The following is a 57,671-nucleotide window of genomic DNA, read 5'->3' as shown; positions in this document are numbered from 1 at the left end:
ACACCTGTTTGTATGACTCCAGCGCCGCAATGGTCAGTTCTTCTTCGCCGATCAGCGGCAGCAGGGCCTGGCCCAGGCAGTACAGGTTCCAGTAGGCCACCTGGGGCTGGCGGTTGAAGGCGTAGCGGCCCTGGGTGTCGCTGTGGTTGCAGATGTGGCCGGGGTTGAAGGCATCAAGGAACTGGAAGGGCCCGTAGTCGATGGTCAGGCCCAGGATGCTCATGTTGTCGGTGTTCATCACGCCATGGCAAAAGCCCACGGCCTGCCAGTGCGCCAGCAGCCGCGCCGTGCGCTCGCTCACGGCCTGCAGGAAGTTGGCGTAGGCGTTGCCGGCCAGTGCCTCGGCCGTGCGGCATTCGGGGTAGTAGCGGTCGATCACGTAGTCGGCCAGCTGGCGCAGCGGCGCTATCTGGTCGCGCGCCGCAAAGTGCTCGAAATGGCCGAAGCGTATGAAGCTGGGCGCCACGCGCGCCACCACGGCGGCGGTCTCGATCTCTTCGCGGCGAATGGGGGCGGGCGATCCGGTGAGGCTCAGCGCGCGCGTGGTGGGAATGCCCAGGGCGTGCATGGCTTCGCTGCACAGGAACTCGCGGATGGACGAGCGCAGCACGGCGCGCCCGTCGCCCATGCGCGAGTAGGGCGTGCGGCCCGCGCCCTTGAGCTGAATCTCGTGGCCCGAGGCCGTTTCGCCCAGCAAGATGGCACGGCCGTCGCCAAGCTGGCCGGCCCAGACGCCGAACTGGTGGCCGCTGTAGACGCTGGCCAGCGGATGGCTGCCGGGCAGCACGGCATTGCCGGTGAGCGCCTGCAGGGCCTCATCGGAGGCCAGCCATTGTGGGTCCAGGCCCAGCAGCTCGGCGGTGCCGGTGCTGGTGGCAATCCAGTGCGGCTCGGGCAGCGGCGTGGGGCGCAGATGGGTGAAGAAGTCCGGGCCCAGGGCGGCGAAGCCGTCTTGCCAGGAGATGTGAGGGCGTGGGGAGGTCGCCGGAGCCTGGCCTTCGGCGGCAGCATGCAGGTTCATGCGGGAATTGTCCCCCAGCGCCTATGCCCCGTGGGGCGCAAGGTTCATGCGCGCATTCACCGCATGCATTCACGCACGCAGTTGCTGCCGGTACTGGCCGGGCGGCATGCCGAACCATCGGCGGCAGGCGCGAAAGAGGTTGCTCTGGTCCACAAAGCCCAGCAGGTCGGCCACCTCGGCCAGGCTGCGGCGCGGCTCGCCCAGGTACTGCAGGGCCAGCTCGCGCCGGGTTTCGTCCAGCAGTTGCTGGTAGCTGGTGTCTTCGGCCTGCAGGCGGCGCTGCAAGGTGCGGTCGGTCAGGCCCAGCAGGCTGGCCACGTCTTCGCGGCGCGGCTCGCCCTGGGGCAGCAGGCGCGCGATCTCGTGGCGCACGCGCGCGCCCACGCCGGCCTGGCCCAGGTGGTCGAGCTCGGTTTCGACCAGCTTTTCGTGCAGTGCCAGCAGTTCGGGGTTGTGTGTGGGAATGGGGGCGAGCAGGTCGGCCTCGGACAGCAGGAAGCGGTTCGCGTCCTCGCCGAAGCGCGGCAGCAGGCCGAAGGCCGCGCGGTAGGCGGCCTCGTGCGAGGGGGCGGGCGCCTCGGCCATGAATTCCACGGCCAGCGGCCGGACATCGCGCCGCGTCAGCCAGTTGCACAGCACCAGCAGCGTGAGCACGGCGAACTCCACGCGCTGGCGCGGCACGGGCCGTGTGGCGCCGATGTGATGTATGGACAACCAGTAGCCGCGCGCATCGCGCTCCAGCGTGAAGGACGTTGCGTCCGAGATCACGGCCATGTGGCGTTCCAGGTCGCGGAAGCCGGCCAGCAGGTGCGGGCCCGAAGCCAGCGAGTAGCCGACCAGATCGATGTTGCCGTGGCGCGCGGCCAGTTGCCGGTCCAGCCCCAGCGTGGGATTGGCGGACTGGGCCACGGCCAGCTCCCAGAGCCGGCTCACGCGGTCCACATCGGTACGGGTCTGCGAATGCTGCAGTGCGGCAAGGTCGATATCGGCTGCGGCGCACAGGCTTTGCGGGGCCAGCCCTTCGGTGGCCATCATGTCCAGGATGCCGCGCACCCAGGCGGCGGAGCTGCTGCGCTGCGTTGTCATGACCGGGTTTTCCTGGGCCATTCGGGGCGCTGTTTGCGTTCTGAAGTCACTGTTTTGGCGTGGTTGCGATAGCGGCGTTTTGCCGCGCTGTTCCTAGAATTTTTGCAGCGCGGCGAACGACTGCGCAGTGTGACCCATGGGCCCGGCGCGGCCCATACGGGAAACCCCAAAAACCATTCAGGAGACAAGCATGCGCACAGGACAGCGGTGGATGGCTGGCGGCATACGCCTGGCCGTGGCTTCAATGGCTTTGTGGCTCGCGGCCTGCGGCGGCTCGGGCGGCGGAGGTCCCGAACTGCGCGAGACGGCCTACGGCCCCTTGCGCGGCGTGGACGATGGCGCCGCCACGGGCACCTATTACTGGAAGGGCGTGCCCTTTGCCCAGGCGCCCGTGGGCGCGCTGCGCTGGCAGCCGCCGGCCGAGCCCAAGGCCTGGGAGGGCGTGCGCGAGGCGCGCCAGTTCGGCAATGCCTGCCTGCAGATCGGGCGCATGTACGGCCCGGGAGCCAACAACCGCTTCGACGACACGATCGCCTCCACCCTGGGCCAGCCCGTGGGCAGCGAGGACTGCCTGACGCTCAATATCTGGCGCCCGGCCAGCGGTGCCGAGAAGCTGCCGGTGCTGGTGTTCATCCACGGAGGCAGCGCCATCTCGGGCTATACGGCCGATCCGCTGTATGACGGCGCGGCCCTGGCGCGCGCCGCCAATGCCGTGGTGGTGACAGCCAACTACCGGCTGGACATCCTGGGCTACATGCACATGCCGCAGATGCAGGCCGGCGCGCCGGCCACGGGCAACTTTGCGCTGCTGGACAACCTGCAGGCGCTGCGCTTTGTGCAGCGCAATATCGCGGGCTTTGGCGGCGATCCGGGCAATGTCACGCTCATGGGCCAGTCGGCGGGTGCCACCAATGTGCTGGCGCTGCTGGCGGCCGAATCGGCGCGCGGCCTGTTCCACAGGCTGGTGCCCATCAGCGGCGGGCTGTCGCTTCCATCCAATCTGCCGGCCGGCGTGCTGGCCACGCTCAAGCCGGCTTCCGCCTACGCCACCCAGTCCGCGCTGCTTCTGGCCCATCTGATGGTGGCCGATGGGCTGGCTGCCGATGTGGCGGCTGCGTCCACGGTGGCTGCCGGCTGGACACCGGCGCAGATTGCGGCCTACCTGCGCGGCAAGGATGCGCGCGTGCTGCTGCAGACCCTGGTGGCCAAGGGCCTGACGGGCGCGGGACCGATTCCCGACGGCCTGCTGCTGCCCACCGATCCCATGGCCGCGCTGGCTGCGGGCCAATACAACCGCATGCCCGTGATGGCCGGCTACACGGCCGAGGAGGGCAAGCTGTTCGCACCCCTGCTGGCGGCGCTGGGCGGCAAGCCGGGCTTCAGGATCGATGATGCGGCGCGCTTTCGCATGATGCAGTCCTTCGATGCGCAGTCGCCCAACGCGCCGGGCCTGGCCGACATCATCGATGCCGCCTACCTGCCCGTCGATACGCCGGTCACCGGCTACAACGCCCGCATGGCGCAGCTGACCCATCTGTTCGCCGACCCCAGCCGCGACCAGTTGCTCAATACGCTGCGCACGCGCCAGGCCGAGGTCTGGAGCTACCGCTTCGACTGGGCGCGCCAGCCCGCCCCCTGGAACACGGTCTACGGCGCGGCCCATGCGTTCGATCTGCCCTTTCTCTTCGGCAACTTCGGGCCGTCCGTGTTCTCCCGCGTGACCAACAGCACGGCGAATGCCCCGGGCCGGCTGGCGCTGTCGAACGCCATGATGGCCAGCCTCAAGGCCTTCATGCAGACGGGCAATCCGCAGAACGCGACCCTGGGCCAGACATGGAAGCCCTGGCCGTCCAGCCTGATCTTCGACGCCGAGCCGGGCGCGACCAGCATCCGGGTGCAGTGAGCGAGCAGGGGCTTGCCGCGGCAAGCCCCAAGAGACAGCCAACAACAACGAAGGAGACAAGTACCCATGACAGTCAAGACCGTTTTCACACATGCCTGGCGCTGGCCGCTGGCGGGAGCCATTGCGGCCGCCGCCGTGGGCCTGGCCGCCTGCGGAGGGGGATCGTCGGGCATGCCCGCGCCCATGGGGCCGGGCCAGCAATCGGGCTACATCACCCTGCCGGACGGCAGCAAGATGCGCTACTCGCTGCTGCTGCCCGAGGGGCAGGGCCCGTTCCCGCTGCTGGTCGAGTACGACGGCTATATCTCGGGCTCGTACCCCAACATCAGCAGTCCCTGGACCAAGGAAGGCTATGCGGTCATGGGGCTGAACGTGCCGGGCACGGGCTGCTCCACGGGGGATGACAAGGTGTTTGACGCCAGCGTGGGTGCGGCCGGGGCCTTTGCCATCGAATGGGCCGGGCGGCAGGCCTGGTCCAACGGCCGCATCGGCATGATCGGCTACTCGTACTCGGGCTACAACCAGCTGTGGGTGGCGGCGCACCGGCCCAAGGGGCTGCTGGCGATCACGCCCAGCAAGAATGTGGGCGATCCCTACCGGGACGTGGGCTATCCGGGCGGCATTGCCAACATTGGCTTTCCGGCGCAGTGGTGGAACGGCTTCCCGCGCATCTGGCGCACGGCCGCCGACCTGGCCGTGAAGAACGGTGGCGACACGGAATGCGCCAAGACGGTGACCGACAACATCGAGAAGATCAAGCGGCCCGAGCTGGACCTGATCAAGTGGCTGGACAACCCCTATGCCGATGGCCTGTACCTGGAGCGCAGCGCCATGCTGCAAAGCGGCAAGATCAATATCCCCACGCTGGGCACGCAGTCCTGGCAGGACGAGCAGATCGGCCCGCGCTCGGGCTACTACGAGGACACCATTGCGCCCGACAGGATGTGGCTGGTCAGCTCCAACGGCGACCACCACACGAACATCACCTCGGACCATATCGACCAGACGCTGAAGCGCTTCCTGGCGCGCTTCGTCAAGGGAGAGGACAACGGCTTCGACAAGGAGCCGCGTGTGCGCTTGCTGCAGGAGATGCAGACCACGGACGCCAAGGCCCTCAATGGCGGCGCCAAGCTCATGCCCACGGGCGAGGTACGATTTGACCGGCTGCCTGTCCAGGTCAAGCCCCTGCGCCTGTGGATGCAGCCGGGCCAGGCGCTGGGCGACAGCGCACCCGCCTCAGGCACGGCTTCGTCCAGCTACCGCTATCCGGCCCTGAGCCCGCAGGTGAACAACCCGGCGGCCGAAGGCTGGCCCGCCGTGCCCGCGTCGGAAAAGGATGGCCAGCTGGTCTTCACCACGGCGGCCCTGCCGCAGGACCTGAGTTTTTATGGCGAAGGCTCGGCCGACCTGTGGCTCAGCGCCACGGCCGCCAATACCGACATCCAGGTCACCGTGTCCGAGGTGCGGCCGGACGGGCAGGAGATGTTCGTGCAGCGCGGCTGGCTGCGTGCGTCCAAGCGTGCGCTCGATGAGAGCCGTTCCACGGCGCTGCGTCCCTGGGGTGCCTACACACGGGACAAGGATGTGCCACTGGTCGCCGGCCAGCCCCAGTTGATGCGGGTGGAGATCCAGAAATTCGCGCATGTGTTCCGCGCCGGTTCAAGCATTCGCGTGACAGTGGATTCGCCATCGCAGACCGGATACTGGATCTTCGGCAACGACAAGACGCCGTCCACGAACACGCTGTGGCATGACGCGGCGCATGCGTCGAGCATCGTCCTAGGGTATATCCCATACGAGCATGCGAAGACGCTGCCGAGTTGCGACAAGACAATGCGTCAACCATGCCGGAAAAACGATGCGCCTGTCCCTGCCGGGATCGGACCCAGGGCGCCGGCCTGAGCCCACCCTCCATGCGGGCAGCGGCATCGCGCACCAGGGCCTTGGCCTTGCGCGAATCCGCGGTCCGCAGTTCACGACGTTCACGAAGTTCAATCACCTTAGGAGCCTATAGATGCTGGGTCTGATGCAAAGCCAACCACTGTTGATCTCGTCGCTGATCGACTTCGCCGACCGCCACCATGGCGATGCGGAGATCGTCTCGCGCAGGGTGGAGGGCGATATCCATCGCTATACGTACCGCGACCTGGCACGGCGTTCGCGCCAGCTGGCGAACACGCTGGACGGCCTGGGCCTGCAGCCCGGTGACCGCGTGGCCTCGCTGGCCTGGAACGGCTACCGCCATATGGAGATGTACTTCGGCGTCAGCGGCTCGGGCCGCGTGCTGCACACGGTCAATCCGCGCCTGCATCCCGACCAGGTGGCGTGGATCATCAACCACGCGGAAGACCGCGTCATGTGCTTTGACCTGACCTTCCTGCCCATCATCCAGGCCGTGCATGCCAAGTGCCCCACGGTGCGCCAGTGGGTGGCGCTGTGCGATGCGGACCGCCTGCCCGCCGACAGCGGCATTCCGGGCCTGGTCAGCTACGAGGACTGGATTGGCGGCCAGTCCGACCAGTACCAGTGGCCCGAATTCGACGAGAACACGGCCTCCAGCATGTGCTACACCAGCGGCACCACGGGCAACCCGAAGGCCGTGCTCTACAGCCACCGCTCCACCACGCTGCACGCCTACGCGGCCGCGCTGCCCGATGTGATGTGCATATCGGCGCGCGACTCGGTGCTGCCCGTCGTGCCCATGTTCCACGTCAACGCCTGGGGCATTCCCTACTCGGCCGCGCTCACGGGCTGCAAGCTGGTGTTCCCCGGCCCGGCGCTGGACGGCAAGTCGCTGTACGAGCTGATCGAGGCCGAAGGCGTCACCTACGCGGCCGGCGTGCCTACGGTCTGGCAGATGCTGCTGGGCCACATCAGGCCGGGCGGCCTGCGGTTTTCCACGCTCAAGCGCACGGTGATCGGCGGCTCCGCCTGCCCGCCGGCCATGATCACGGCCTTCCAGGACGAGTTCGGCGTGGAGGTGCTGCATGCCTGGGGCATGACCGAGATGAGCCCGCTGGGCACGCTGTGCACGCTCAAGAACAAGCAGCTGCAGCTGCCCAAGGATGAGCAGATGAAGATCCTGCAAAAGCAGGGCCGTGCCATCTACGGCGTGGACATGCGCATCGTCGACAGCGACGGCACCGACCAGCCCTGGGACGGCAAGAGCTACGGCGACCTGCTGGTGCGCGGCCCCTGGATCGTGGACAGCTACTTCAAGGGCGAGAGCCCGCTGGTCAAGGACGCGCAGGGCCGCGGCTGGTTCCCCACGGGCGACGTGGCCACCATCGACCCGGACGGCTTCATGCAGATCACCGACCGCAGCAAGGACGTGATCAAGTCCGGCGGCGAGTGGATCAGCTCCATCGACATCGAGAACATCGCCATGGCCCATCCGGCCGTGGCCATGGCCGCCTGCATCGGCATGCCGCATCCCAAGTGGGACGAGCGCCCCATCGTCGCCGTGGCGAAGAAGCCCGGCGCCGAGGTCACGCGCGAGGAACTGCTCAAGTTCTACGAGGGCAAGACCGCCAAGTGGCAGATCCCCGACGACGTGGTCTTCGTCGATGCCATTCCGCTGGGCGCCACCGGAAAAATGCTCAAGACCCGGCTGCGCGAGCAGCTGGCCGGCTACCGGCTGCCGGGGCTTTGAGCCGTTGCGGGCGGCCACCGGGCCAGGGCATGCGGGGGCATGTCCTGGCCGGGGCGGCCGGTCCGAGTCTCGTCGGCGATAGCCGCTAGGGGCAATCACCGATCAGGGCAGGGCACAGGGGCCATTACCCTGGGCCTCGCCCAGAAACCACCACAAGAGGAGACGCTTCATGAAGTTTGCGATCAAGGCATTGACGGCATCCCTGGCCCTGGCTTGCGCCACGGGCGCCATGGCCCAGAAGGGCGAGACGGTGAAGGTTGCGTGGATCGACCCGCTGTCCGGCCTCATGGCCGCGCTGGGGTCCAACCAGCTCAAGAGCCTGCAGTACATCGCCGAGGAGCTCAACAAGGGCACGGCCTCGGGCGTGAAGTTCGAAATCATCGGCATCGACAACAAGCTCAGCCCCCAGGAAACCACGGCAGCCCTGCGCTCGGCCATGGACCAGGGCGTGCGCTACGTCTTCCAGGGCAACGGCTCGGGCCCGGCCCTGGCCATCATGGATGCGCTGGAAAAGCACAACGCGCGCAACAAGGGCAAGGAAGTCGTCTACCTCAACTACGCGGCCGTGGACCCGGACCTGACCAACAGCAAGTGCAGCTACTGGCACTTCCGCCTGGATGCCGACACCTCCATGAAGATGGAGGCCTTGACCACGTACATGAAGGACGTGCCCGAGGTCAAGAAGGTCTACCTGATCAACCAGAACTACTCGCACGGCCAGCAGGTCTCCAAGTACGCCAAGGAGATGCTCAAGCGCAAGCGCCCCGATGTGGAGATCGTGGGCGACGACTTCTCGCCGCTGGCCCAGGTGCGCGACTTCGCACCCTACATCGCCAAGATCAAGCAGTCGGGCGCCGACTCGGTGATCACGGGCAACTGGGGCTCGGACCTGGCGCTGCTGATCAAGGCCGCCAGCGACGCGGGCCTGAACAACGTCAAGTTCTACACCTACTACGCCATCGCCACCGGCGCGCCCACGGCCATGGGCGCGGCTGCGGCCGACAAGGTCTACATGGTGGGCTACGGCCACATGAACCTGCCCGGCCCGCTGGACCGCATCACCAAGGGCTACAAGGCCAAGTTCAACGACGACATGTACACGGGCTCGCTGTACTCGGGCCTGACCATGCTGGACCAGGCCTTCCTGCGCGCCAAGACCACGGACCCGGCCAAGGTGGCGGCCACCATGGAAGGCATGAAGTTCAACAGCCTCAACGGCGAAGTGGAGATGCGCAAGAGCGACCACCAGCTGCAGCAGGGCCTGTTCATCGCGCGCTGGGAAAAGGCGGGCGGCAAGTACCCGATGGACTCGGAGAACACCGGCTACACCTTCGTCCCCGTGAAGTACTACGAGCCCTATGTGGCCAGCACGCCGACATCTTGTGAGATGAAGCGACCCTCATGACGGCATAACTGGCCATTGAACTTCGCAAAGGGGCGCGAGGCGCCCCTTTTTTTGCCTGAAATCAGGCAAAACACGGTTTTCTGGCCTGATCGATGGCGATCTGTCGCCAATGTGTCCAGGGCCGCAGCCAAGTCGCATGCGCGATAGTTTCTAAGGCATTCCCCAGAGGGAAATTGTCATTCAGGCGTTAGTCTGGCGCCAATACAGATATCCGAATCAACCGGAAAAAGGAGACAGAAAAATGAAGTGGATCGTGCATTCGGTGGCCGCCTCGGCCATGCTGGCCTGTGCATCGGGCGCCTGGGCGCAAAAGGGCGAGACGGTGAAGATCGGCTGGATCGATCCGCTGTCGGGTCTGATGGCCGCCGTGGGCACGAATCAGCTCAAGACCTTCCAGCTGATGGCCGAGGAGTTCAACAGGAAAAATGCCTCGGGCGTGAAGTTCGAGATCATCCCGCTGGACAACAAGCTCAGCCCGCAGGAGACCACGGCCGTGCTGCGTTCGGCCATGGACCAGGGCGCACGCTACGTGGTGCAGGGCAACGGCTCGGGCCCGGCCCTGGCCATCATGGATGCGCTGGAAAAGCACAACGCACGCAACAAGGGCAAGGAAGTCGTCTACCTCAACTACGCGGCGGTGGACCCGGACCTGACCAACAGCAAGTGCAGCTACTGGCACTTCCGCCTGGATGCGGACACCTCCATGAAGATGGAAGCGCTGACGACCTACATGAAGGACCTGCCCGAGGTCAAGAAGGTCTACCTGATCAACCAGAACTACTCGCACGGCCAGCAGGTCTCCAAGTACGCCAAGGAAATGCTCAAGGCCAAGAGGCCCGACGTGCAGGTGGTGGGCGACGACTTCGCGCCCCTGGCCCAGGTGCGCGACTTCGCGCCCTACATCGCCAAGATCAAGCAATCGGGCGCCGACACGGTGATCACGGGCAACTGGGGCTCGGACCTGTCGCTGCTGCTCAAGGCCGCCAACGACGCGGGCCTGAACAACGTCAAGTTCTACACCTACTACGCCTTCGGCTCGGGCTCGCCCACGGCCATGGGCGCGGCCTCCGACGGCAAGGTCTACACCGTGGGCTACGGCCACTACAACATGGGCGGCCCCATCCAGCCGCTGATGGCCGAGTTCAAGAAGAAGATGAACGACGACCTCACGCAAAGCTCGATCTACCACGTGTTCGCGCTGCTGGATGCGGCCTTCGTCAAGACCGGCGGCACCGACCCCGTGAAGGTGGCGGCCGCGCTGGAGGGCATGAAGCTCAAGAGCTTCAATGGCGAAGTGGAGATGCGCAAGACCGACCACCAGCTGCAGCAGGGCCTGTACATCACGCGCTGGGAAAAGGCCGGCGGCAAGAACCCGTATGACGCAGAGAACACGGGCTACACCTTCGCCCCGGTGAAGTACTACGAGCCCTACGTGGCCAGCACGCCCACCTCCTGCCAGATGAAGCGCCCGTCCTGAGAGCGGCCCGCCCCGCTTCCTGTCCCCAACGCACCGAGACCAAGGCCTTTCGATGACGCTTGAGTTCTTCACCATATCGCTGCTCAACGGCGTGAGCTATGGACTGCTGCTGTTCATGCTCAGCTCTGGGCTGACGCTGATCTTCAGCATGATGGGCGTGCTCAACTTCGCCCACACCAGCTTCTACATGCTGGGCGCGTACTTCGGCTACACGCTCAGCGGCATCATCGGCTTCTGGGGCGCGCTGTTCGTCGCGCCCCTGCTGGTGGGCGCGCTGGGCGCCATGTTCGAGCGCTACAGCCTGCGCCGCGTGCACAAGTACGGCCATGTGCCCGAACTGCTCGTGACCTTCGGTCTGTCCTACCTCATCCTCGAGGTGGTGCAGCTGGTCTGGGGCCGCGGCACCGTGCCCTACGGACTGCCGCCCGCGCTGCAGGGCCCGCTGTTCACGCTGTACGGCACGCAGTTCCCGCGCTCGCGCTCCTTCGTGATGCTGCTGGCGCTGCTGATGCTGGTGGCCGTCTGGCTGCTGCTGACGCGCACGCGCATCGGCCTGGTCATCCAGGCCGCGCTCAAGAACCCCGAGATGGTGGAGGCGCTGGGCCACAACGTGCCGCGCGTGTTCATGATGGTGTTCGGCGGCGGCTGCGCGCTGGCGGGGCTGGCCGGCGTCATCGGCGGCAACACCTATGTGACCGAGCCGGCCATGGCCATGTCGGTCGGCTCCATCATCTTCGTGGTGGTGGTGGTCGGCGGCATGGGCTCGCTGGCGGGGGCCTTCGTGGCCTCGCTGCTGATCGGCGTCGTGCAGACCTTTGCCGTGGCCATCGACTGGTCGCTGGCCAGCCTGCTGACCTCGCTGGGCAGCCCGGTCGGCGAGCAGACCTTTGGCTGGCCGCTGCTCAAGCTCACCATCTCCCAGGTCGCGCCCATCCTGCCCTACCTGTTCCTGGTGCTGATCCTCATCTTCCGGCCCAAGGGCCTCCTGGGCACGCGGGGAGATTGACACCATGTCCTCGATCACCAAAACGACCATGACATCCACTGCCGCAAAAGGCGTTCCGGGCGCTTCAGGGGCTGCGGGCGCAGGGCGCCACTACAGCTTCCAGCCGCTCAACATCGGCCGCATCCTGATCTGGGGCGCCTTCGCCCTGGCGCTGATCGTCGCGCCGCTGGTGTTCACCAGCAGCCTGGCGCTGACCATGCTCAGCCAGATCGGCTATCTCATCATCATCTGCCTGTCCTACAACATCCTGCTGGGGCAGGGCGGCATGCTGAGCTTCGGCCATGCGGTCTACACGGGGTTGGGCTCGTTCATCGCCATCCATGCGATGAACCGGGCCAGCTCCGGCGACTGGGGCATTCCGCTGGTGCTGATTCCCATCATCGGCGGCCTGGGCGGCATGTTCTTCGCGGCCCTGCTGGGCTATGTGACCACCAAGAAGTCGGGCACCACCTTCGCCATGATCACCATGGGCATCGGCGAGCTGGTGGCGTCCATGGCGCTGATGTTCCCCGAGTTCTTCGGGGGCGAGGGCGGCATCACCACCGACCGCGTCTATGGCAAGCCCTTCTTCGGGCTGACCTTCGGCTCGGGCATGGAGGTGTACTACCTGATCGCCGCCTACTGCTTCATCTGCACGGCCGCCATGTTCGCCTTCACGGGCACGCCGCTGGGGCGCATGCTCAACGCCGTGCGCGACAACCCCGAGCGCGTGGAGTTCGTGGGCTACAACACGCAGCGCGTGCGCTACTTCTCCTTCATCATCGCGGGCTTCTTCGCAGGCGTGGGCGGGGGGCTTGCAGCCATCAACTTCGAGATCATCACGGCCATGGACAGCGTGAGCGTGATGCGCTCGGGCTCGTACCTGCTGTTCACCTTCCTGGGTGGCGCCACCTTCTTCTTCGGGCCCATCATCGGCGCCGTGCTGCTGGTGCTGGCCTCGGTGCTGCTGTCGGAGCTGACCAAGGCCTGGCTGCTGTACCTGGGCCTGGTGTTCCTGCTGATGGTGATGTACGCACCGGGCGGCGTTGCCAGCCTGATCATGATGAACCTGCGCGTGGCGCGCTTCGGCAAGTGGCGCCGGCTGGCCCAGCCCTACCTGGCCATCGCGGCCAGCGCCCTGGTCATGATCGTGGGCGGCGCGGCCATCGTCGAGATGATCTACCACCTGCAGCTCAATGCGGCCCTGGGTCCCCAGGTCTCGTTCATGGGCGTGCAGCTCGATACCAGCTCGGCATCGACCTGGACCGTGGCCGTTGCCATCTTCGTGGTGGGTCTGGGCCTGCTGGAAGTGGCCCGGCGCTGGTGCCTGCGCCGCTGGGAGCGCATCCAGGAAGAAATCGAAGAAGCCATCAAGCGCGGGGAGGGTTGAACCATGTCCAGCATTGCAATCGAACGTCCGGGCACCGCGGCCGCCGCCGTGGCTGGCGAGGCCACCTATGCGCTGGAGCTGCGCGACCTGTACAAGCGCTTCGGCAAGGCCGAGATCATCCGTGGCGCCCAGCTGGCCGTGAAGCCGGGCGAGCGCGTGGCCATCATCGGCCCCAACGGCGCGGGCAAGAGCACGCTGTTCAACCTGATCAGTGGCCGCTTCGAGCCCACCAGCGGCCAGGTGCTGCTCAACGGCCAGCGCATCGACGGCAAGAAGCCCTATGAAATCAACCGCATGGGGCTGTCGCGCAGCTTTCAGATCACCAACATCTTTCCCAAGCTCAGCGTGTTCGAGAACCTGCGCTGCAGCGTGCTGTGGAGCCTGGGCTACCGCTACAGCTGCTGGCGCTTCCTGTCGAAGCTGCGCGACGCCAATGCCCGCGCCGATGAGCTGATGGAGATGATCGGCCTGCACAGAAAGCGCGACACGCTGGCCGTGAACCTGACCTATGCCGAACAGCGTGCGCTGGAGATCGGCATCACCATCGGCGGCGGTGCCGGCGTCATCCTGCTGGATGAACCCACGGCCGGCATGAGCAACAGCGAAACGGCCCACTTCATCCAGCTGATCAAGAAGGTCACCGAAGGCAAGACCCTGCTGACCGTGGAGCACGACATGGGCGTGGTCTTCGGCCTGGCCGACAAGATCGCCGTCGTGGTCTACGGCGAAGTCATCGCCTACGACACGCCCGAGGCCGTGCGTGCCAATCCGCGCGTGCAGGAGGCCTATCTGGGCTCGTCCGTGGCGGATCAACAAGCTGGTGCACATTGAATGGAAGCACCCCCTGAGTCGCTGCGCGCCTTCCCCCTCTCTACTTGCTTCGCAAGGGAGGGGGACGACACCCTCGCGGCGGGGCGGCCCTTGCTCGGTGTCCCTGGCTTGGGGCACGTCAGTTTCATGCGCTACGGGTAGCGCTCAAAGCGATAGAGAACAGACAGGATCTGAGATGCTGAACATCAACAACCTGCATGCCTATTACGGCAAAAGCCATGTGCTGCATGGCGTGGATTTCTCGGTGCAGCCCGGCGAAATCGTCGCGCTGCTGGGGCGCAACGGCTCGGGCCGCTCCACCACGGCCAAGGCCATCATGGGCCTGGTGCACTGGGAGGGCTCGCTGGACTGGAAGGGCCAGAGCCTGACCGGCCGCAAGGCCTACGAGATCGCCCACCTGGGCGTGGGCTACGTGCCCGAGAGCCGCGATGTGTTCCCCAACCTCACCGTGCACCAGAACCTGCTGCTGGGACAGAAGGGCAAGGGCCGGGACAGCCGCTGGGGCTTCGACGACATGTACGCCATGTTCCCGCGCCTGAAGGAGCGCCAGCACACCGAGGCCGGCGTGATGTCGGGCGGCGAGCAGCAGATGCTGACCCTGTGCCGCACGCTGATGGGCGACCCGGACCTGATCATCATCGACGAGCCCACCGAAGGCCTGGCTCCCAAGATCGTCGAGCTGGTGGGCGAGTACCTGCAAAAGATCAAGCAGCGCGGCGTGTCCGTGCTGCTGATCGAGCAAAAGCTCACCATTGCCATGAGCATCTCGGACCGGGCCCTGGTCATGGGCCATGGGCGCATCGTCTTCGACGGCACGCCCGACGGGCTGCGCGCCGATCAGAAGGTGCGCAAGGAGTGGCTGGAGGTCTGATACCTGCCTGTTCTCTGCTCAGGGTGCACTGGCCAGGGCGCTCGTTGCCTGCGTACGCTCCGTCCAGCCGCCACCCAATGACTTGTACAGATCGATCAGGTTGCCCAGGCGCGCCAGCCGCGTCAGCACCAGCGCCTGCTGCGATCCGTAGCGCGTGCGCTGCGCATCCAGCAGGCTGAGGTTGTCGTCCAGGCCTTCGGCAAAGCGCTGGGCGGCCAGTTCCTCGGCCTTTTCGCTGGCGTCCAGCAGCAGTTGCTGCGCTTGCATCTGCTCGTCCAGCGTGCGTTTGCCGGCCAGACCATCGGCCACTTCGGCGAAGGCGGTCTGGATGGCCTTCTCGTAGCTGGCGACCTCAGCGCGCTGGCGCACCCGGGCGACGTCTAGCTGGGCCCGCAGCGAGCCGCCCTGGAAGATGGGCAGGCCAATGCGCGGCATGAAGCTCCAGGTGCCCGAGCCTGCGTCGAACAGGCCGCCCAGGCTGGCGCTGGCCGTGCCGGCAACGCCCGTCAGCCCGATGGTGGGGAAGAACGCTGCCTGCGCGGCGCCGATGCTGGCGTTGGCTGCGCGCAGCCGGTGCTCGGCGGCGCGCAGGTCGGGCCGGCGCATCAGCAGGTCCGAGGGCAGGCCTGCTGGCAGATTGGCGGGCACCAGGTCGTCTGGCAGCGTGAGGGCCCTGTCGAGCTGGTGTGACAGCTCGGGTGTCAGCGGCTGGCCCAGCAGCAGCACCAGGGCGTTGCGGTCCCGTGCCGCCTGGCGCGTGTACAGCGCCCGGTTGGCCTGCGCCGTGCGCAGGGCGATCTCAGCGCGCCGCAGGTCGATGCGGTTGGCGCTGCCAGCCTCCACCAACTGGGCCGTCAGTGCGAAGGAGCGCTGCTGGGCCTCCAGCGTCTGCTGCGTCAGGCCCAGCAGTTCCTGGTCTGCGCGCAGCGCCAGATAGGCGTTGGCCACTTCGGCGACCAGGCTCAGTTGCCCGGCCGTGCGGGTTTCGTCCAGGGCCAGGTAGGCGGCCAGCGCCTGTTCGCCGAGGCTGCGTATGCGGCCCCACAGGTCCAGCTCCCACGAGACGACGCCCGCGACCTGGAAATTGCGACGGATGCCGGCTGTGCCGCTGGGGTTGAGGTCGGCTGGCAGGCGCTGTGCCGAACCGTCGGCGCCCAAGCCGATGCGCGGCAGCAGGTCGGCGCGCTGTATGCGGTACTGGGCCCGCGCCATCTCCACGTTCAGCGCGGCCTTGCGCAGGTCGCGGTTGTTGGCCAGGGACAGGGCCACCAGTTCCTGCAGCAGCGGGTCGCGCAGGAAGTCTCGCCAGCCGATGTCGGCCACGGCCTGCGGGGCCGCATCGGCATCGCCATAGGCGGGACCGCTGGGGTAGATGGTGTCGATGGGCGCTGGCGGGCGCTCATATCTGGGGGCCAGCGAGCAGCCGGCCAGCAGGCTGGCCAGGGCCAGCAGCGACAGTTTTTTCAGGGGACGTTCAGTCCGCATGGCGTACTCCGATCTGCTGCGCGGGTGAGGTGGATGGCGTGGCCGCAGGGCGCTGGCGGCGCGTGGTCCAGCGCCTCACCAGCACGTAGAACACAGGCGTGAGCACCAGGCCGAACAGCGTCACGCCCAGCATGCCGGCGAACACGGCCACGCCCATGGCATGGCGCATCTCGGCACCGGCGCCGCTGGCCAGCACCAGGGGCACGACTCCCGCAATGAAGGCCAGCGAGGTCATCAGGATCGGGCGCAGGCGCAGGCGCGCCGCTTCGAGCACGGCGGCGAGCGGGTCGGCCCCTTCGTCTTCCTTGGCGCGTGCGAACTCCACGATGAGGATGGCGTTCTTGGCGGCCAGCCCCACAAGCACCACAAAGCCGATCTGCGTGAAGATGTTGTTGTCGCCGCCGGTCAGCCACACCCCGGCGATCGCCGACAGCAGCGCCATGGGGGCGATCAGCAGCACGGCGAAGGGCAGCGACCAGCTGTTGTACTGGGCCGCGAGGATCAGGAAGGCCAGCAGCACGGCCAGTGGGAAGATGTACAGCGCCGAGTTGCCGGCCTGCTTTTCCTGGTAGACCAAGTCCGTCCATTCGAAGGTCATGCCTTCGGGCAGGGTTTCGCGCGCAATCCGCTCCATGGCGTCGGTGGCCTGGCCCGAGGAGTAGCCGGGCGCCGGCCCGCCGCTGATGTCGGCCGAGGGAAAGCCGTTGTAGTGGATCACCCGGTCCGGGCCCGAGCTGCGGGTGATGCGCACGAAGGCGCTCAACGGGATCATGTCCCCGGCCGCGTTGCGCAGCTTGAGCCGGCCGATGTCCTCGGCCTGCATGCGAAACGGCGCGTCGGCCTGTGCCATGACGCGGTAGGTGCGGCCGAAGCGGTTGAAGTCGTTGACGTACAGCGAGCCCAGGTTGATCTGCAGCGTCTCGAACACGTCGGTCAGCGAGATGCCCAGCGACTTGGCCTTGGTCCGGTCGACGTCCACCTGCAGCTGCGGCGCGTTGGTCTGGAAGCTGGCCAACATGCTGGCCAGCTCGGGCGTCTGCATGGCCTTGGCCATGAGGGCGCCCTGGGCCTGCACCAGCGCCTCCAGGCCCAGGCCCGCGCGGTCTTCGATCTGCATCTTGAAACCGCCCATGCTGCCCAGGCCCGGCACGGGCGGCGGCGGAAACATGCCCAGGAAACCGTCGGGGATCTGGCTGAACCGGCCCATCAGTTTCCCCGCGATGGCATTGGCGGACAGCGATGGGTCCTTGCGCTCGGCAAAGGGCTTGAGCATGGCGAACATGACGGCCGAGTTGGGCACGTTCACGAAGCCGTTGATGGACAGGCCCGGGAAGGCCACCACGCTCTCCACCCCGGGCTCGGCCAGCGCGATCTCGGACATCTGCTTGACCACGGCCTCGGTGCGGTCCAGCGAGGCCCCGGTGGGCAACTGGGCGATGCCGACCAGGAAGTACTTGTCCTGGGCCGGAACGAAGCCACCGGGCACCTGCTGGAAGCCCAGCCAGGCCAGGGCCACGAAGCCGCCATACAGCAGCAGCACGATGGCGCTGCCGCGCACTGCGCGGCGTACCGTGCCCACGTAGGCATTGGAGGCGCCGTCGAAGAAGCGGTTGAACAGGCGGAAGAACCCGCCGAACACGGCGTCCATGGCGCGCGTGAGCCGGTCGGGCCTTGCCCCGCCGTGGTGGGGCTTGAGCAGGATGGCCGACAGCGCGGGCGACAGTGTCAGCGAGTTGATGGCCGACAGGATGGTCGATATGGCGATGGTCAGCGCGAACTGGCGGTAGAACTCGCCCTGCAGGCCCGACAGAAAGGCCGATGGGATGAAGACCGCCGCCAGCACCGAGGTGATGGCCAGGATGGGACCGGTGACCTCGTCCATGGCCTTGCGCGCCGCGTCGCGCGGCGATTCGCCCAGGGCGATGTGGCGTTCCACGTTCTCGACTACCACGATGGCATCGTCCACCACGATGCCGATGGACAGCACCAGCCCGAACAGCGACAGCGTGTTCAGCGAAAAGCCGAAGATCTGCATCAGCGCGAAGGTGCCCACCAGTGACACCGGTACGGCCACCAGCGGGATGATGGAGGCGCGCCAGGTCTGCAGGAACAGCACCACCACGATGACCACCAGCACGATGGCCTCCAGCAGCGTGACGGCCACCGATTGCAGCGAGGCGCGCACGAAGACCGTGGGGTCGTAGGCGATGCGGTACTCGATGTCCTGCGGGAAACCCTTTTGCAGCTCTTGCATCCTGGCGCGCACGGCATTGGAGACGTCGATGGCATTGGCGCCGGGGCTCTGGATGATCTGCATGGCCAGTGCCGGCTCGCCATCGAGCAGGCTGCGCAGGGTGTAGGCGTCGGCGCCCAGCGAGATGCGGGCTACGTCGCGCAGGCGCGTGACCTGGCCGTCGGCGCCGGATTGGACGATGATGTCGCCGAACTGTTCCTCGCTGGCCAGGCGGCCCATGGTATTGACCGTCACCTGGAAGGCCGACGAGGTGTCGGGCTGCTGGCCCACCGAGCCGGCCGCGACCTGCACGTTCTGCTCACGGATGGCGGCGACCACATCGCTGGCACTGAGCCCGCGCGTGGCCACCTTGGCCGGATCCAGCCACACGCGCATGGAGTATTCGCCCGCGCCCCAGACCTGCACATCGCCGATGCCGGGCAGGCGCGCCAGTTCGTCGCGCACCTGGCGCAGGGCGAAGTTGGACAGGTACAGCGGGTCGTAGCGCTTGCCGGGCGAGACCAGGTGCACCACCATCAGCACGTCGGGCGAGGTCTTTTGCGTGACCACGCCGATGCGCTGCACCTCCTGCGGCAGGCGGGGCAGGGCGCGCGAGACCCGGTTTTGCACCTGGATCTGCGCCATGTCCGGGTCGGTGCCCTGCTTGAAGGCGATGCTGATCGCCATCCGGCCGTCGGTGGTCATCTGGGAGCTCATGTAGAGCATGTTCTCCACGCCGTTGATGACCTGCTCCAGCGGCGCGGCCACGGTGTCGGCGATGACCTCGGGATTGGCGCCAGGGTAGCTGGCCGTGACCTGCACCGTGGGCGGCGTGACGGCCGGATACTCGCTCAGCGGCAATTGCCAGAAAGCGATGGCGCCGGCCAGCAGCATCAGCAGCGACAGCACGATGGCGAAGATCGGCCGCGCGATGAAAAAGCGGGGAAAGTTCATTGGCGTGCCTCCACCCGGTCATTGGCGGCGCCAGCCGCTGCGGGTGAGGCGGCAGCGGAGGCCGTCTGCTGCATGGGGGTCGGGCGGGGCGTGACCTGCATGCCGGGACGCACCAGCCCCTTGAGGATGATTTTCTCGCCGCTTTTCAGGCCCTCGTCGATCACGCGCAGGCCATCCACCAGCGGCCCCAGCCGCACCGGGCGGTACTGGGCCTGGTTGTCCTCTGCCACGACCAGCACATAGTTCTTGCCCTGGTCGGTGCCCACGGCCTGGTCATCGATCAGGATGGCCTCGCGCGCAGCACTCGTGGCCAGCCTGGCCCGTGCGAACAGGCCCGGGGCCAGTACACCCTTGGGGTTGGGCACCACGGCGCGTGCGCGGATGGTGCCGGTGGCGCGGTCCATCCTGTTGCCCACGAAGTCGAGCACGCCTTCATGGGGGAAGCCCTGGTCCGTGACCAGCCCCAGCGCCACGCGCGGCGCCGCCTTGCCGCCACGCGCCTCGGGCCGGGCCTGGCGCACGGCCGTGAGATAGGTGGCTTCGTCGATGTCGAAATAGGCGTGCATGGGATCGACCGAGACGATGGTGGTCAGCAGCGTGGCCGCGCCCGCCGAACCTCCCGAGCTGCCGCCGACCAGGTTGCCCTCGGTCACCAGCACCCGGTCCACGCGGCCCGAGATAGGCGCCGTGATGCGCGCGTAGGACAGGTCCAGCCGCGCCGCTGCCACGGCGGCCTGGGCCGCCTGCACCTGCGCCTGGCGGGCGTTGTGCGCGGAGACGGCATCGTCATGGGTCTTGCGCGAGACGGCGCCCGTGGGCGCCAGCCGTTCGGCGCGCTCGACATCGGCCTGGGCCTGGCTGGCCAGCACCTGGGCCTGGCGCAACTGTGCGGCCGCATTGTCCAGCGCAACATGGAAGGGGCGCGGGTCGATCTGGAACAGCAACTGGCCCTTGCGCACCAGACTGCCCTCGGGAACGCTCACGGCCTCGACCGCACCGCCCACGCGCGAGCGCAGCTCCACCGTCTTGGGCGCGGCGAGAAAGCCCGTGAACTCGGCCGATGGCGTGACCGTGCGCGTAATGACTTCGGCCACCGGCACCTGCGGCCCGGCGGGTGCGGCCGCCTTTGGCTGGTCGCCCGAGGCCTCGCGGGTGGCGAGGGCTATGCCCAGTACCCCCGCCATGGCGCCGGCAAGCGCGGCGATTCTGATTTTTTCACGCATGGAAGTGCCCCTTTCTCGGCTGCAGGGCCCCGGACCATCCGGCGCGTCGCTGCATCGACATGCGCAAAGGCTGGGGCTTACAACGGCGGCAAGGTCAAGCTTTGCCAAAAGAACTCCGGGCCGCGAGGGCACTTGACCTTGACGTTGTGTGAAGGATCAAGCTGTGCACGCCGTGAGGCTGGTCCTGCGGGGCGGGCCATGCCACGGCACCTTGAAACAGGAGATAGACCATGAACATCGGAGAAGCCTCCAAGGCATCTCGTATCTCGGCCAAGATGATTCGCTATTACGAGCAGATCGGGCTGATACCCCCGGCGAATCGCTGCGAAGCGGGCTACCGCGTCTATGGCGGTCCCGACATCCTGCGGCTGCACTTCATCCGCGGCGCGCGCGACTTCGGCTTTTCGGCGTACGAGATAAAGGACCTGCTGGACCTGTGGGCCGATCCATCGCGGCGCAGCGCGGACGTCAAGCGCGTGGCCGAGCAGCACATCGCGGCGTTGGAGCAGCGCATCGATGACATGCGGCAGGTGGCCTCGTCCCTGAAGGCGCTGACCAGATCCTGCGCAGGCGATCAGTCGCCGGCCTGTCCTATTCTGCAGGGACTGCAGCAGCCCGATAGCGGCAAGAGGGAACCCTCGCGGCGCACAGGCGCCGTACCGCGCAAGTACTACCCGCATGCGTGCGGCAAGACGAACGAAGTTGCGGGCCGCTGCGCCTGTCCGCACTGAAGGGAGGGCCGCCACCATGCCACAACTGACCGTGATCGCGCACGCCGAACTGGCCCCGGAGGGGGCGGTGTTGCAGGTGCCTGCGGGCACGTCGATCTGCGAAGCCCTGCTGGACCACGGCATTGCCATCGAGCACGCCTGCGAGCAGGTCGGCGCCTGCACGACCTGCCACTGCATCGTGCGCCAGGGATTCGGCTCCTTGAACGACGTCGAGGAGCAGGAGGAAGACATGCTGGACCGGGCCTGGGGGCTGCAGGCGCAATCGCGCCTGAGCTGCCAGGCCATCGTGGGGCGGGAGGATCTGACCGTGGAGCTTCCCCGCTACACGATCAATCACGCCAAGAAGGGCCGGTGACCCTCCGAGGAGGCTGGCGCGGGGCTTGCGTCCGTGGGAGGGCCGCAATCCATCGGCCTTGCCGACGGATTGCGGCGGCGTGTCATCCCTTGCCTGGCGGGTAGCCCGCCTGGCGCAGTGCGGTGGCGATCTGCTCCTCGGTGGCGCTGGTCTGCACCTCCACCCCACGGGTCAGCGGGTCCGTGGCCACCCTGGCATCCGGATCGACGGTCTTGATGGCCTTGGTCACGGAACGGGCGCAGCCGCCACAGGTCATGTCTTCAAGAAAAAACTGCATGAAAAACTCCTTGGGGGTTGAAGGTCCATGCAGTCTGGGCATTGCTACGGTGGGAAGGTCAAGTCCCTCAAGCTGGATTTCCCTGTCGGTACAAACACTGGAGCCTTGGCGCTTGCATGACTTTGCGAGACCGCCTCCCCGTAAGCTGGCGCGGGCGCGGACCCCGGCGAGACCTGCTGGACGCTGCAGCGCAGCAAAACTTGTCCCGACCGGGACAGCTTGCACCGCCAACGGCATGGCGCTGCCGGTCAAGCCTTCCTAGAATGGAAAAAGCACGTCCGTACTATTTGCTTAAACCTCAGGAGACATTGCATGACGGCTGAATACAAGGTCGACGGCTCGGTTGCCGTGATCACGCTCAACAATCCCCCCGTCAACGGCCTGGGCCTTTCCACGCGCCGCGGCATCGTCGAGGGGCTGGACAAGGCTTACGCCGACCCGGCCATCAAGGCCATCGTCATCACGGGTGCCGGCAAGGCCTTCTCGGGCGGTGCCGATATCAACGAGTTCGGCAAGGAAGAGGCGTATCGCGAGCCGCACCTGGTCTCGCTGATCAACTCCCTGGACCAGGGCAGCAAGCCCGTGGTGGCCGCCATCCACACCGTCTGCATGGGCGGTGGGCTGGAGCTGGCGCTGGGCTGCAACTACCGCGTGGCCGCTCCCGGCACCCTGGTGGCCCTGCCTGAAGTCAAGCTGGGCCTGCTGCCCGGTGCAGGCGGCACGCAGCGCCTGCCGCGCGTGCTGGGCGTGGAGACCGCGCTGAACATGATTGTCAGCGGCGAACCCGTCAAGAGCGAGCTGCTGGCCTCCATCCCCGGCCAGAAGCTGTTCGACAAGATGGCCGCTTCGCCCGAGTCCCTGCTGGACGAGGCCAAGGCGTTTGCGCTGGAAGTGGCCGACAAGCGTCCGCTGCCGCGCGTGCGCGACCTGCCCTGCAAGCATCCCCAGGGCGACGCCTACTTCCAGTTCGCGCGCAACATGGTCAAGGGCATGGCCAAGAACTACCCGGCCCCGGCCCGCTGCGTGGACACGGTGGAGAACGCCGCGCGCAAGAAGTTCGACGAGGGCATGGCCCTGGAGCGCGAAGCCTTCATGCAACTGATGTGGTCGCCCGAGTCGCGCGCGCTGCGCCACCTGTTCATGGCCGAGCGCGCGGCCTCCAAGATCGCCGACGTGCCTTCGGACACGGCTGTGCGCGACATCAAGACCGTGGGCGTCATCGGTGCCGGCACCATGGGCGGCGGCATCTCCATGAACTTCCTGAACGCGGGCATCCCCGTGACCATCCTGGAGACCAAGCAGGAAGCGCTGGACCGTGGCGTGGCCACCATCCGCAAGAACTACGAAGCCCAGGTCAAGAAGGGCAAGCTCACCCAGGAAAAGTACGACCAGCGCATGGCGCTGCTGAGCACCACGCTGTCGTATGACGCGCTCAAGAACGCCGACCTCATCATCGAGGCGGTGTTCGAGGAGCTGGGCGTCAAGGAAACCGTGTTCAAGCAGCTGGACGAGGTTGCCAAGCCTGGCGCCATCCTGGCCTCCAACACCTCCACGCTGGACGTGGACAAGATCGCCGCCTTCACCAAGCGCCCGCAGGACGTGGTGGGCATGCACTTCTTCAGCCCCGCCAACGTGATGAAGCTGCTGGAAGTGGTGCGCGGCAAGCACACCGCCAAGGACGTGCTGGCCACCGTGATGAAGCTGGCCAAGAAGATCAAGAAGACCGCCGTGGTCTCTGGCGTGTGCGACGGCTTCATCGGCAACCGCATGATCGAGCAGTACTCGCGCCAGGCCGGCTTCCTGCTGGACGAAGGCGCCACGCCCGCCCAGGTGGACAAGGCCATCGAGAAGTTCGGTTTCGCCATGGGCCCGTTCCGCATGGGCGATCTGGCCGGCAACGACATCGGCTGGGCCATCCGCAAGCGCCGCGCCATCGAGCGCGCCGACATGAAGTACAGCCGCACGGCCGACAAGCTGTGCGAGCTGGGCCGCTTCGGCCAGAAGACCGGCGCGGGCTGGTACGACTACCAGGCGGGCAAGCGCGACGCCATCCCGTCCGAGCTGGTCAACCAGATGATCGAGTCCCACCGCAAGGAGCTGGGCATCACCCCGCGCAAGATCTCCGATGAGGAAATCGTCCAGCGCCTGGTCTTCGCCCTGGTCAACGAAGGCGCCCACATCCTGGAAGACGGCATCGCCGGCAAGTCGGGCGATATCGACATGGTCTACCTGACCGGCTATGGCTTCCCCATCTGGCGCGGCGGCCCCATGCACTACGCGGGTGAGGTCGGGCTGTTCAACGTGGTCCAGGCCATGAACCGCTTCGCCAAGAACCCCAACGACGACGCCGATTTCTGGCAGCCGGCCCCGCTGCTGGCGAAGCTGGCGGCCGAAGGCAAGCAATTCAGCTGAGACGTGCGGCGCACGAACTTTTTGCGAACCACCGCAAACCCGCCATACAAGGAATATCCATGACATCCGCCGTGATCGTTTCCACCGCCCGCACGCCCCTGGCCAAAAGCTGGAAGGGCTCCTTCAACATGACCCATGGCGCCACGCTGGGCGGCCATGCCGTGCAGCACGCCGTGCAGCGCGCAGGCGTCGACCCTGCCGCCGTCGATGACGTGATCATGGGCTGCGCCAACCCCGAAGGCGCCACCGGCATGAACATTGCGCGCCAGATCGCGCTCAAGGCCGGCCTGCCCATCACCGCATCGGGCATGACCATCAACCGCTTCTGCTCCTCGGGCCTGCAGACCATTGCCACCGCATCGCAGCGCATCATCGCGGGCGAGGGCGATGTCTACGTGGCCGGCGGCGTGGAGTCCATCTCCTGCGTGCAGCAGGAAATGAACCTGCACATGATCCAGGACCTGGCCCTGGCCAAGCAAAAGCCCGAGATCTACTGGAGCATGCTGCAGACCGCCGAACAGGTCGCCAAGCGCTACGGCATCGGCCGTGACGCCATGGACGAGTACGGCGCCGCCAGCCAGCAAAAGGCCTGCGCGGCCCAGGCGGCCGGCCTGCTGGACGCCGAGATCGCCCCCATCACCGTGACCATGGGCGTGGCCGACAAGGTGCGCGGCCTGATCACCAAGGAAGTGACCTGCAGCAAGGACGAGGGCGTGCGCGAAGGCACGACCAAGGAAGGCATCTCGGGCATCCGCCCCGCGCTGCCTGGCGGCGTGATCTCGGCTGGCAATGCCAGCCAGTTCTCCGATGGCGCAGGCGCCTGCGTGGTGGTCAGCGAGGACTATGCATCGCGCAACAACCTCAAGCCTCTTGGCCGCTTCCTGGGCTTTGCCGTGGCCGGCTGCGAGCCCGACGAAATGGGCATCGGCCCCGTCTTCGCCGTGCCCAAGGTGCTCAAGAAGCTGGGCCTGACGGTGCAGGACATCGACCTGTGGGAGCTCAATGAAGCCTTTGCCGTGCAGGTGCTGTACTGCCGCGACAAGCTGGGCATCCCCAACGATCGCCTCAATGTCAACGGCGGCGCCATCGCCCTGGGCCATCCCTATGGCGTGTCGGGCCAGCGCCTGACGGGCCACGCCCTGATCGAAGGCAAGCGCCGCGGTGCCAAGCGTGTCTGCGTGACCATGTGCATCGGCGGCGGCATGGGTGCCGCCGGCGTGTTCGAAGTGCTGTAAGTGCAGGTGGCGGCTGCGGCCGCCACCGCCTGTTCCCGTTACTCCTGTTGGCCGCACGCGCTCCCTCTGGCGGCGCCTGCGGCTTCTTTTTTGATTCCGGACATCACCATGCGCCTGCGTTCCACCATCGATTTCCTGCTCTATGAATGGCTGCGCGCCGATGCGCTGGGCGAGCGCGAGCGCTTTGCCGACCATTCGCGCGACACCTTCGATGCCGTGCTCGACACCTGCGAGCGCATCGCCCGCGAGAAATACGCTCCCTTCAACCGCACCGTGGATACGCAGGAGCCGCAGTTCGACGGCGAGAAAGTCATCCTGCCCCAGTGCACCCACGATGCGCGCCAGGCCTATGCCGACTCGGGCATGCTCAGCGCTGCCCAGGACTACGACATCGGCGGCATGCAGCTGCCCTATACGGTGGAGGCGGCAGCCAACAGCTTCTTCGCGGCGGCCTCCATCAGCATCGGCTCCAACATGCTGACCTCGGGCAATGCCAACGCCATCATGGCCCACGGCACGGACATGCAAAAACAGGTCTTCGCCACCAATGAGTTCAATGGCCGCTGGGCCGGCACCATGTGCCTGTCCGAGCCCCAGGCCGGCTCGTCACTGAGCGACATTGCCACCCGTGCCGAGCCCGATGGCGCCGATTTCGAGAGCGATGCGCTGGGTCCGCGCTACCGCCTCAAGGGCAACAAGATGTGGATCAGCGCGGGCGACCATGAGCTGACCGAGAACATCGTCCATCTGGTGCTGGCCAAGATCCCCGGTCCCGATGGCAAGCCCGTGCCCGGCGTGCGGGGCATCTCGCTTTTCATCGTGCCCAAGAAGCTCGTGGACACCGAAGGCCAACTCACCGGCGAGCGCAACGACGTCGCCCTTGCCGGCCTCAACCACAAGCTGGGCTGGCGCGGCACCACCAACACGCTGCTGAACTTCGGGGAAGGCCGCTTTCCCGTGCGCGGCGGTGCCGGGGCCGTGGGCTACCTGGTCGGCAAGCCCGGCGAGGGCCTCAAATGCATGTTCCACATGATGAACGAGGCCCGCATCTCCATCGGTATGGCCGCCACCATGCTGGGCCTGGCCGGCTACCACGCCAGCCTGGACTACGCGCAGAACCGCCCGCAGGGCCGGCCGATCAAGGGGGCGCCGGGTGCCGCCGGCAAGGATGCCACGCGCCCCCAGTCGCGCATCATCGAGCACGCCGACGTCAAGCGCATGCTGCTGGCGCAGAAGTCCTATTGCGAAGGCGCGCTGGCGCTGAACCTGTTCTGCGCACGCCTGATCGATGAGCAGCACACCGGCACGCCCGAATCCGTGGCCGAGGCCCGGCTGCTGCTGGAAGTGCTGACCCCCATCTCCAAGAGCTGGCCCAGCGAGTTCTGCCTGGAGGCCAACTCCCTGGCCATACAGATCCATGGCGGCTACGGCTACACGCGCGACTTTCCCGTGGAGCAATACTGGCGCGACAACCGCCTGAACATGATCCATGAAGGCACGCACGGCATACAGGCCATGGACCTGCTGGGCCGCAAGGTGCTCATGGAGGGCGGCAAGGGCCTGCAACTGCTGGCCACGCGCATCAACGACACCATCCAGCGCGCCATGGCCCGGCCCGAACTGGCCGGCCATGCCAATGAACTGGCCAAGGCCCTGCAGGAAGTCGGCGCCACCACCAAGGCCGCATGGGCCACCGACGACCCGCAACAGGCCCTGGCCAATGCCGTGCCCTACATGCAGGCCTTCGGCCACACGGTACTGGCCTGGACCTGGCTGGACGTGTCCCTGGCTGTACTCGCCAAGGACGCCGCCCTGGCCGAACCCGCCAACGCTGGTCGCATGGCCGCCATGCGCTACTTCTTCCGTTATGAACTGCCCCGGATAGGCGCCTGGCTCAAGGTCGTGCGTGAGCGCGACATGACTTGCGCGCAGATGAGTGAAGAGGCGTTCTGAGGGAGTTGGCAGCACGGCTGCCGGAGGATGCAAAAAAGCGCGGACCATGTGGTCTGCGCTTTTTTTATTTCAGGGATTTTCAAGGTTGCTGGAGAGCCTGGCCTGCTCTTTGACCCATTCCCTGGTTTTTCCGCGAACGCACCATTCTGGGTTTTTGACCCAGTCTGTGAAATAAATGGTTGGGTGATCCCTTAGGATGCTGCAATTGGTATATCCAAGCTTTGGCATTGCATAGTACTGCAATGGAATTAATATAATAAATGAAATGGCTATGCTTGCAAAATTAATGGAAAGCATAACTATCAAAATGCGCTCCATAATTTTTAGCACTCTTTCTTTGCAAGGAATTGCATTCGCGATCATCGTTAATAAGAGTATCGCTGGTGTTGGAAGTGAAGAGATTAATAGTGGTGTGATTGGGACTATTTTTACAATTGCTTCATTGTTATGAAGGTCACTAATATTTGGAAACGTATCATTAATGCAAATGAGAACATTGGCAATGAATATGAGGATTAGGAATGGAATTCACCATATGGAGTTTCTTCTGTTTGTGATTGTGCGATTTTTCATCTTCTTTAATTGTTTTTATTTTTGTCTGGATTTGACTCGCCAATATGTATCGGCTTGATTGAGCGCAAAGCCGGTGATGAGTACGGCTACAGCCGTGGCAAAGAGCGGCATCACTGCCACGGTCGTCATTCCAGCGGTTATGGTGGCCGCCACTATCCCAGCAAGTGTTCCCGGTCCTGCTTTCACGGCCTCTACCCCAATCCCGGCCACAAGATCATGAATGGTCTTCTCGTCATTGAAGATGAAGTCCAGTGTCTCTATGCCGGTGCCCACCATCAGGCTCAGAAGAAATCCGCCCTTGGCCACATTCTGCAGACCGCGAATGCCCAGGCCCATCTGGACCATGCGTGGATTGGCGGCAAGAAATCGCGTGCCTTGCCGCAGTTGGCGACGAAGTCAAAAGCGGCTAGTGATAGCGAAAAGGAATTCTGCGCAAGCCGGCAAAGAATCTGCCTGAAAAGAGGGGAATAAAGGTCGCAGACCAAGCAGTCTTCACTTTTCTATCTCATGGATCAATTTCAGAACTGCCGGTCAGCAGGGCCTGATCCTTGACCCATTCTCTGGATTTTCCGCGAACGCACCATTCGGCGTTTTTGACCCAGTCTGTGAAATATATGGTGGGATGCCCTTCCAGGATATTGCAGCGTGTATAGCCAAGTTTGGGCATTGCATAGTATTGCAAAGGAGTTATGAGTGCAAGGCAAGAAGCCATGATCATTAATCCTGCCAGCATGGTTGCGTTAAAGGTGCGTTCGGTTACCTTTAAAATTGATGTTTTGCATGGTATTGCCTTAGATAATGAGGAAATTAGACCGACTGCCAATATTACGGGAAAATATGCTACGACTGGTGCGCCGGGTGTTATTCTTATTGATGCTGATAGTTCAATGAGATCTTTGATATCATTAAATATTGCATGCTTAATGTACCAAATGCAAAGAATAAAAATGAAAACATTTAATGGAATGCCCCATATCAAGGTTTTCCTTATTTTTTTTGCGTCCAACATTTTCTTAATTAGTTTTTACGATTTGTGCGGCACATAAATTCATTTTTGAAAATTTCTGTGGAACAGTTGTTAAATTTATACTCTATCTGCTGATAAGGTTTCTGATTATCAAAATTGAGTTTGTCGATATTTATCCGATATATGCCTTGAGGTATGCTACTGGTGGAAATGCGCAGCATATTGATCACACGTTGTTTGATTTTCAAATCATCGTCTATTTGATTCAAGATGATTCCTGTGACAAGTACGGCCACTGCCACAGCAGCCAAAGGAAGAATTGCAAGGGACGTTGCCGTTGCAAGCTTTATTCCCAAGCCAAGGCCCACCATCGTCGCCAATCCCGCCTTGACCGCCTCCACTCCAATTCCCCCCACCAGATCATGCATGGTCTTCTCATCATTGAAGATGAAGTCCAGTGTCTCTATCCCGGTGCCCACCACCAGGCTCAGAAGAAACCCGCCCTTGGCCACATTCTGCAGACCGCGAATGCCCAGGCCCATCTGGACCATGCGTGGATTGGCGGCAAGGAATCGCGTGCCTTGCAGCAACTGGCGGCGAAGTCCCGCGTAGCCCGTGATGATGATATAGGTGCCTGTGGCGGTTGTCTTGATATAGGAGCGGGCACCGGCCAAGCCCAATGCAATCAGCGTTTTGGTGATCAGGTACGCGTCGCTGACCATCAGAGAGGCGGGGGCGACCCAGGGTTTGCCTGCATTCGGGCTGGCGGTCTGTGTCCAGTATTGCCCAAGCGCACTATGTGCCAGGATGGCATGCAGCGTGGCCGCCAGGCGAGGATTGTTACGCGCCTTGTCGCTCAGTATGTCTGCGTATTCCTGTGGCGTGAGCACAATGGCATCGATCTGTTTTTGCTCCATTTGGCGAGCAAGCATGTCGGCATAGCCGATCTGATAGAAGGTGGCGGCAATGGAGGCTGGCATGGTGTATGGAGACGCTGGATCAGGAGCGGAATCGAGAATTCCAGCCAATGCGCCTTGATCAATAAAGGCAATTTGACGGGAATGATTGGTTGCAAGCAGGCGAATAATCCGCTGTCAGTGTCCAAGCGGGTTTCTGATGTTTGCTGTGTGAAGAGTCCTCATTTGATTTCATGGCCTGCACGAGGTCAATCAAAGAAGTCGCCCACAGATCATTTTCAGAATTGTCCTTAGGACAATTCCTAAAATCAGGTTTGAAATGCCAGGTGAATAGAGATGCTGCCAATGAGCGTTTGGTCCCAGGCAGCGCCATTCGCCATGGGCGGTATTCACGGGGCACAAGCGCAGGCCGCCCGGCTCGGCCACGGGCATTTGCGGGTGAAGGATGCGGGGAGAGGTGGTCCGTACCGCCGCTGCGCTTGCGGGCAGGCTGTTGGACCGGGGTATGGGCTACGGTCTCACCGTGCTGAATGCTTGCAAACGAGGACTCAGGGACCGGGTGTCAGCGCATCGGAAGCCGTGCAGGCGCTGAAGGCCGCCTGCCGGAGGGTGCATGCCTCAAAGATCCAGTCCGAGATAACGCGTGCCCGGCACGGGATTGAAGCTCACCGGTTCCGCATCCACAAAACCCAGGTTTTCATACAGCCGCTGCGCAGCCTGGAACTCGGGCAGCACGTCCAGGCAGATGCGGGTGTAGCCTGCGTGGCGCGCGGTGTCCAGGATGCCTTCCACCAGGCGGCGTCCCAGGTTCTCGCCGCGTACCGTGGGGCGCACGTAGACGCGCTTCATTTCGCCTGTCTGCGCATCCACCTGGCGCAGGGCGGCGCAGCCCACGGGCTTGCCGTCTTTCCAGGCCAGCAGCACGCAGCCCTCGGGTGCGGCGTACTTGCCGGGCAGGGCGGCGAACTCGGTCTCGAAGTCCTGGAAGTCCAGGCTCACGGTGGGACTGGCCACGTACTCCCGGAAGATGCGGACCACGGCGTCGAGGTCTTCGGGAAAGTGGGCGGGGCGTATATCGGTCATGGGTGGCAAGGGGTCAAGCCCTGTTCAAGGGCGCTGCTCAGTTGGAATGAAAGCGCACAAGGATAGAGCAAGACGCCTGGGCCGCCGCCGATCCGCTACAGCATGGGCACCACGCCCAAGCACAGGTCATCGTCGTGTGCCAGGCGGGCAACGGGATAGCCCGCAACTCACTCCTTCGGGGGAACCTGTTCAGGGCGTTCGCACCTGCCGGTCTGCCTGGAGATCTGTGCTTCAGCTTTCAGGCATTTGTCTTTCTCCACTTGGTTCAGGATCAGCGGCGCCAGCCACGCTGCCAGCAAGGCAAGCGCCAAGGGCTGCACGCCAAGCACCCACAGCATCCACTTCGCCTCACGCCGGAAATGCCCGGAGATTCCTGCGTTGGGCGATGCGGGATCTTTCATGGCGATGGCTCCGCTCAACTGCACAAGCGCAGATTGGTGCGCGCAGCCTTGAGCATGGGCAGCACCACATCGGCATCGGTGGGCGGATAGGCCTCGCGCAGTTCCTGATCCGTCTTGCCGGCTTCCTCGGCCAGCGGGGCCAGGGTCTGGCGGCAGGCGGCTGCGTCGCCCGAGCGAAGCTGCGCCAGCGCCAGGTCGTTGCGCAGCCAGCCCTTGGTAACCCCGGTCAGCACCTCATCGCAGTCCTGCAGCACCGGCGCCAGCGTGGTCAGCGCCAGGCGGTAGTCCTTGGCGTCGTACGCTCGCTTGAAGTTTCTGCGCGATGCGGCAATGGCCTTGTCCGTGCAGCCGGGTGTGGGCCGAAGGTAATCGCCACCGAACCAGGCCCGCATGCCGCAGAAGTCCCGGCATGCCTCGGCGGTGGCCGTTTCGACCCCGACGCGCTGACCTGCAGGCGTGAAGTCCACGGCGCAGGCCGAATTCGCCATCCTGGCCCGGCCGTTGGTGATGGTGCCTTCCAATTCGCAGGTATGACCATTGGCGCCCACGGTCTGGATGTGGAACTTGCCGCCAGCCTGCACCACCAGATCGCCGCCCCCGCCTTTGCGGACATAGGTGCCTGGCGCTGGTGTGGTTTGCTGTGCACTGGCTATGCCGATGTGGCAGGCAAGAACCAAGGACGGCAGGCGAAGCAGGTGGACGGCGAGTTTCATGGGCAGGGGCTTGGGAGTTGCGGTGTAGATGGTCGGCGCCGGAATTGCAGCGAGTGTATCGATGAAGACCAATGGTCTTGGCAACGCCGTTTGTCTGGTGACCGTTTGGTGCGGCGCACAGTTACATTGCTCCTCCATAAAGCCTTGGCCATTCATGGAAACCACAAAGCACATCAATCCAGACCACTATCTGGAAACCGAACAAGGTCGCCTGTTCACCCCGGAACGCAGTGCTGCCGCATGGGAGTTGGCGTACCGGGACTTGGACAAAGCACTGTCTGTCAGCTCGCCCGCGACCAAGCTCTATGTGGTGGTGGGGGTGCAAGCTGCAGGCAAGAGCAGCTGGATTCAACAGAACGCCGAAGCGTTGGGTGGTGATGCGGTGTTCTTTGATGCCGCCCTTCCGAAGACGGTGCATCGTGAGCGTGCCATTCAGATCGCCAGATCTCATGGCGTGCCCGTAGTCTGTATTTGGCTCAAAGCCGATTTGCAGACCGCCTTGCGGAGGAACACGCAGCGGCGAGCCGATCACCAAGTGCCGGAGCAGGCCATTCGCAGCGTGTTTGCCATGTTCGAGCCGCCGAGTGAGCAGGAAGGGTTCGCGGTAATCCATATCGATGACACCGAGCCGGCCCCAGGGGGCTCCATCCAGCCCATGGGGCCGCGCCAGTTCCCGTCCCTTCAGGATCTCGACCAGCAGGTGATTGTGGGCTGGCGAGCTTGCGAGATGGCGTTGGCCGAAGGCGGCCGCTGGGATATGGATGAATCAGGTCGGCAGCACTGGGTACCTGGCGAAGCAGTCTGGAGCCATCCGCAGGTGCCCTATCTCCAGTTCATCGAGATTTGGATCCAACTGGTGGACGGACGTGTCTGGTCAATGCTTTCCCATATCGAGGATGGCAGCGGGTTTCACGGCCTGTACCTTGTGACTCCAGAGGCGCCTGAGTCGGGTCCCGGCGTGCCTGCATCCATTGGTTACCGTGACCGACTGCTGGCTGAGTTGCCCTTGGGCCTTGTGCGGATAAAAGACATGCGCCGGGACGCAGATGGCTTTGTCGTGGAGATGTGCATGCACATCGGCCAGAAAGTGGTTCGGTTGCTGTCAGGGGAGGTCTATGAGCGGGGTCAGGGCCTGTTTGAAGTCATAGAGCTTGATGAATCGATACTCGTCCAGATAGAAAGCTAGATGCAGCCAAGCATTGGGCAGCAACCGCTGATGCGCCTTTTGCCGTCGGTATGTCCTGATGTGGAAAGCGCGCAGAGACAGGCTCCTCACAACGCCAGATGCAAAGCCTCCCCCGTCCCCTGCGCAGGCACCGCACAGCAGATCAGGGCCTCGCCCGCCGGCACGGCGAAGGAGGGCGGGGATGCATAGGTCACGCCGCCTTCCAGCACGCGAGCACGGCAGTCGCCGCAGCTGCCACCCCGGCAGCCGAAGGCGGGTTCCAGCCCCCTGGCCTCGGCCACTTCGAGGAGGCTGCTGTCGCCGGGCTTCCAGCGCGCTTCCTTGGCCGAGTCGGCAAAGATGATGCGGACAGGCTGTGTGGCGGGTGCAGGCAGTTCGGCGGCGGGGGCTGCACCGGCCATGGATCGCTTCAGCGCCGAGGGACCGAAGGCTTCTGCGTGGATGCGCTCGTCGGGCACATTGCGTTCGCGCAGGCCGTCATAGGTGGCCTGCATGAAGGCGTCCGGGCCGCAGAGGTAGAAGTCGTAGTCGTCCCAGGGCAGGGTGGCTTTCAACAGGGCCATGTCGATGTGGCCTTCGTGGTCGTAGTCGCGGCCGGCCTTTGCCGTGCCGGGCTGGCTGAGCGTTCGCACCCAGTGCACCTCGGCATTGCCGGCCTTCACCAGTTCGGCAATCTCCGTGTCAAAGGCCCGTTCGCTGCGCGTGCGAGCCGCCTGGAACAGCCAGGTGGGCCGCAGGCTGCGGGTGCGCCGGCCTTCGTGGACGATGTGGCGCAGCATGGCCAGCAAGGGCGTGATGCCTATGCCCGCGGCCAGCAGCACGGCGGGGCGGCGCAGGGCCGCATCGGCGGTGAAGCTGCCAGCGGGCGGGCGGGCCTCGACCAGATCGCCTTGCTTCAGGCCATGCAGATGGCTGGATGCGCGGCCTTGCCTCTTGACGCTGATGCGCAAGCGCCCGTCCGAAGGCGCCAGCGACAGCGTATAGGTGCGCTGCAGATGGCTGCCGTCCGCCAGCGTGAGGCGCAGCGGCAGGTGCTGGCCGGCCAGGGGAGCCACAGCGGCCATGCCATCGGCCGGCTCCAGGTAGAGCGAGCGGATGGTGGAACTCTCATCCACGACCTGCGCCACCCGAAACGGCCGCCACTGCCGCCCCAGCCGGGCGGCGGCCAGGCGCTGGCTGGCATCGGCCCAGCTTCCGGTCATCTGCAGGTGGGGCGACCAGCCATCGGCCGCCATGCTCCAGCGCAGCGGCAGGGCGTCGGGCCGGCGCACGATGCGGCGGGGCTTGAAGGTCCACAGGCGCTCGGCGCCCTCGAAAGCGGTGATTTCCGGGGAGTCGAGGATGACGCTGGCCTCGCCCGTCATCTGCAGCATTTCCCCGGTTTCGGAGTCGATGAACAGCAGGCCTGCCTTGGGATTGACCAGGAAGTTGCCCAGGGTCATGAAGAACAGGTTGCCCGAGAAGTCGGGGATGGTCAGCGTTCCATCAGCGTCGATCCGCACAAAGCCCGGCTTGCCGCCCCGGTGGGAGACATCGACCTGGCGCAGGCCATCCTCCCCATCAACGTAGGACGCCACGTAGAACGTGTCCGCCTGCGCAATCAGCTCCCGCGCGCGAGGGTCCAGCGATGCCAGTTCGACCGCCGGCACCTGCGTGGGCTCGTCCGCAGGCCGGACGAACCGGACGCTGCGGTTCTGGATATAGCGCGGGCAGTTGCCGAAGCTCTGGACCACGCCGATGTCGAAGGCGCCCGTCCCATCAACGCCTGTCTTGCGCCGCACGGTGCCGTTGAGCCGGTTGCGCCGGCGCGTCATGGGGTCCATGCCCAGCAGGCCCACGGCATGGCCATCGGCCAGGCCCGGCTCGGCCGGGTCGGCCGCATCGCGGCCCGCCGCCACATGCAGGGTCAGCGGGTCGGGAGAGTGCAGGAAGCCCGGCTCGCCTGCCCGTACCGTGGCCCAGGCGTCGCCTTGCGCATCCACGCTGCCCAGCACCACGAAATGCAGCAGAGGATAGAACTCGCGGTGCTGGTCCAGCAGGAAGGGCCGCAGGAACTTGCGTCCCGGCATGTCCATGCGGCCCACGACGCCAACGCTTTGCTGGATCGCCAGTTCGCCCGCATGCCAGGGCGAGGCGGGGTTTTGCAGGGGTTGCGGGTGCATGGTGCGCTCCTTTGCCGGGGGTTCAGGGGAGGTGTGGCTCAGGCACTCAGGCCCGCAGGCCGGCCGGCGTCTGGGCGAATGCCACGAAGCCCGGCAGCGCCTCGATGCGGCCGAGCCAGGCGCGCACTTCGCGGTAGGGCTGCAGGTCCACATTGCCCTCGGGCGCGCTGGCGATGTAGCTGTACAGGGCCACGTCGGCAATCGTGGGCGTGCTGCCGGTGAGGAAGGGGCGGGTGGTCAATTGCGCCTCGATCTTGCCGAGGATGGCGTGGGCGCGGGCTATCACTTCCTCGGCCTGGAAGGGGGCCTTGAACACCGTGACCAGCCGGGCCGCCGCCGGGCCGAAGGCAATGGGGCCGGCGGCGATGCTCAGCCATTTCTGGATCTCGGCCTCGGCCTGTGCGCCCAGAGGCATCCAGTCCTGGCGGTCCAGCTTGCGCGCCAGGTAGACCAGGATGGCGTTGGAGTCGGCAATCACCGTGCCGTTGTCGTCCAGCACCGGCACCTGGCCCAGCGGGTTCAGCGCCAGGAATTCGGGCTTCTTCTGCGCGCCGTTGGCCAGGTCCACATGGACCAGCTCATGCTCCACGCCCAGCAGGCCGAGGAAGAGGCGGGCGCGATGGGCGTGGCCGGACAGGGGAAAGTGGTAGAGCTTCATTGCGGTTCCTTGGGGTTGGTGAAGGCGCCGGTTGTCGGCGCCACGGGACGTATCCTCCTTCTCCGCCCGCATCTTTAGAATCCCTGGCGGCGGCAAGTCACTCTTGCGGGAACGCGAACAATGCGCCGGCGCAAACCTGGGCAGGCCTGCGCGGGCCGCCCGCAGCCGGGCAGACACACGACAAAGACAAGGCAGGCACAGATGGATCGCTTCCAGTCCATGACGGCATTTCTCGCGGTGGTGGACACGGGCGGCTTCGCCTCGGCCGCACGTCGGCTCAAGGTCTCGCCCTCGGTGGTGACGCGCGCGGTTTCCGACCTGGAAGAGCGCTTGGGCGTGCGCCTGCTCACGCGCACCACGCGCTTCGTGCGCGTGACCGAAGCCGGCATCGCCTATGCGGACAGCTGCCGCCGCATCCTGGCCGAGCTGGAAGAGGCCGACGAGCATGCCGCCAGCGCCCACGCCGCACCGCGCGGCCGGCTCACGCTCACGGCGCCGGTCAACTTCGGGCGCATGCACGTGCTGCCCGTGGTGCACGACTACCTGGGCCGGTTTCCCGAGGTGGACGTCAACTGCTGGTTTGTGGACCGCGTGGTCAGCCTGGTGGACGAGGGCGTGGACGTGGCCGTGCGCATCGGCGAGCTGCCCGACTCCTCGCTGCAGGCCATCCGCGTGGGCAGCGTGCGACAGGTGCTGTGTGCCTCGCCCGCATACCTGGCCAGCCACGGTGTGCCCCAGCGGCCCGAGGAGCTAGCGCAGCACACCACCATCACCGCATCCGGCCTCACCTCCACGCCCGAATGGCGGTTTCTCGAAGGCGACAAGGCCCTGGCCGTGCGCCTGCAGCCGCGCCTCATGTCCATGACCAACGAGGCTGCGGCAGACTGCGCCCTGGCCGGGCAAGGCATCACGCGCCTGCCGCTCTACCAGATCGCCAAGCCCGTGCAGGACGGCGCACTGCGCCTGGTGCTGGAGCCCTTCGAGCGGCCGCCGCTACCGATTCATGTGGTGCACCGGGAAGGGCGCCATGCCGCGCACCGCGTGCGGGCGTTCATCGACATGGCGGTGGATGCGCTGAGGGTGGCGGCGTTGAGGTGGTAGCGGCCAGTGCCTGGAAGCCATCTCCCGCGCATTGCAAACCATGTGCACCAGCGCCGAATCGCTGGATTGCGGCTTTGTCGATCAGGCCGAGGTCAGGCGCAGGGAGGCTGCGCAGGTGGCTCGGGAAATGACTTTGGGATTGGGCGCGTAGGCGGGCATGGCGTTTCTATTGGGAGAATCGGGTTGTTTCTCCTTGAAATAGATAGGCAAATGCCATTTCGTCGGAAGGCGGATTCTTCAAATTGAAGCGAGTGACATTCAGAACACCGTGCCAGCCCGCTGGATGTGAATAGCCATCAATCGCTGTCAATCCGACGGTCTGCCATTTTCCATGGTTGTGGAATTCGCCTTTCCCGTTGCGAACATGCCAGTTGACCTCTCTAACGCGCAGGCACTCGCTGCCCTTGGCTGTGCTGTCCTTGCACGGCACATGTTGTGCTTCGACTTCCAGAAGAATCGCCTGGCCATCGCTTCCGTACTTGGTTCTTGGCGTGGGCTCGCCCTGCAATTCCCAGCGGCTGCCATCGGCAAAGCGCAGTTGCAGATGGGGCGGTGCGTTGGCGATTGCCGTTGTCAATTGGTAGTGGAATTTCCTTGACAGCAAGTCACTTGCCCATTTTTGCAGCTCCATCAATGGCTCGGGACACCCGGCCATCGTGTAGATGCCGGGCTTGATCTGGAGGCTTCCATCGGCATCCATCTCATATTTCCAGTTCATGGAATTGCATATCTGTGTGCCGAAATCTCCATCTTTGGAGAACCACAGCTTTATTGAGGGGCTGTCTGGTGTTTTCCAATTCTTTTTCTCTTTGCCTACGGCATCGAAAGCCTGCTGCAGGTTCCACTCGTAGGCAGATAAATACTCCGCGTCCTTGTTTTGATGCGGTAGCGCACTTTGGCTGGCAATGTGTTCCATGCCGTGGCTTGCAGTGGACAAAAGTATGGCTGCCAGGAATTGAAGAAAAGCTTTCAATTGAAGCCCTCAAGGTGGTGACCAGAGAACCCGCTATCGCAGGGAAGATGCCTCGACCCAGACCGTCTGCCCCGGATGGTGTTCCTCAATGGTGGACACACCATCGTCGATCAAAACGCGGTCCTCCAGCGAGTAGGCAAAGCGGCTGAGGTTGGGCCATTGTCGGGCGGCGTAGTCGGCTTCGGAAATCGCGTCGCTGCCGCACCAGACGGCGTCGCTTTCGGTGGCGGCGAGAAGTGCCTGTGCCAAGCCGGTAGATGTGATCGCCAGGAAGATCATGGGCATGTGGTCCGGATGTTGATGGGTGGACAGTTTGCCTTCGATGGCCAGTCCGCCGAGCCTGCCTGGATCAAACAAAACTAGAATGATAGTCATTCTCGTTGTCGATTCCTCACCTCCCCCCGGCCATGCCCACCCCTTCCGCTTCCTGGACCGCTGCGCGCTGGCACCAGCTTTTCTGTGCCTGCCAGCAGCAGCTGGTGTCCTATCTGGTGGGCAAGACCGGCAGCCGTGACGAGGCGCAGGAACTGGCCCAGGAAACCTGGCTGCGCCTGGCCGATGCGCCGCCGCAGCTGCCCGATGGCAGCTCGCCCACGCTCGAAGCCGCGCGGGCCTACCTGTTTGCCACGGCCAAGCATCTGGCGATAGACAGGCTGCGCCAGCGCGGTGCGCAGCAGCGCTGCATGGACGACTGGGCGCAATTGCAGCCCGAGGCCGAAGGCGATGTGGCCGACCGCGCCATGTACCGGCAGGCACTGGCCGTGGTGGAGCGCACGATTGCAGACCTGCCCGAGCGCATGCAGGCCGCCTTGCTGGCCCACCGCCTGCATGGCGAGCGGCAGGCCGACATCGCCCAGCGCCTGCAGGTCTCCCTGAACACCGTGGAGCGTGACCTGATGCAGGCCGATGCCTGCCTGGAAGCCGCCTTGCTGCGCTGGCGCGGCGGGGTGGAGGCGGGCTTGCAGGCCTCTTCCAGAAAGCGGCGGCGGCGTGCCCTGGGCGCGCTGCTGGGCGTGGCCGGCATGGCCAGCGCGGCCTGGCCCGCCTGGCAGATGTGGAGCCGCCGCGTGCTGTGGCAAGGTGAACTGGCCAGCGCCACGGGCGTGCAGCGCAGCCTGGAGCTGCCCGATGGCAGCGTACTGCGTGTGGACGCCGCCAGCCGCGTGGCGCTGACCTACCGTGCCGACCTGCGACAGGCACGGCTGCTGGAAGGCGCCGCCTTCTTTGCCGTGGCGCGCGATGCGGCACGGCCCTTTGTGGTGGAGGCCGGCCCCTTGCGCGTGACCGTGCTGGGCACGCGCTTTGGCGTGGAACTGGAGCCCGATGCGGTGCGGGTGCAGGTGGAGTCGGGCCAGGTGCGGGTGGAGCATGCGGCCACCGGACGCAGCCAGTTGCTGCAGGACAGCCAGTCGCTGCGCATTCCCCTGGACGGCGGGGCAGGAGATGCCGACGGCGCTGCCTGGCAGCCGCAGCTCCAGCAACGGCCCGCGGCCTGGCGCGAGGGCGAACTGGTCTTCGAGCAGGAACCGCTGGGCCGCGTCGTGCACCGGCTGGGCCGCTACACGCAGCGCCGCCTGGTGGTGGAGGAGGGCGCGGCGCAACTGGCCATCAGCGGCCATGTGCGCATTGCCCAGGCCGAGCGATGGTTGCGCGGGCTGCCGCAGTTCGCCCCGGTGCAGGTCAGCGTGCTGGACGACGGCGGCCTGCGGATTGCGCGGCGCGGCGGGCGCGCGGAGCCGTGAAGTTTTTTTCAGGGTTTTTGGGAGTGACTCGTATTTGCATATGAAAGGCCGGGCGCCCTGCCTGTGCCGGCGATTCGCAATGAGCCTGTCTTCCAGAAAGTCCTTATGTCCGCTCCCAAGTCCTCCCGATTCCGATTCCGCCTCCGTCTCCGCCGCACAGCGGTTTTTCATGCATGTGCAGGCCTGGTGCTGGGCCTGCAACTGCAGTTGGCCGCCGCGCAATCGGTGTCCTTCGACGTGCCGGCCCAGCCGCTGGCCCAGGCGCTGAGCCAGTTTGCGCGCCAGGCGGGGCTGCAACTCACCTACTCCTCCGAACTGGTGCAGGGCCGTCAGGCCCCGGCGCTCAACGGCAGCCACGATGTGCGCCAGGGCCTGGCGGCATTGCTGCAGGGCAGCGGCCTGCAGGGGCGCATCGAGGGCGGCACGCTGACCCTGCTGCCTGCTGCCGCCAACGCGCCGGAAAACGCGCACCGCCTGTCCGAGATCACCGTCACGGCCGGCGACCAGTATGTGAGCCTGCTGCCCGCGCCCTACGCCGGCGGGCAGGTGGCCAAGGGCGTGCGCCTGGGCGTGCTGGGCAATACCGGCAACATGCAGGCGCCGTTCAGCACCACCAGCTACACGTCCGAGGCCGTGCGCAACCAGCAGGCCGGCACCATTGCCGAGGCGGTGAACCGCGACCCTTCCGTGCGCTACACCGTGCTGCCGGGCGGCAACGTGGACAACCTCTATATCCGGGGCTTTCCGATCTGGGAAGGCAACTCGGGCGAGATCGCCTTTGACGGCATCTACGGCATTGCCCCCAACTACCGCGTGCGCACCGAGTACGTGGACCGCATCGAGGTGGTCAAGGGGCCGGGCGCGCTGCTGTTCGGCATGTCGCCCAACGGCTCGGTGGGCGGGGTGATCAACATCGCTCCCAAGCGCGCCAATGAAGACGTGGCGCGGCTGACCACGGGCTGGACTTCGGACAGCCTCTGGCGTGCCCATGCCGACGTGGGCCGGCGCTTTGGCGACGAGGCCCAGTACGGCATCCGCGTCAACGCCAGCAAGTATGGCGGCGATACGTCCATGGACCATCAAAGCACCGACGGCCATGTGCTGGCCGTGGCGATGGACTACGAGGTGGAGCGCTTCCGTGCCACGCTGGACCTGCTCTCGCAGGACGAGCGCATCGACGGCGTGGGCCGGCCCATCATGCCCACGGGGCTCACCTCCATGCCTGCTGCGCCGGATGGCCGGCGCAACGTGACCCAGCCCTGGGAATGGTCCAAGAACCGCGAGCGCGCCGTGCTGCTGCGCACCGAACTGGACCTCACGCAGCAGCTCACGCTGTTCGCCAACATCGGCCAGTCGCGCGCCGATGTGGACCGCATCTACGACTCGGCCCCGCGCCTGACCAGTGCGGCAGGCGCCACCAGCATCACGCCCACCTACGCGGTGTTCGACGTGGACCGCAGCACCATCGACGCGGGCCTGCGCTCGCGCTTTGCGCTGGCCGGTGTCAAGCATTCGGTCACGCTGCAGCTGGCCAGCTACCGTGAGGATTTTCACCGCGCGCTGCAGGCGGGCTCCACCGTGGTGTCCAACGTCTATGCGCCCATTGCCCACGCGCCGCAGAGCATTGCGCGGCCTTCGGCCATTCCGCGCATCCATGACAACCGCAACACCAGCCTGGCGCTCGTGGACACGCTCTCGCTGCTGCAGGACCGGCTGCAACTGTCGCTGGGCCTGCGCCACCAGGCCATCAAGTCCACCAACTACAACGTGCTCACGGGCGGCACCGCCAATGTCTACGACGAGAGCGTGACCACGCCCGCCGTGGGCGTGGTCTGGCGCCAGGCGCCCAACTGGAGCCTCTACGCCAACTACATCGAAGGCCTGAGCAAGGGCGACATCGCGCCGCCCGCGGCCAGCAACTACGGCGAGGTGCTGCGCCCCTACAAGAGCCGCCAGTACGAAGTGGGCAGCAAGTACGACTTCGGCAGCTTCATGGCCACGGCCACCCTGTTCAGCATTGAAAAACCCAGCGGCGGCCTGGACCAGGGCGTCTACAAGACCAATGGCGAGCAGCGCAACCTGGGCATGGAGCTGTATGCCTACGGCGAGGCCGCGCGCGGCCTGCGCCTGCTCGGTGGCGTGACCTGGCTCAAGCCCGAGATCACGCGCTCGGCCACGCCTGCGCTGGTGGGCAACCGGCCCATCGGCACCTCGCGGCTGCTGGCCAACCTGGGCGTGGAATGGGATGTGCCCGCTCTTGAGGGCCTGACCCTGGTCGGCGACCTGGCCTACACCGGCGCCCAGTTCGTGGACCAGGCCAACCGCCTGCGCATCCCGGGCTGGACACGCACCGACCTGGGCCTGCGCTATGCCACCCGCATCGCAGGCCGCAAGACCACGCTGCGCGCCACGGTGCAGAACGTGGCCGACCGCAAGGCCTGGGCCGGTGTCACGTCCTGGGGCGCCGTCTCGCCGATGATTCCGCGCACCTTCGTGGTGTCGGCTTCGGTGGATTTCTGAGGCATGGGGCGGCCTAGGCGCCTTCCGCACCTCGGCGAATGGCGGCGCTCTGCGCCGCAGGGGCTCCCTGGCCGTCACGCACTGCGGCTTTGCGCGCCGGCAGCCATCGGCAGGCAGCCAACGCCGCCAGAACCGCCAGCGCCGCGCAGCCGAAGATGGCCTGCAGCCCGTGGCCCAGCGCGGCGGTGACGGCATCGGCCTGTGCTGCCAGGGGGCTGGCCGCAGCCAGCTCCTGTTTCATCAAATGGCTGAGCAGGGCTGCCAGCAAGGCCACGCCGGCGGCGCCGCCCAGGCTGCGCAGCATGACGGGTGCCGCCGTGGCAATGCCCAGGTGCCGGGCCGGCGACACACGCTGCGCCACCACGGTGATGATGGGAAACATCAGCCCCAGTCCCAGGCCCAGCGGCAGCAGTCCTGCGGACAGGGCCAGCGGCGCCTGTGGCAGCCAGTGCAAGGCCGCGGTGATCAGTCCGAACGACAGCAGCATCAGCACGCAGGCCACCCGGGCGAGCGACGCGGCTGGCGTCTGGGCGCGCAGGCGCCGGCCGCTGCCAATGGCCCCTGCAGTGATGCCGGCCATCAGCGGCGCAAGGTGCCAGGCGGAACCGGTAGGCGACAGGTGCAGGCCAATCTGCAGATACTGCGGAAGGAAAACAACGGCCGCATACAGCGCAACGCCCGTGGACAGGGCCAGGAAACTGACTGCCGCGTAGGCCGGGTGGGCAAACAGCGACAGCGGCAGCAGCGGATGGGTGGCGCGGCGCTGGCGCACGAAGAATGCCAGGGCGAACTTGGCGCCCAGGGCCAGCAGCACCCACAGCGACAGCTGCTCTGGCAGATTCAGGTGGCTGTGCTGGGTGGCCAGCAGCAGGCTGACCAGGGCTGCGGCCAGCAACACGGCACCCAGCCAGTCGATGCGCTGGCGGGGCCGGGGCTCGGCGGCAGCCTGCGGCGCAGCCGCCCTGGCGGGCAGCGCCCATGCCAGCACTCCCCAGGCCAGCCCTGCGAGCGGCACATTCAGCCAGAACGCCCAGTGCCAGGACAGATGCTCCACCAGCGCCCCGCCCAGCAGCGGGCCGATCATGGTCGATACGCCATAGGCAGCGCCCAGCAGGCTCTGGTAGCGGGCCCGTTGTTCAGGCGCAAACAGATCGGCAAGGGTCAGCATCGTCAGCGTCATGAGTCCGCCGCCGCCTGCGCCCTGCAGGGCACGCGCCAACACCAGCTGCTGCAGGTCATGGCTGGCACCACAGGCCAGGGAGCCGGCCAGGAACAGGCCGATGGCCAGCAGCAGCATGGGCTTTCTGCCCAGCACATCGGCCAGCCGCCCGTACAGCGCAATCACCACGGTGGCCGCCAGCAGATAGGCCGAGAACACCCAGGCCAGCGGCCAATGGCCCGGCAGTTCGCGGGCCATCACGGGCAGGGCGGTCGAAAGAATGGTCTGGTCCAGGGCCGCGAGGACGAGCGTCAGCACGAGCATGGCGAAGCAAAGCCGGGGCAGGTTCCGCCGACCGGGCGGGGAAGTCAGCGAGGTTGTGGGCATGGGCGTCATGGGCGTGCAGCGGCGAGGGCTTGGGTTGAGGCAACGGCCGCCAGTGTCGGGAGCGGTGTGGATTTTGTACAGTGCAATGTATTGAACGTATGATTTCGCATGGCGAACACATACGACCTCAACCTGCTGATTGCACTGGATGCCTTGCTCAGCACCGGCAGCGTGACGCAAGCGGCCGGGCGCATGCACCTGAGCACTCCCGCCATGAGCCATACGCTGGCACGCATCAGGGAGGCGTTTGGCGATCCCATCCTGGTGCGTGCGGGCCGCAGCCTGGTGCCCACGCCGCGCGCCCTGGCCCTGGCGGAGCCGGTGCGCGCGCTGCTGGCCCAGGCGCGGGCGCTGCAGGACCCTGTCGATGCGGGAGGACTGGCGGGCCTGCGCCGCCGCTTCGTGGTGCGGGCGCCCGAAGGCATTGCCGTCGTCTTCGGTGCCAGCCTCTCGTGTGCGCTGGAGGCGGAAATGCCGCTGGCCAGCCTGCAGTTCCTGCCCGAAACCCATGCCGACCCCGGGGCCCTGCGCGAAGGCCGCATCGACCTGGATGTGGGCAGCTTTCGCAGCATGGACCCGGAAACCGAGAGTCTGGTGATATCGGAGCAGACCTTGGTGGGCGTCGTGCGCGCTGGCCATCCCCTGTTGAAGTCCACCAGAAAGTCGCAACGGCTGAGCGCCGCGCAGTTCGCCGCCGCGCGCCACGTCGGCATCACGCAGCGCCCGGGTGAAAGCTCGCCCGTGGACGCTGCCCTGGAGGCGCTGGGCCTGCAGCGGCAACTGGCGCTGCTGGTGCCCAGTTCGTTCTCGGCCCTGATTGCGGCCTCCCGCACCGACCTGGTGGCCTGCGTGCCGACACGTACGGCGCATGGCATGGCCGCATCGCTGGGGCTGGTGGTGTTTGCCTTGCCCATCGACGTGCAGGTGCAGCCCATGCGCATGGCCTGGCATCCGCGCCATCAGGCGGATCCCGCGCATCAATGGTTGCGCGACTGCATTCAACGGCAGCTCGATGATCCGCAATGGATCAGGCCTTCCGTGGCGTCGCTGACGGATGGGGCCGGCAGAGGGGTTACCTGAGCCGCACCGTGGCGGGAGCGGCCCGGTTCTCCCACCATCGGTCTATGCTCGCGGCATGAACGCAAGCAAGACCCTGCTGATCGTCTACCACTCCATGACCGGCGGCACCCGCCAGATGGCCGAGGCCGCGCGCGACGGCGCAGCGGCCGAAGGCCAGGGCGTGCAGGTGCGCCTGCTGCACGCCTCCGAGGCCGGCCCCGACGATGTGCTGTCCGCCGACGGCTACCTCTTCGCCACCCCGGAAAACCTGGCCGCCATCAGCGGCCAGCTCAAGGACTTCTTCGACCGCAGCTATTACGCGGCCCTGGATCACCTCAATGGCCGGCCCTATGCCAGCCTCATCTGCGCGGGCAGCGACGGCCAGAACGCCGCCCGCCAGATCGCCCGCATCGCCACCGGCTGGCGCCTCAAGCCCGTGGCCGAGCCCCTGATCATCTGCACCCACGCCCAGACCACCGAAGCCATCCTGGCGCCCAAGCGGATTGCCGCAGCTGAGCTGGAACAGTGCCGAGCGCTGGGGGAGGCGATGGGGGCCGGGCTGGCGCTGGGGGTCTTTTGAGGGTTGCCAGCATCTTGGGTGCCCTACATTTCTTGGTGGCCCGGTCGCCCGGTGTGGTTCAGCCGAACAGGCGCGACCAGAATCCGCCTTTTCCACCTACCTGCTGCCGGGCTCCCTGCATGTGGGCGCGTATGCCGAGCAGTTGGGCATTGTCCGGATCGTGGCGCAGGGCGATCTCGACCAGTTCAGGCTGAAGGTGCGAGGCCTTGAGCTGGCCCAGGGCCCTGAGGGCGGTGACCTTGTGCGCATGAACGAAGCTCATGCTGCGAACTTCCCATTGCGCTTGCTGTTGCTGCGGCGAAAGCTGCGCATAGCGGCGCTCGGCTTCGGCCACGATGTCGAGGACGTCCTGGTGGTGGCTGGTCTCGTTGAGATAGGCGCACGCGGTCTGCGCGCAGTCCAGATACAGGCCGGTATCAAGCGCGTAGTCCTCCATCAGCAGCAGTGACAGGTCGGTGGCTTGCTTGCGGTTCCCCAGTTGCCGATAGGCATGGCGCAGGTTTTCCAGCAGGGCCTGGAAACGGGTCTGCTGCAGCCCGGCTTCGAGGACGGCTGCCGCCTGCTCGTACTGTTCATGCGCGTTGTACAGCACGCCCAGGTTGTTGCAGCACATGGCATAGGTGTGGATGTCCAGCGCGGCGGGCGCGGCCTCCTGGCCGTTTGCCGGCGTGCCGGCGCTGGTGAAGCGCTCCAGACAGAGTTCGTAGAGTGTGGTCTGCAGGCGCTCGATTTCCTGCAGGGCCGCTGCATCCGTGTCGGGGCGCTTCCACTTGCCCACGGTCACGCCGGCCGTGTAGTAGTCGGGTGCCGCCGGGCTATCAGCCAACTCGGGATAGGAAAAGATGCTGCGCCAGGGCACGGCATGCTCCATCTCGAAAATGCGGGCTTGCAAGTCCACCTGGGGCTGCAAGGCATGAGACTTGCGGTAGGCGGCCAGCGCGGGCTCGGGTTCGTCCAGCCAATAGTGGGCACTGCCCAAATAGCGGTGTCCATAGGCATTGCCTGGTGACATCGCCAGTGCGCGCTGTGCCCATTCGCCGACTTGGCGCAATGCCGCACTGCGGTCCTCGGTGAATTGGTCACTGGAATCGAGATACACCAGGCACAGCATCAGCCATGACCATTCGCTACCCTGGCCTGATTCGGCAGTGGCCTGAATGCTGGCCAAGAGGCTGGCAATCGCTTCGTTGTCCAGATGGCTGAAAACCGTGGTGCCGGACCATAGCGCATGCATGCGCGCGTGGTCGCCCTGGCTGAAGGAATGCATTCCTTGGGAAATCAGTCGGTCCATGGTCTGTTGGGAATATTGTGGGAGGCGCCATCGTATCCGCTGTGTTTGACAGGAGGATGGGGCATCACTCAATGGGAGTGACAAGACGCCCGTGTAGACAATGTCTGAACAACAGGTCAAAGCCCCGTCAACTGCGGCAATGCCTTCTCGCAGGCCTTGCGGCACAGGTAGCGCAGGTCGTGATCGCCATCTTCACTGCGCAGGTAGCCTGCACCGGCGGCGTTGATGTTCCATTCATAGACCTTGCCCGAGCGCAGCAGCCGTCCGCTGAAACTGCAAGGCAGGATGATGGATTCCTCGTGGAAGCTGCCAGCCGAGACTTGCTTTGCCGTCGCGAAATAGCGGGCCACGTCGGCGGCGTCCAGGCTGACTTTCTCGCATCCCATGGTCTCGCCCGTGCCTACGGAACGGGTGACCGGGCCGATGACGGAAATGGGTGCCGCCTTGGCAGCGTGTTTGTGCGTGGGCGTGGATGTGGATGTAGATGAGGCCTGCAGCGGCGCATGCAGGCACAGCATCACGGCAGCCCAGGCGGCAATGCGCAGGCTGCGAGAGGGATTGTTGAAAAGCTGGCTGGATGGCATGGCTCAGGCTCCCGTGAAGATGTAGCGCAGCAATTGGGCGCCTTCGGTCGCCTCCTTGCGGGCAATGGCGCCATGGGAGTAGACATCGGACAGCAGTTTGAGCTTGTAGTGGTCCACCAATTGCTGGGTCAGCCATTTGGTCTGGAACAGCTGCGATTGGGTGGGCGCCTCGTAATCCTTGGTCGATGGCAGGAAACGGCCCACCACCTCGATGCCCACGGAGTCGCTGTTGGCCGGATAACGCAACGGATAGGCCTTTGTGTTCTCGTGCGATGACACATTCTTGGCCCGCTTGCTGAAGCTCAGGCCCTTTTGGTGAAGCAGTGCATTGATGTTCTTGAGTTCCGTGGGATCGCAGGTGCTCTCGTTGACGCAGCGCGGCTGAAGAATTCCCACATGCCAGCAGATGCGCTCAAGGCTGGCCGTCTGGTAGATCTTCCCGTCCTTCTCGATCAGAAAGTGCGCCCCCGTCTTCTGGCCGCTCTTGTAGGCATTGAGCACGCTGGCGGCCGTGGACGAGTCAGTGCGGTGTAGCACGATGGATGTGACGGACAGCAAGGCGCCGTGCTCTATGGACGGATAGGTCTTGACTTCGACGCTTTTGTCTACCATCAATCCTTTTTCGATAGTGGCCAATTATTTCTCCCTCTGTATTCCGGCTGAATGAATGCGAATGGCGAAAGCCGGGAGAGCATACGGGTTGAATGGCCATAAATAATTCGAAATGTACTATAGGCTCCAGTGGATGAAGCATGTTGAAACAATTTGCTGGAGTTCATGACGGATTGATGAATACCGTGAATGCTGGGCATTCCATCATGCTCAATGCAGCGCAGTGCAATGCCTGTGCGATGACCCACGACTGCGCCGCAATGGCCGGTGCCGGCAGCCGCTGTACCTGACGCTCCCCCGGAACCCGTCCAGATGGCTGAAAACCGCGGTGCCGGCCACAAGCGCGTGGAGTCTGGCCCAGTGGCCTTGCTCCATGGCAGAACCAGGGCTTGCGAGATCAATCGTTGCATAGGTGTTGGGGGGAGGGGCTGTAGGAGATGCCATCGTATCTGTTGCAAACGGCGTGATGAGCAGAACTGCATTTATCTCGGGATTGTTGAAAAGTCAATTGTTTTTTTCTGCAAAAAATAACGTAGAGCCGACTGATTTTCAGACTGGTCCTGCTTTTCTCGTTTTTTCAGGACTTGGCTAAGACTGGTCCTATGAATTCGCTCGTGGAAATTGAGATCTCGGGTGAGTCACATCATTTTTTTGCATGCATTGGATGATCTGCGGTAGTCATTTGTAACGAAACAATTTGTGTATCCGGTTCGGCCATCGTCTGATTGGGGCTGCCGGTTGTTTTCGGATGTTGATATTGGAAAGATCTGCCTACGCACGAGAACGTACAAGGTGGACATATGCAGCACAGGGGGAGGCTTGCCCATGCGGCAGGCTGGAGGAGATTTCTTTGCGCAATGCGGTGGTGGATGGCATGCCTGTGGTTGGCGCATGCCATGGGAATGTCTCCGGCCCATGCGCAGGAGGTGGAGTCGGCAAAAGGCCTGGCGTGGCTCCAGGCACAGGTCCAATCCTCGGGTCAGATGGCCCGGCGCTCGCGTTTTGGCACCCATGCCCAGGCCCAGTGCGAAGTGGCGCAAACGCTGCTGCGCTTGGCGGGCAATGGAGGGCAGGTCTCGGCACTGGCCAGCGCAATGCCTTCGGTCGGCGATGGGATTCCCACGGAAACACTGGCCTGCCGGCAGATCATCAGGCGCCTTCAGGGCCTGGATGCCTCCGTTTTGGCCGATGGCTCCGCAGCCCTGTCCGCCCGGTATATCGACGGCAAAGGCTTTGCTGCCTATCTAGATGAGATCTTGCCGGGGCTGATCGATACGGCCTGGGCATATGGCGCTCTGTCATATGGCGCTCTGTCCCAGCCCGATCCTGCGGTGCGGCAAGGCGTAGTGCAATGGATGGAATCCCGGCAATCGGATGGCATGCTCAAGGTGGGCGGATATGCCAATCTCTACACCACGGCTGTGGTGCTGCGGGCGATCAATGCCGATGCTCCCAGGGATGGGGCCACGCTGGCCCTTGCACAGTCATTGGCTGGTGCCTTGCTGGCCAGGCAGGGGGCCTCGGGGGCCTCGGGGGACTGGGGCCACTGGGGCGACAGCGCCATGCTGACGGCCCTCGTCTTCGAGGCGGTGCATCCCTATACGACTTCAATGCCCCAACTGGCAGGCCGCGTCCAGGCCCGCTTGCTGGCGACTCAGCAGGCCAATGGCTCCTGGGCTGACGACCCCTACACCACGGCCCTGGCCCTCAGGGCACTGGCGCTGGTGGGAGTCAAGCCGCTGGACCCCGGTCAGCAGGCCCATTCCGGTTCGGTGCGGGGCATTGTGCTGGATGCCGAAACCCGGGCGCCGCTGGAAAACGCCACCGTGGCCGTGCAACCGGCTGCGGGCGGCGCGCCCATCACGGCGCAGACCGATGCCCAGGGCCGCTATGACATCGTGGTCTCGCCTGTTGGCGAGGTGGGAGTCTCGGCGGCCAAGGCGGGATACAGCCTGGCGTCGGGCGCCGGCGTGGTGCCGCGCCAGGGCGTGCTCAACTTCTCGCCTGCATTGCAGCGTTCGATCACGGTGGCGCCTCCGCTCCAGCCCGACCCTTCGGACACCACGGCCTCCGTGGCCGGCAAGGTGACAAAGGCATCCAATGGCGATGCGCTGGCCGGCGTTGCCATCACCGCCAGCAGCCGGGCCAGCGGGCAGAGCCTCACGGCCACTACGGATGCGCTGGGTGTCTTCAGCATTGAAGGCATCGCGGCAGGCTCGGTGACCGTCACGGCGCAAAAGGCGGGCTGGATCACGGCCTCGGGGCTTGCCGAACTGCCTGCGGGAGCCCGGGGCATGTTTTCCCCGGCACTGATGGAGGCCGGCTCCCCCGCAGCCACCTCGGTGCCGGTCGGCGGCCAGGTGGTGGACGCGGCCACCAAGGCGCCTCTGCAAGGGGTGGACATCACCATTTCCGGGCCTGCAGGCAAGGCTGCGGCCACCACAGGGGTGGATGGCCGGTTCTCGATGACGGCCCCCATCGGTGCCATCACCCTGGAATACACCAAAAGCGGATACCTGCCGGTCACCCGGCAGGCCACCACGGTCAGCGGCTCGCGCGTGGATGCCGGTGTGGTGGAGCTGGCAGCAGCCCGCCAGAGCAGCACGCTGCACGGACGGGTCACCGACACCACGGGCCGGGCCCTTGCTGCGGCCTCGGTTGCCATAGCCGGCAAGGCCGCCACCACCAATGCGGCCGGGGCCTATGTGCTGCAGGACATCTCAGGTACGCGATGGACGGTGGAGGTCTCGGCCAGTGGCTACCAGGGCCGCAGCTTTGAGGTCACCGTGGCGCAGCCGGGCGATGTCACGCAGGACTTCGTGCTGCCCGAGCGTCAGGACGAAGGCTTTCTGGATCTGGCCGGCCTGGGCGCCAGGCCTGTATCCGCAGGCCTCAACCAGAAGATCCGTGCAAGCGTGCGAGTGCGCAATGCCTCCCGGGCACAAGCCGCCAGCAGCCTGGCACTGGAGGTGCAGGCTGCCGATGGCACGGTGATTGCCGTGCTGCCTCCCCTCGATGCCGCAGGCCTTCCCATGGGCGATGCGCAATTGCAGCCCGGTGAAGAGGTTCAGGCCCACTTCGAATGGAGTACCGCAAGCCATGCGGCGGGCGACTATGCCTTGGTCGCCCGGCTCATCGTGCCAGGCTCCCGCCACAAGGACGACCCCACGGGTGTGGTCACGGCCAGCCTGCGCGCCAGTGCGTCCATCGAGCCCCAGCCCTGGTTCTCTGGCTCCGCTGCGGCCGAGCCCCCGGTGGTCCAGGCGGGCACCCGGACGCCCGTGGCCCTGACGGCGCTGGTCAGGAACAGCGGCAATGTGATGCTGCCTGCCGGCGCCTACAGGCTGAGGGTCATCGACAGCACCACCGAGCAGGTGCTGCATGAGGCAACGGCCCAGGCACCCGCCCTGGTGCTCAATGCCATGCACGGCCTGGACTTCGGCTCCTGGATGCCGCAGCAGCCTGCCAGCCTGCGGGTGGAGATCACTTCGGGCCTGGCGCCCAGGGCCGTGGTGGCCTCCGTGCTCTATGTGGGCGACATGGCCAGGGCCGTCTTCACCGCAGACAAGGCCGTCGTCCCTCCCGGCGATCAATCGGCCAGGGGGACGGTAAGGATCAGGGGGCTGGACATGGCCTCGGGCAGCAGCACCGACCCCCTGGCCCCGGTGATCCGCGAAGCCATCACCAAGGCCGTGCGCTACGGCGACGAGTTCGCCTATGTGCACCATGTCAGCGACCTGCGCTGCTTTGCCTGCCATGTGCAGACCCAGGCGCTGGTCGGCGGGGAGAAGAACCTGCGCTTTGCCCAGCCGCTGGACCAGAACAAGCGCAATGAAATGCTCAATGCCATCTTGCAGTCCATCGACAGCAATGGCCTGGTGCAAGGGGCATCCGCCCCGCAGACCAGCACGATGCTGGGCCTGTGGGCGACCAAGGAATGGCGCAACGCAGGGGAGATCGCGTCCGGCAATCGCCAGTTGGCGGATGCACTGATGGCCATGGCCAACAACGGGCAGTGGATCGTGGATGAGCGCCGTTCCTGGTGGGGAACTCCCGGTCAGTCCACTGGCATCAACACGGCCAGTCTGGTGGACTATTCCAAGCTCCTGTCGCAGCACGGGCCGGGCTTCGTGCAGAGCACGCAACCGCTCGCCGTGCGCAACCTCGCATCCGGGGAAAAGCGCCTGGCTGCCGCACCTGATGGAACGCTGTATGTGGGCAACAGGGGCGACGGCTCCATCGTGCGCATCGCCCCGGGATCGGACGAGGCCCTTTCCGTGGCCAGCGGCCTGTCCCTTCACAACATCCGCTACACGGCTAGCGGCAAGCTGCTGATCGCGGCCAACGATGGCGTCTACCTGTCCGATGGTTCCGGCGCCCCGGCCAGAATCAGTCATCAGCCCGCCAGCGACGCCATCGAACTGGCGGCTGGCGGCTACCTGCTGCGTTCTCCGAACCAGGCCATCGTCCATGCGCTGTCGCCGGACGGCAGCTTGCTCGAGCGCATCAACCATGCCGCCCTCGGCACGGGTGGCGGGCATCTGGAGGAAGAACCCGACGGCTCCATCCTGGCCACGGTTCCGGGGCAGCAGCGCATCCTGCGCTTCGACAAGGGCGGGGGGCTCAAGGACCTGCCCGCCGCCTACACCAACGGCGTGCCCTACCAGATGTCAAGGCATGGACAGAGCGGCTATCTGCTCAGCACCAGCCAGGGCCTGTATTGGTACAACGAAAACTGGGTGGTGCAGCGGGTTTCGTTCGACCCCCTGGAAACCGCCGTCGCCATGCCGGACGACTCGCTGGTACTGGGGCGTGGCAACGCACTGCTGCGCATGCGCTTCGCGCCGGCCGACGGCAAGGCCATGGCCACCCGCCTTGCCGCCACCCTGGGGCAGGCGGCAGACCGGCTCCGGGATGGCGCCATCTTCAATGCGGACAACAACATCGACGTGGCACTGCGGCTCAACGGCCTGGCCAGGCTGCGCGAGCACTACCAGGGGACGGCCCGTGCCGGCGAGTTCGACAGCCTGATCGACAGCCTGGCCCGGACCCTGTGGTCAAGGCAGCGCAGCGACGGCGGCTGGGAGATCAGCAACGGCTGGTACTCGCGCAGCGACCCGGTGGTGACCGCCATCGTCGGCGTGGCGCTGGACCACACCCATCCTTCGCGTGACGATCCGCGCCTGCGCAAGGCCATCAGCTATGTGCTGGCCGCACAGAACGCAGACGGCTCCTGGCTCAGCACCAACGGGCTGGGTGGCAAGCTGCTGTCGTCCACCTGGATCGAGATCTGGCTGCCCACCATGCTGGACCGGCTGGGTGCGCTGGATGCGGATCTGTCCCTGAGCTTCGCGGCCAACGTCGTGCCCTCGGGGTTCACGCCGCCGCCCGCACGGACCACGCCCCAGGCCGATGGCTCCACCCGCTACCTGTGGTCGTTCACCGGCATCACGCAGGACGGGCGCGATCTCTTCTTCGACCTGGCGCTGCGCGACATGGCCATCGACGAAGTTCGGCCCGTGGCGCAGCAGGCCAGCCTGCAGTTTCGCAACAGCTTCCTGCCCGGCGAAGAGGTGAGCATGCCGCTGGTGGTGCCGCGCGTGGCCGCCAACGCCAACCTCTCCCTCACGGCCCGGACGGACAGGCCTGTCTATGCCGACCAGGAGACGGCGCGCTTCGAAGCACCCGTGGCCAATGGCGGCATGGAAACGCGCGAGGCCCAGGTGCGCTTCACCGTGCTCGACCGGGCGCAAGACACCGTGGCCGTGCTTGCACTGCCCCCCGCCGCCATGGTGGATGCCGGCCAGACCCGCACCGTGGACAGCCTCTGGCGCATCAATGGCGTGCTGGCGGGTGACTACGAATTGCTGGCCGAGCTGGTCTCCCCCGCAGGGGCAATCTACGGCAGCGCCAGGGCGCCGTTCAAGGTGATCGGCGGTGCGGGCTCCGGCAATGCCACGCGCATCTCCGCCGACCGCCAGGAGTACCGGATCGGCCAGCCAGTCCATATCACCTCCATGGCGGGCAACACCTCGGCCAACGTGGTGCAGGAAAACCTGCGTGCCCGGACCACGGTCGTGCGTGCCGGCTCTGGCGCGGTGGCCGACCTGGACCGTACAGAGACCATTGCCCAGCTGTCCCCCGCGGGCACCCGCGACTTTGCCTATGCCCTGCCGGGCGGGCAACTGGAGCCGGGAACCTATCAGGCCCGCCTGCAGCTCATGGACCCGGCCGGCGCCTTGCTGTCGGAAAGCCGGACCAGCTTCCTGGTCAAGGGCGCGGCGACAGGCTGCCTGGCTGGGGTGAGCGGCGTGCTGGCCGCCGCGCCCAGCACCGTGCCCGTGGGCGGCAACGCGCGCTTCGAGCTCCAGCTCTACAACCCCGGCAGTCAGCCCCTTCGCGGTGGTGCCGTCGTCCTGCGGCTGGTGCATCCGGACACCGGAGACGTGCTGCACGAAGACACCCGCACGGGCATCGGCATCCCGGCGGCCGGCCAGCAAAGCCTGCGCTTTGACTGGACGGTGGCCCCCGGCACGCCATCCGGGGCGCTGGCCATTGCCGTCCTCAGGGCCGGCCCCTGCGAGGAAAGCCTTGCCGTCGCCACGCTGGCCGTCGGCGCCCGCCCGCCCGGACCTGGCGGGCCGGTGCAGTCCATCCCCTTGGGCGGGCCTGCCGTCCTCTTGCTGCTGGGACTGGCGCTGCCGTGGATGGCGCGGCGTCGGCTTGCGCAGGACAAGGCCCGATCCTGTGAACAACGACAAGACAGCAAAGAAAACACCGAGGGAACACCATGGCAGCCATAGACCACACTCCGACCCAGGACCGCGCCGCATCCGCGCTGCTGCCGGGCCTCATGTGCCATCTCAAGGCCATTGCCCGCCCGCTGGCCGCCCTGGTCGCGGCAGCCCATCTCGCCCTGGCCCTGCAGCCCCTGAGCGCCATCGCCCAGGACAAGGGCCAGGCCCCCGCAGCCAACCCCATCGCCCGCGAGCAGATGCAGCGGCTGCTGGCCTGGGACGCCAAGGCCCGGGAGGCCCGCCACCAGAGCCGGCATGACGAAGGGGCCGCCCGGCGCCTGGATGCGCTGCTGCAGCAGGCGCACGAACAGGCCGGTGACCTGCTGGCGCAGCAGGGCCAGCCTGCCGGGCAGGCCGCCATGCAGCCGGCCGCCGCCAGCGCGCCTGCGCCCAAGGCGTCCACCACGCCCGTCTTCAACCCCGGCACCACGCCCGCCCAGCTGCTGGCCAGCCTGGAGGCCATCGCCCAGGCCACAGCCGCTGCGCGCGAAGACCTCGCGGCCGCCCGCCAGGAACTGCTGCGCCAGGGCGCCAGCGCACCCATCCTGGCCCGGCATGACGAAGCTGCCGCCGCCTTCGAGCAGCGGGAGCAAGCCTTCCACGGCCTCCAGCAGCGCCTGGCCCGTACCCCACCCATGGCCCGCAGTGCTGCAGCACTGCCGCACAACGACCTGCAGCAACTGCAAACCCTGCTGGCCCAGGGCACGGCGCAAAGACCGCTGACCCCTGGCCAGCCGCTGCCCTGGCGCAACCCCACGGCCACCAGACGCCTGCCCTCCGACTCCCAGGCGCAATGGCAACAGCGGCTCCATTGGCTCCAGCAGACGGACCCGGCGCAGCAAACACCGCAAGCGCAGCAAAAAGGCCAGGCCCCACAGACCCCACAGGCCCCACAGGCCCCACAGGCCCGGCCCGGCGCCATCGCCCGCCAGGACCACAACACAGGCACCACCACCATCGCCGGCCTGCAATTCACCACGCCGCCCCCGGCCGAAGAAGCGCCCACCCCGGCCGACCTGGCCGAGACCGATGAAACCGGCCTGGCCGACGCCATCCGCGCCAAGGCCCGGGAACTGGGCCACAACCCCGTCGCCATCCAGAACTGGGTGCGCAACCACATCGAATGGGTGCCCACCTGGGGCGCCATCCAGAACGCCGACAGCGTGCTGGCCAGCGGCCGGGGCAACGCCTTCGACATCGCCAGCCTCACCATCGCGCTGCTGCGCGCCAGCCGCATTCCCGCACGCTACCAGCTGGGCACCATCGAACTGCCGGCCGCCCAGGCCATGAACTGGGCCGGCGGCATGGCGCAGCCGGCCGCCGTACAGCAACTGCTGGGCCAGGGCGGCATCGCCACGCACGGCGTGCAGGCGGGCGGGCGCATCAGCCACATCCGGCTGGAGCACATCTGGGTCAGCGCCTACGTCAACTACGCGGCCGGCCGCGGCGCCGTGGACGGCGGCGACCACCTCACCCCGCCCCAGCACCCCAGCCCCGACGCCCAGCTCAACGCCTGGATACCGCTGGACGCCAGCTACAAGCAATACCAGTACGCCAAAGGCATGGACCTGGCCGCAGCCGTCCCCCTGGACGCCCAATCCCTGTTGGACGCCGCCCGCCAGGGCGCCACCGTCAACGAAGCCGAAGGCTGGGTGCAAAACCTCAACCAGGCGGCCATCCAGAACCAGCTGCAGCAATACCAGGCACGGCTCAAAACCTACATCGACGGCCAGAATGCCCAGGCCACGGTGGGCGACGTCATCGGCAAAAAAATCATCCCCGAGCGCCAGCCGGCCACCCTCAGCGGCCAGCTCCCGTACCCCGTCATCGCCGAAAGCGCGCCCATCAGCCGCATCCCGGCCGGCCTGCAGCACCGCTTCACCTACACCCTGTCCGACGAAGCCGGCAACCCGCTGCTCAGCTACACCGAAAAAACCAGCCAGCTCATCGGCAAGCGCCTCACCCTGAGCTACCCGGCCGCCGACCAAGCCAGCGAAGACCTCATCGCAAGCTACCTGCCCAAGCCCCATGCGGACGGCAGCCCCATCCAGCCCGGCGAACTGCCCACCAGCCTGCCCGGCTACCTCATCCGCCTCAAACCCCGCATCAGCCTGGACGGGCAGACCGTCGCCCAAGGCACGCAGGCCCTGACCATGGGCACGGCCCTCACGGGCCAGGGCGGCTTCACGCTCTACAGCAACCCCATGCAATGGGACCTGACGAACGACAGCAGCCACACCGCGGGGCAGGCCACCGCCATAGGCATCAGCGCAGGAGGCATCCACGCCCGGCAGCTCGATGACCTCAAAAACCGGCTGGAACAGGCCAAGGCCCAACTGCAGGCCAACAACGTGCAGAACCTCACCGGCGAACAGATCAGCGGCGACCTGCTCACCGCCGTGCTCTGGAGCTGGTTCGCCGCAGCGCAAAGCCACAACCGCCTCAGCCAGAACCAGGCCGGCATCGTGGAAACGCCGGGCCTGAGCTACGGCCTGTTCCATGCCGTGGCCCAGCCCGTCTACAGCTGGGGCGTGGTGCGCCGGGTGGAGTTTCCGGGCGTCAACATGGACATCGGCCACATCCGCAACCTGACCTGGGCCAAGGACAACGACCAGAAAAAGGCGATTGCCTACAACCGCCTGCGCGGCCAGTACATGAGCGCGCTGGAGCATGCGGTGCCGGAGCGGTTCTTCAATGATCCGGCGCAGTGCAATCTGGCGGGGACGG

The 57,671-nt window shown here is 65.7% G+C and carries 43 protein-coding genes and 1 pseudogene (1 of these 44 only partly in view); 24 read left to right on the top strand and 20 right to left on the bottom strand.

Annotation, left to right across the window (positions count from 1 at the left end):
- Positions 1 to 1,021: the 5' portion of a YdiU family protein gene (locus KDK82_RS12170; protein WP_088165022.1), read on the bottom strand. Its footprint begins 518 nt before the window's first position; the window shows 1,021 of its 1,539 coding nt (coding positions 1–1,021); it begins with the start codon at positions 1,019 to 1,021; its stop codon lies off the left edge, out of view.
- Positions 1,022 to 1,090: 69 nt separating this feature from the next.
- Positions 1,091 to 2,107, bottom strand: coding sequence for an AraC family transcriptional regulator (locus KDK82_RS12165; protein WP_043822774.1), 1,017 nt, complete (start codon positions 2,105 to 2,107; stop codon positions 1,091 to 1,093).
- A 190-nt stretch (positions 2,108 to 2,297) separates the two neighbouring features.
- Here KDK82_RS12165 and KDK82_RS12160 point away from each other — a divergent pair, with 190 nt between their 5' ends.
- The 9 genes from KDK82_RS12160 (at position 2,298) to KDK82_RS12120 (ending at position 14,621) form a co-directional block, all read left to right on the top strand.
- Positions 2,298 to 4,010, top strand: a complete 1,713-nt coding sequence (locus tag KDK82_RS12160) for a carboxylesterase/lipase family protein (RefSeq protein ID WP_088165021.1) — start codon at positions 2,298 to 2,300, stop codon at positions 4,008 to 4,010.
- Positions 4,011 to 4,076: 66 nt separating this feature from the next.
- The gene (locus KDK82_RS12155) at positions 4,077 to 5,912 is read left to right on the top strand and encodes a CocE/NonD family hydrolase (protein WP_088165020.1); all 1,836 of its coding nucleotides are present in this window, start codon (positions 4,077 to 4,079) and stop codon (positions 5,910 to 5,912) included.
- A gap of 112 nt (positions 5,913 to 6,024) precedes the next feature.
- The gene (locus KDK82_RS12150) at positions 6,025 to 7,662 is read left to right on the top strand and encodes a 3-(methylthio)propionyl-CoA ligase (RefSeq protein WP_034392681.1); all 1,638 of its coding nucleotides are present in this window, start codon (positions 6,025 to 6,027) and stop codon (positions 7,660 to 7,662) included.
- Positions 7,663 to 7,831: 169 nt separating this feature from the next.
- Positions 7,832 to 9,067: a branched-chain amino acid ABC transporter substrate-binding protein gene (locus KDK82_RS12145; RefSeq protein WP_013802774.1), complete on the top strand. Its 1,236-nt coding sequence runs from the start codon at positions 7,832 to 7,834 to the stop codon at positions 9,065 to 9,067.
- A gap of 241 nt (positions 9,068 to 9,308) precedes the next feature.
- The gene (locus KDK82_RS12140) at positions 9,309 to 10,544 is read left to right on the top strand and encodes a branched-chain amino acid ABC transporter substrate-binding protein (protein WP_088165019.1); all 1,236 of its coding nucleotides are present in this window, start codon (positions 9,309 to 9,311) and stop codon (positions 10,542 to 10,544) included.
- Positions 10,545 to 10,596: 52 nt separating this feature from the next.
- On the top strand, positions 10,597 to 11,550 hold the full coding sequence (locus KDK82_RS12135; protein WP_013802772.1) for a branched-chain amino acid ABC transporter permease: 954 nt from the start codon (positions 10,597 to 10,599) through the stop codon (positions 11,548 to 11,550).
- Positions 11,551 to 11,554: 4 nt separating this feature from the next.
- Complete coding sequence (locus KDK82_RS12130) at positions 11,555 to 12,919, top strand: branched-chain amino acid ABC transporter permease (protein WP_013802771.1); 1,365 nt, start codon at positions 11,555 to 11,557, stop codon at positions 12,917 to 12,919.
- Between the two features lie 3 nt (positions 12,920 to 12,922).
- Complete coding sequence (locus tag KDK82_RS12125; RefSeq protein WP_051940671.1) at positions 12,923 to 13,750, top strand: ABC transporter ATP-binding protein; 828 nt, start codon at positions 12,923 to 12,925, stop codon at positions 13,748 to 13,750.
- Positions 13,751 to 13,925: 175 nt separating this feature from the next.
- Complete coding sequence (locus KDK82_RS12120) at positions 13,926 to 14,621, top strand: ABC transporter ATP-binding protein (protein ID WP_012205150.1); 696 nt, start codon at positions 13,926 to 13,928, stop codon at positions 14,619 to 14,621.
- A gap of 18 nt (positions 14,622 to 14,639) precedes the next feature.
- On the opposite strand, the gene KDK82_RS12115 is transcribed toward KDK82_RS12120, so the two are convergent.
- The 3 genes from KDK82_RS12115 to KDK82_RS12105 are packed head-to-tail and all read right to left on the bottom strand — an operon-like array spanning position 14,640 to position 20,516.
- Positions 14,640 to 16,106, bottom strand: coding sequence for an efflux transporter outer membrane subunit (locus KDK82_RS12115; protein ID WP_088165018.1), 1,467 nt, complete (start codon positions 16,104 to 16,106; stop codon positions 14,640 to 14,642).
- On the bottom strand, positions 16,096 to 19,293 hold the full coding sequence (locus KDK82_RS12110) for an efflux RND transporter permease subunit (protein WP_034392691.1): 3,198 nt from the start codon (positions 19,291 to 19,293) through the stop codon (positions 16,096 to 16,098). The genes KDK82_RS12115 and KDK82_RS12110 overlap by 11 nt, the downstream gene beginning before the upstream one ends.
- Positions 19,290 to 20,516: an efflux RND transporter periplasmic adaptor subunit gene (locus KDK82_RS12105; RefSeq protein WP_088165017.1), complete on the bottom strand. Its 1,227-nt coding sequence runs from the start codon at positions 20,514 to 20,516 to the stop codon at positions 19,290 to 19,292. The genes KDK82_RS12110 and KDK82_RS12105 overlap by 4 nt, the downstream gene beginning before the upstream one ends.
- 230 nt (positions 20,517 to 20,746) lie before the next feature.
- Here KDK82_RS12105 and KDK82_RS12100 point away from each other — a divergent pair, with 230 nt between their 5' ends.
- Together KDK82_RS12100 and fdx are read left to right on the top strand one after the other, a co-directional pair.
- Positions 20,747 to 21,247, top strand: coding sequence for a MerR family DNA-binding protein (locus tag KDK82_RS12100; protein WP_088165016.1), 501 nt, complete (start codon positions 20,747 to 20,749; stop codon positions 21,245 to 21,247).
- Positions 21,248 to 21,263: 16 nt separating this feature from the next.
- The gene (gene fdx / locus KDK82_RS12095; protein ID WP_088165015.1) at positions 21,264 to 21,602 is read left to right on the top strand and encodes an ISC system 2Fe-2S type ferredoxin; all 339 of its coding nucleotides are present in this window, start codon (positions 21,264 to 21,266) and stop codon (positions 21,600 to 21,602) included.
- 82 nt (positions 21,603 to 21,684) lie between these two features.
- Here fdx and KDK82_RS12090 read toward each other — a convergent pair whose 3' ends face one another.
- The gene (locus tag KDK82_RS12090; protein ID WP_034392696.1) at positions 21,685 to 21,879 is read right to left on the bottom strand and encodes a heavy-metal-associated domain-containing protein; all 195 of its coding nucleotides are present in this window, start codon (positions 21,877 to 21,879) and stop codon (positions 21,685 to 21,687) included.
- Positions 21,880 to 22,191: 312 nt separating this feature from the next.
- On the opposite strand from KDK82_RS12090, the gene KDK82_RS12085 reads away from it, so the two are divergent.
- From KDK82_RS12085 to KDK82_RS32765, 4 genes are all read left to right on the top strand, one after another.
- Positions 22,192 to 24,291: a 3-hydroxyacyl-CoA dehydrogenase NAD-binding domain-containing protein gene (locus tag KDK82_RS12085; RefSeq protein ID WP_088165014.1), complete on the top strand. Its 2,100-nt coding sequence runs from the start codon at positions 22,192 to 22,194 to the stop codon at positions 24,289 to 24,291.
- 59 nt (positions 24,292 to 24,350) lie between these two features.
- Complete coding sequence (locus KDK82_RS12080; RefSeq protein ID WP_013802768.1) at positions 24,351 to 25,526, top strand: acetyl-CoA C-acyltransferase; 1,176 nt, start codon at positions 24,351 to 24,353, stop codon at positions 25,524 to 25,526.
- A gap of 108 nt (positions 25,527 to 25,634) precedes the next feature.
- Positions 25,635 to 27,479 (top strand): acyl-CoA dehydrogenase, encoded by a 1,845-nt coding sequence (locus KDK82_RS12075; RefSeq protein WP_088165506.1) that lies wholly within the window; start codon positions 25,635 to 25,637, stop codon positions 27,477 to 27,479.
- A 265-nt stretch (positions 27,480 to 27,744) separates the two neighbouring features.
- Complete coding sequence (locus tag KDK82_RS32765; RefSeq protein WP_179217897.1) at positions 27,745 to 27,930, top strand: hypothetical protein; 186 nt, start codon at positions 27,745 to 27,747, stop codon at positions 27,928 to 27,930.
- A gap of 27 nt (positions 27,931 to 27,957) precedes the next feature.
- Here the strand turns inward: KDK82_RS32765 and KDK82_RS12065 are convergent.
- The 6 genes and pseudogenes from KDK82_RS12065 to KDK82_RS12040 form a co-directional block, all read right to left on the bottom strand.
- Positions 27,958 to 28,430 (bottom strand): annotated as a pseudogene (locus KDK82_RS12065) (hypothetical protein); the annotation flags it as partial.
- A gap of 127 nt (positions 28,431 to 28,557) precedes the next feature.
- Entirely contained in the window at positions 28,558 to 29,061 is a 504-nt protein-coding gene (locus KDK82_RS33180) for a hypothetical protein (RefSeq protein ID WP_256974466.1), read from the bottom strand.
- A gap of 8 nt (positions 29,062 to 29,069) precedes the next feature.
- Positions 29,070 to 29,999, bottom strand: coding sequence for a hypothetical protein (locus KDK82_RS12055; protein ID WP_088165013.1), 930 nt, complete (start codon positions 29,997 to 29,999; stop codon positions 29,070 to 29,072).
- Positions 30,000 to 30,554: 555 nt separating this feature from the next.
- Positions 30,555 to 31,019, bottom strand: a complete 465-nt coding sequence (locus KDK82_RS12050; protein WP_088165012.1) for a GNAT family N-acetyltransferase — start codon at positions 31,017 to 31,019, stop codon at positions 30,555 to 30,557.
- A gap of 167 nt (positions 31,020 to 31,186) precedes the next feature.
- Positions 31,187 to 31,420 (bottom strand): hypothetical protein, encoded by a 234-nt coding sequence (locus KDK82_RS12045; RefSeq protein WP_088165503.1) that lies wholly within the window; start codon positions 31,418 to 31,420, stop codon positions 31,187 to 31,189.
- Between the two features lie 14 nt (positions 31,421 to 31,434).
- Positions 31,435 to 32,133: a hypothetical protein gene (locus KDK82_RS12040; protein ID WP_088165011.1), complete on the bottom strand. Its 699-nt coding sequence runs from the start codon at positions 32,131 to 32,133 to the stop codon at positions 31,435 to 31,437.
- 154 nt (positions 32,134 to 32,287) lie between these two features.
- Between KDK82_RS12040 and KDK82_RS12035 the strand changes: the two genes are divergently transcribed.
- Complete coding sequence (locus KDK82_RS12035) at positions 32,288 to 33,319, top strand: AAA family ATPase (RefSeq protein ID WP_088165010.1); 1,032 nt, start codon at positions 32,288 to 32,290, stop codon at positions 33,317 to 33,319.
- An 86-nt stretch (positions 33,320 to 33,405) separates the two neighbouring features.
- On the opposite strand, the gene KDK82_RS12030 is transcribed toward KDK82_RS12035, so the two are convergent.
- Both KDK82_RS12030 and KDK82_RS12025 read right to left on the bottom strand, forming a co-directional pair.
- Positions 33,406 to 35,481 (bottom strand): pyridoxamine 5'-phosphate oxidase family protein, encoded by a 2,076-nt coding sequence (locus KDK82_RS12030; protein ID WP_088165009.1) that lies wholly within the window; start codon positions 35,479 to 35,481, stop codon positions 33,406 to 33,408.
- 46 nt (positions 35,482 to 35,527) lie between these two features.
- Positions 35,528 to 36,139, bottom strand: a complete 612-nt coding sequence (locus KDK82_RS12025; protein ID WP_088165008.1) for a glutathione S-transferase family protein — start codon at positions 36,137 to 36,139, stop codon at positions 35,528 to 35,530.
- A 201-nt stretch (positions 36,140 to 36,340) separates the two neighbouring features.
- Between KDK82_RS12025 and KDK82_RS12020 the strand changes: the two genes are divergently transcribed.
- Positions 36,341 to 37,240, top strand: coding sequence for a LysR family transcriptional regulator (locus tag KDK82_RS12020; RefSeq protein WP_088165007.1), 900 nt, complete (start codon positions 36,341 to 36,343; stop codon positions 37,238 to 37,240).
- A 166-nt stretch (positions 37,241 to 37,406) separates the two neighbouring features.
- Here the strand turns inward: KDK82_RS12020 and KDK82_RS12015 are convergent, their stop codons facing one another.
- Both KDK82_RS12015 and KDK82_RS12010 read right to left on the bottom strand, forming a co-directional pair.
- Positions 37,407 to 38,156, bottom strand: a complete 750-nt coding sequence (locus KDK82_RS12015; protein WP_088165006.1) for an META domain-containing protein — start codon at positions 38,154 to 38,156, stop codon at positions 37,407 to 37,409.
- 90 nt (positions 38,157 to 38,246) lie between these two features.
- Positions 38,247 to 38,588, bottom strand: a complete 342-nt coding sequence (locus tag KDK82_RS12010) for a hypothetical protein (protein WP_256974465.1) — start codon at positions 38,586 to 38,588, stop codon at positions 38,247 to 38,249.
- 32 nt (positions 38,589 to 38,620) lie between these two features.
- Between KDK82_RS12010 and KDK82_RS12005 the strand changes: the two genes are divergently transcribed.
- Positions 38,621 to 39,955, top strand: coding sequence for a sigma-70 family RNA polymerase sigma factor (locus tag KDK82_RS12005; RefSeq protein ID WP_088165005.1), 1,335 nt, complete (start codon positions 38,621 to 38,623; stop codon positions 39,953 to 39,955).
- 186 nt (positions 39,956 to 40,141) lie between these two features.
- On the top strand, positions 40,142 to 42,475 hold the full coding sequence (locus tag KDK82_RS12000) for a TonB-dependent receptor (RefSeq protein ID WP_256974464.1): 2,334 nt from the start codon (positions 40,142 to 40,144) through the stop codon (positions 42,473 to 42,475).
- A gap of 13 nt (positions 42,476 to 42,488) precedes the next feature.
- Here the strand turns inward: KDK82_RS12000 and KDK82_RS11995 are convergent, their stop codons facing one another.
- A complete protein-coding gene (locus tag KDK82_RS11995; RefSeq protein ID WP_256974463.1) occupies positions 42,489 to 44,021 on the bottom strand; it encodes an MFS transporter in 1,533 nt (510 codons plus the stop codon).
- Positions 44,022 to 44,129: 108 nt separating this feature from the next.
- On the opposite strand from KDK82_RS11995, the gene KDK82_RS11990 reads away from it, so the two are divergent.
- Positions 44,130 to 45,101, top strand: coding sequence for a LysR family transcriptional regulator (locus tag KDK82_RS11990; RefSeq protein WP_088165002.1), 972 nt, complete (start codon positions 44,130 to 44,132; stop codon positions 45,099 to 45,101).
- A gap of 55 nt (positions 45,102 to 45,156) precedes the next feature.
- Positions 45,157 to 45,660: a flavodoxin family protein gene (locus KDK82_RS11985; protein ID WP_013802753.1), complete on the top strand. Its 504-nt coding sequence runs from the start codon at positions 45,157 to 45,159 to the stop codon at positions 45,658 to 45,660.
- A 58-nt stretch (positions 45,661 to 45,718) separates the two neighbouring features.
- On the opposite strand, the gene KDK82_RS11980 is transcribed toward KDK82_RS11985, so the two are convergent.
- The 3 genes from KDK82_RS11980 to KDK82_RS11970 all read right to left on the bottom strand — a co-directional run bounded on the left by KDK82_RS11980 (position 45,719) and on the right by KDK82_RS11970 (position 48,147).
- On the bottom strand, positions 45,719 to 46,927 hold the full coding sequence (locus KDK82_RS11980; protein ID WP_256974462.1) for a hypothetical protein: 1,209 nt from the start codon (positions 46,925 to 46,927) through the stop codon (positions 45,719 to 45,721).
- A gap of 140 nt (positions 46,928 to 47,067) precedes the next feature.
- Positions 47,068 to 47,535 carry a hypothetical protein gene (locus KDK82_RS11975; RefSeq protein WP_088165000.1) on the bottom strand — a complete coding sequence of 156 codons (468 nt, stop codon included), beginning with the start codon at positions 47,533 to 47,535 and terminating at the stop codon, positions 47,068 to 47,070.
- A gap of 3 nt (positions 47,536 to 47,538) precedes the next feature.
- Positions 47,539 to 48,147, bottom strand: a complete 609-nt coding sequence (locus KDK82_RS11970; protein ID WP_016446773.1) for a peptidoglycan recognition family protein — start codon at positions 48,145 to 48,147, stop codon at positions 47,539 to 47,541.
- A 140-nt stretch (positions 48,148 to 48,287) separates the two neighbouring features.
- Here KDK82_RS11970 and KDK82_RS32760 point away from each other — a divergent pair, with 140 nt between their 5' ends.
- The 3 genes from KDK82_RS32760 to KDK82_RS11960 form a co-directional block, all read left to right on the top strand.
- A complete protein-coding gene (locus tag KDK82_RS32760; RefSeq protein ID WP_179217896.1) occupies positions 48,288 to 48,437 on the top strand; it encodes a hypothetical protein in 150 nt (49 codons plus the stop codon).
- A 606-nt stretch (positions 48,438 to 49,043) separates the two neighbouring features.
- Positions 49,044 to 54,950, top strand: coding sequence for a carboxypeptidase regulatory-like domain-containing protein (locus KDK82_RS11965; protein WP_179217895.1), 5,907 nt, complete (start codon positions 49,044 to 49,046; stop codon positions 54,948 to 54,950).
- The coding region (locus tag KDK82_RS11960) for a transglutaminase family protein (protein WP_256974461.1) at positions 54,938 to 57,671 on the top strand (2,734 nt) is incomplete at its 3' end. The genes KDK82_RS11965 and KDK82_RS11960, both read left to right, overlap by 13 nt.

This window comes from Delftia sp. K82 (assembly GCF_002193035.1).
GTDB classification, from domain to species: domain Bacteria; phylum Pseudomonadota; class Gammaproteobacteria; order Burkholderiales; family Burkholderiaceae_C; genus Comamonas; species Comamonas acidovorans.
The sequence above is the reverse complement of the archived record's forward strand: the minus strand, read 5'-3'. Positions and strand labels throughout refer to the sequence as shown.

Coding starts and splice junctions, on each gene's coding strand:
- KDK82_RS12165 (WP_043822774.1), bottom strand. CDS start 2,107: ATGACAACGCAGCGCAGCAGCTCCGCCGCCTGGGTGCGCGGCATCCTG.
- KDK82_RS12160 (WP_088165021.1), top strand. CDS start 2,298: ATGCGCACAGGACAGCGGTGGATGGCTGGCGGCATACGCCTGGCCGTG.
- KDK82_RS12155 (WP_088165020.1), top strand. CDS start 4,077: ATGACAGTCAAGACCGTTTTCACACATGCCTGGCGCTGGCCGCTGGCG.
- KDK82_RS12150 (WP_034392681.1), top strand. CDS start 6,025: ATGCTGGGTCTGATGCAAAGCCAACCACTGTTGATCTCGTCGCTGATC.
- KDK82_RS12145 (WP_013802774.1), top strand. CDS start 7,832: ATGAAGTTTGCGATCAAGGCATTGACGGCATCCCTGGCCCTGGCTTGC.
- KDK82_RS12140 (WP_088165019.1), top strand. CDS start 9,309: ATGAAGTGGATCGTGCATTCGGTGGCCGCCTCGGCCATGCTGGCCTGT.
- KDK82_RS12135 (WP_013802772.1), top strand. CDS start 10,597: ATGACGCTTGAGTTCTTCACCATATCGCTGCTCAACGGCGTGAGCTAT.
- KDK82_RS12130 (WP_013802771.1), top strand. CDS start 11,555: ATGTCCTCGATCACCAAAACGACCATGACATCCACTGCCGCAAAAGGC.
- KDK82_RS12125 (WP_051940671.1), top strand. CDS start 12,923: ATGTCCAGCATTGCAATCGAACGTCCGGGCACCGCGGCCGCCGCCGTG.
- KDK82_RS12120 (WP_012205150.1), top strand. CDS start 13,926: ATGCTGAACATCAACAACCTGCATGCCTATTACGGCAAAAGCCATGTG.
- KDK82_RS12115 (WP_088165018.1), bottom strand. CDS start 16,106: ATGCGGACTGAACGTCCCCTGAAAAAACTGTCGCTGCTGGCCCTGGCC.
- KDK82_RS12110 (WP_034392691.1), bottom strand. CDS start 19,293: ATGAACTTTCCCCGCTTTTTCATCGCGCGGCCGATCTTCGCCATCGTG.
- KDK82_RS12105 (WP_088165017.1), bottom strand. CDS start 20,516: ATGCGTGAAAAAATCAGAATCGCCGCGCTTGCCGGCGCCATGGCGGGG.
- KDK82_RS12100 (WP_088165016.1), top strand. CDS start 20,747: ATGAACATCGGAGAAGCCTCCAAGGCATCTCGTATCTCGGCCAAGATG.
- fdx (WP_088165015.1), top strand. CDS start 21,264: ATGCCACAACTGACCGTGATCGCGCACGCCGAACTGGCCCCGGAGGGG.
- KDK82_RS12090 (WP_034392696.1), bottom strand. CDS start 21,879: ATGCAGTTTTTTCTTGAAGACATGACCTGTGGCGGCTGCGCCCGTTCC.
- KDK82_RS12085 (WP_088165014.1), top strand. CDS start 22,192: ATGACGGCTGAATACAAGGTCGACGGCTCGGTTGCCGTGATCACGCTC.
- KDK82_RS12080 (WP_013802768.1), top strand. CDS start 24,351: ATGACATCCGCCGTGATCGTTTCCACCGCCCGCACGCCCCTGGCCAAA.
- KDK82_RS12075 (WP_088165506.1), top strand. CDS start 25,635: ATGCGCCTGCGTTCCACCATCGATTTCCTGCTCTATGAATGGCTGCGC.
- KDK82_RS32765 (WP_179217897.1), top strand. CDS start 27,745: ATGGCTATGCTTGCAAAATTAATGGAAAGCATAACTATCAAAATGCGC.
- KDK82_RS33180 (WP_256974466.1), bottom strand. CDS start 29,061: ATGTTGGACGCAAAAAAAATAAGGAAAACCTTGATATGGGGCATTCCA.
- KDK82_RS12055 (WP_088165013.1), bottom strand. CDS start 29,999: ATGCCAGCCTCCATTGCCGCCACCTTCTATCAGATCGGCTATGCCGAC.
- KDK82_RS12050 (WP_088165012.1), bottom strand. CDS start 31,019: ATGACCGATATACGCCCCGCCCACTTTCCCGAAGACCTCGACGCCGTG.
- KDK82_RS12045 (WP_088165503.1), bottom strand. CDS start 31,420: ATGAAAGATCCCGCATCGCCCAACGCAGGAATCTCCGGGCATTTCCGG.
- KDK82_RS12040 (WP_088165011.1), bottom strand. CDS start 32,133: ATGAAACTCGCCGTCCACCTGCTTCGCCTGCCGTCCTTGGTTCTTGCC.
- KDK82_RS12035 (WP_088165010.1), top strand. CDS start 32,288: ATGGAAACCACAAAGCACATCAATCCAGACCACTATCTGGAAACCGAA.
- KDK82_RS12030 (WP_088165009.1), bottom strand. CDS start 35,481: ATGCACCCGCAACCCCTGCAAAACCCCGCCTCGCCCTGGCATGCGGGC.
- KDK82_RS12025 (WP_088165008.1), bottom strand. CDS start 36,139: ATGAAGCTCTACCACTTTCCCCTGTCCGGCCACGCCCATCGCGCCCGC.
- KDK82_RS12020 (WP_088165007.1), top strand. CDS start 36,341: ATGGATCGCTTCCAGTCCATGACGGCATTTCTCGCGGTGGTGGACACG.
- KDK82_RS12015 (WP_088165006.1), bottom strand. CDS start 38,156: ATGGAACACATTGCCAGCCAAAGTGCGCTACCGCATCAAAACAAGGAC.
- KDK82_RS12010 (WP_256974465.1), bottom strand. CDS start 38,588: ATGACTATCATTCTAGTTTTGTTTGATCCAGGCAGGCTCGGCGGACTG.
- KDK82_RS12005 (WP_088165005.1), top strand. CDS start 38,621: ATGCCCACCCCTTCCGCTTCCTGGACCGCTGCGCGCTGGCACCAGCTT.
- KDK82_RS11995 (WP_256974463.1), bottom strand. CDS start 44,021: ATGCCCACAACCTCGCTGACTTCCCCGCCCGGTCGGCGGAACCTGCCC.
- KDK82_RS11990 (WP_088165002.1), top strand. CDS start 44,130: ATGGCGAACACATACGACCTCAACCTGCTGATTGCACTGGATGCCTTG.
- KDK82_RS11985 (WP_013802753.1), top strand. CDS start 45,157: ATGAACGCAAGCAAGACCCTGCTGATCGTCTACCACTCCATGACCGGC.
- KDK82_RS11980 (WP_256974462.1), bottom strand. CDS start 46,927: ATGCATTCCTTCAGCCAGGGCGACCACGCGCGCATGCATGCGCTATGG.
- KDK82_RS11975 (WP_088165000.1), bottom strand. CDS start 47,535: ATGCCATCCAGCCAGCTTTTCAACAATCCCTCTCGCAGCCTGCGCATT.
- KDK82_RS11970 (WP_016446773.1), bottom strand. CDS start 48,147: ATGGTAGACAAAAGCGTCGAAGTCAAGACCTATCCGTCCATAGAGCAC.
- KDK82_RS32760 (WP_179217896.1), top strand. CDS start 48,288: ATGTTGAAACAATTTGCTGGAGTTCATGACGGATTGATGAATACCGTG.
- KDK82_RS11965 (WP_179217895.1), top strand. CDS start 49,044: ATGGGAATGTCTCCGGCCCATGCGCAGGAGGTGGAGTCGGCAAAAGGC.